The following is a 44,285-nucleotide window of genomic DNA, read 5'->3' as shown; positions in this document are numbered from 1 at the left end:
GGCACGCACTCTCGCCGCACCGGGCGGACACCCGAGTACAACCAGTACGCGGATGTCCGCCCGGCACGCCGAGAGCACGCACCGGACGCCGCAGGCCCCGCCCTTCGGGCGGACGACGCGACTTTGCGGACACCCCCTAGGGCTCGAAGTGCGGCGCCGCGCCGTGCCCCGAGGATGCGGGCCGGCTCTGGGAGAACGCTGGGAGACGACCCCGGAAACGGAGGGTCCTGTTCCCAGCAGGCTCCCAGCGATTCCCCAGCCGCGCCTTCCAGCGGCCCCGTCCGTCGTGCACCTCCACCGGCCCCGTCCGTCGTGCACCTCCACCGGCCGCTCGCGGGACCGCAGTTGCCGCCCGCCATCACCCCCCGGCCCGACGCGAGCCCGAACAGGGGGAACCACCGTCCCATCTCCGTGCGTGTCCGGATAGCGACGCCGTTTCCGGCGTATACGACTGGTCTGGCACGCTTGCCTGCCACGAGAGGGGGTGGGGCATGTCAGAAGGGCTCCGCATCGGTGTTCTGGGTCCCATGACGGCCACGGTGGACGGGCGGGAAGTGGCACTCGGCGGACCGCGGCAGCGTGCGGTGCTCGCCGTGCTGGTGGCCGCCCGGGGCCGGCTGGTCACCCAGGAGGCGCTGATCGCCCAGGCCTGGGACGAGCGGCGCCCCCCTTCCCCGGCCACCCTCCACTCGTACGTCGCCGCGCTGCGCAGGGCCCTGGAGCCCGGCCGCGAGGCCGGCCAGACCGCGGGCGTCCTCGTCCGCGAGCACATCGGCTACGCCCTGCGGATCAGTCGGCACGCCCTGGACGCGGAGCGCTTCACCCAGCTGGCGGCACGCGGCGAGGAACTGCTGCGCGGCGGTGACCCCGAGCAGGCCGCCACCGTGCTGGGCGAGGCCCTCGCCCTGTGGCGGGGAACGGCGTACGCCGAGTTCGAGGGGCACGCCTTCGCCGCGCCCGAGACCGCCCGGCTGCACGGCCTGCGCCTGTCCGCCCAGGAGGACCTCTTCGCCGCGGAACTCGCCCGCGGACGGCACGCCGCGGTGATCGGCGACCTGGAGAAGCACACCGCCGAGGAGCCCTTGAGCGAGCGCGGCTGGGAACTGCTCACCCTGGCCCTGTACCGGTCGGGCCGCCAGGCCGACGCGCTGGCAGCGCTGCGCACCGCCCGCCGCATGCTCGCCGAGGAACTGGGCATCGACCCCGGCCCCTCGCTGCGCCGGCTGGAGGCGGCGGTGCTGGCCCAGGACGAGACCGCCGCGCCGCCCGTCCCCGCCCCGGACACCGACCTCGCCTACGGCGCCGCCGCGGCCGGTCCCTCGCGGGGCCGGAACCTGCCGTTCGCGCTGACCGGACTCGTCGGGCGACAGGAGGAACGCGAGCGCGTCGCCCTGCTGCTCCAGCAGCACCGGCTGGTGACGCTGACGGGACCGGGCGGCATCGGCAAGACCCGGCTGATGCTGGAGGTGGCGCACGCCCGCACCGACGAGGACGGGCCCTGGCTGGTGGAGCTGGCGGACCTGGAGGAGCCCGATCCGCAGCTGGTCGCCGTGAGCATCGCCGACGCGCTCGGCATCCGCGACGGGGCGAGCGCGGCCCGCCTGGCGGAGGTGCTGGGCGAGCGCAGGACGCTGCTGGTCCTGGACAACTGCGAGCATCTGCTCCAGGCCGCGGCCGGGATCGTCGCGCAGCTGCTCTCCCGCTGCGGCGGGCTGCGCGTGCTCGTCACCAGCCGCGAGCCGCTGGGCATCACCGGCGAGGCGGTCTACGAGGTGCCGCCGCTGACCGCCGGGGCGGGCGGCGAACTCTTCCTCGCAAGGGCCCGCGCCGTCACGCCCGGCTGGGTCCCCGAGGAGAGCGACGCGGAGGTGGCCGAGCGGATCTGCCAGGAGCTGGACGGCCTGCCGCTGGCCATCGAACTGGCCGCCGCGCAGTGCCGCATGCTGTCGCTCGAGCAGATATCCACGGCCCTCAACGACCGGTTCTCCGTGCTGGTCGGCGGGCCGGGTACCGGACCGGCGCGGCACCGGGCGCTGCGGGCCGCCATGGAGTGGAGCTACCGGATGCTGGAGCGCCCGGAGCGGGAGACGTTCCACCGCCTCAGCGTCTTCGCCGGCTCCTTCGACCTGGACGCCGCCACCGCGATCTGCGGCAGGCCGGTCCTCGCCGAACTGGCCGCCCTGGTCCGCAAGTCGCTGGTCACCGCCGAGACCGGCACCACCCCGCGCCGCTACCGCATGCTGGAGACGCTCAAGGAGTACGGCCGCAAGCAGGCCGACCCCGCCGAACTCGCCGCCGCCCAGGCCGCGCACCGGTCCTGGGTGCTGGCCCGCGCTGCCGCCGCCGCCCGCTGGATGGAGGGCCCGCACGCCGCCCGTGCCACCGAGCAGACCACGCGAGACCAGCCGGAGATCCGGGTGGCGTTCACCTCGGCGCTGCTGGCCCGCGACGGTGCCTACGCGCTTCAACTCGGTGGCGCGCTGATGCGGTTCTGGTACCGCAGCGGCCATGTCGCCGAGGGACTCGGCTGGCTGAGCGCCGCCCTCGAACTCACCCCGGAGGGCATGCCCGGCCCGCGGGCGCGCGCCCTGATCGCGACGAGCGCGCTCAACTACCTCAAGGGCGACTTCGCCACGGCCGCGCGGGCCGCCACGGACGCCGCCCGGCACGCCCGCGACGCGGGCGACACGGTGATCGAGGCCCAGGGACTGTCGTACCGGGCGCTGTTCGAGGGGATGGGCGGCACGCCGGGCACCGCGCGGCGTGCCGAGGCGGCGGTGGAGCTGGCGCGGATCTCGGGGGAGCCCTGGCTGGAGGCCGAGGCCCTCATGGTGCTCGGCATGCTGCTGCGCATCGACGGGGAGGGCGAGCGTGCCCGCGGGGTGCTGACCCACTCCATCACCCTGGCCGTCGCATGTGGGCACCGCTTCGTGCAGGCCTCGTCGTCCTGGCTGGTCATGAAGAGCGACCTCGACCTGGGCCGGGCCGAGCAGGCGCTCACGACGGGCCTCGCGACCCTGCGGGACCTGGAGGAGGACCAGGACGTCACCGGCTGGCTGGTGATCGCCCACACGACCGCCGCCGCCCTGGCGCTGACCGGGCACGCCGAGGAAGGGGCCGTGCTGCTGGGGGTCGTTCAGGAGCGCGGTGCGCGCGTGGGCTTCTCGCCGATGCTCATGGACCCGGTCGACGGCGCCCGGCAGAGCGCCCAGGTCCGCGAGGCGCTGGAGCCGTGCGACCTGGCCCGCTGTCTGGACCGGGGAGGACGGATGTCGCCGGCCGAGGTGACCGGGCTGCTCACCGGCTTGGCGGCCGGCCGCGGGGAGTACGACGGCGCGGGCGCGGACCGCCGGCCCTACCGGGACAGCTCCTCGCCCGCCGACCTGTAGCGATGCGCCCGTCGCCGGCCGGCGGCGGCAAGACGGTGGCCCGTACGGAACGGGCCGCGGACATGGGGGAAACACGATGGAGCCGAGCACGCACCGGGGCGAGGGCGAGCGTGAGGGTGTCGGCGTCGGCGACGGGGACGGCGGCGCCGGATCGCCGTCCTTGCCGCACGGCACGGGTGCGGCCTTCGCGCACCCGCTCACCCGTCGAGCCTGGACCCGCTCACGGTCCCTGCACTACGCGCGTCACCTCGGCTGGTACGCGCTGCTGGCGGTGGTCCTGACGGTGTTGCAGGTGACGACCGGCCTCTGGCCGCTGACGCTGGGGTTGGCCATCTCCACAGTGCTCATCGTGGTGCCCGGTCACTGGTGGAACTGCCGCCACGCGTCCGCCAACGCCCGCCGCGCGCGGCTGGTCCTGGAGCACTACCCGTGGCAGCGCTGCCTCGTGGAGGTCCTGCCCGAGCGGAACGGGGCGGCCGACGGGGACGGGGCCGCCGAGGGGGACGGAGGGTGGCCCTCCTTCCGGCTGACGGACCCGGCGGACCCCGGGCGGACCTGGCGGCACGGCGTGCCCGGCCCGGGCCGGGAGGGCTCGTCGATCCGGGCCCTGGTCCATCCGCGGGAGCTGGTCGCCGCGGTCGGCTCCGCCGGCCCCGTCCCGGCGTGGTTCGCGGGGGACCCGCGCTTCGGGGGCGTGCTGTCTCCCCCCGGCGGAGGGCAGCCGGCTCTGCTGCGGGCGCGGGGCAGGCGCAGTCTGAAGGGCCAGGACCGGCAGGCGCCGCTGGAGCGCGACCTGTTGGCGATCCGCGCCGGCCTGCTGGAGTACCGCGATCTGCCCAAGAGGCACCCGGTGCGGCAGGAGTGGGAGGCGCAGGAGGCGGTCGCCGTCATGCGCGGTACGCCGCAGGCGGCCCCGCCCGGACCGTCGACGCCGCCCACGGCTACGGCACTTCAGCGCCGAACCGGTCTCCGGATCGCGGTGCGTGCCCTCCTCGGCGTGGTGGGCGCGGTATGCCTGGCGCTGGGGGTGGGGCTGCTGGTCGGTGTGGTGCTCCCGGACAGCGGAGGGATCGGCATGCGGCTGCTGCTCGCCGGCTCCGCCCTGGCGGCGCTGGCCGTGGCGCTCCTGTGCCTGGTGGGCGCGCGTGTCGCGGGCTCCGCGAGCCTGAGGGCGCGGTGGGCCTGGGCCTGGCCCGCGAGCACGGTGCTGTTCACGGCCGGCGTGCTGGTCCTGTGGTTGGGCGGCCTGCTGGACTGACCGCCCGGGGGCCGGCACCCCGTGGCTGCTGGGAGACGACTGGGAACGGGGTTGCAGCCCGGTCCAAGCGCCGGCGCGCACGATCTCCGTCACGTAAGTCCACGGCGCGGGCCAGGACCCGCGCACGCGGTCGTCGCGGTAGCCGGATCAGCAGGGGGAGCAGTGACCGACACGAAGAAGACGATCTACACGATCCTGTGCGTCGCGATCATTCCATTGGTCGTCGGCCTCGGCGTCAGATCGTCCACGGAGGTGGACGGGGAGATCACGTCGTACACCTACTTCAGCGTGCCGGCCCTGCTCGCCGGCATCATCGGAATCGGCTGCCTGATCCGGCTGTACAGCGCGGCCCGCTTCACTGCCCGGGCGACCGGTTCCGCGACGGACGGCTCCGGGGTGAACGACTCCCGGGCGAACGCTTCCCGGCCGGCCCGGAACGTGGTCCTGCTGCTGGCGCTGCTCGCGGTGGTGTCCGTCTTCCAGCTGGTCCGCGGGGCCGGAGTGGTGCCCAGCGTGACGGAATGCACCGCCGAGTACAGCTTCGACCTGTGCATCCCGGCCACTGACTGAGTCCTGACTGCGCTGCGCTGACGAGATGCACGCCGGCCCCTACGCCATGACGAGGCCCCACCCGGACCACTGGTGGGGGGCCGCTGCGCACCCGTCAGTAGGCGCGGGCCACCACGTCCGTGACCTCCGCGGAGACCTCCGTGCTCGCCGAAGCCGTACTGACCAGCGACTGGGTGAAGTTCAACGTCGTCTGATCCGACAGTTCCGCCGTCTCGATGACCGGCCCGTCCTCGTCACCCCTGATCTCGTAGGTGATCTCGTACACCGCGTCCGGGTCGATGTCCTCGATCCCCGTGTATGACAGCTCCGGCTCGACCGTCAGGTTGCAGCCCGCCGACCCGAAGCACTGCCGCCGGGTGGTGCGCAGCTCGATCGTGAAGTCCGAGGCGTCGAGCTCAGCGTAAGTCGGCTCCGGCTCGGGCTCCTCGGCGGCGGGCTCGGCGGCGTCTTCCGGCGTGCTGGACTCAGCCGTTGCGATGGCGGGTTTGTTGTCGTCATCCGTCGCCTGCACGACGACCACGCCGGTGATGACGACCGTGGCGATGACGGCGGCAGCCGCGCAGATGATGATGGCGTTGGTGCGGGACTTCCTCGGGGCCGGCGGGGGCCCGGGCGGCGGGAAGCCGGGCAGGGTCGGTTCGTAGGCCATGTGTCCCCCAGGTGCGTAGGCGCTGGGGGGCATGATGCGCCGCTGTGAAGGCAGCGTGAAGGTGCTGTGCCTGATCTGTGACGCGAATCCATCCGAACCGGTCGTTCTGCCAGGTAGTTGCGAAGAGTTCGCCGTCATCCGCGCAACAGCCCCACCGCGACGGGGGCGCGGTTCTCGGGCCGCAGGCCGTGACTCCCAGCAGTCCGGCGGCGAGGCTGCGATGGCGGTGGTCCGCTTGTTCACGGCCGCCTCATGGGCGGTTGCGTGTGCTGAAGCGGTTACGCGGGTCGGGCTTTCGTGCCGCTGCGGGCGGATGCGGAGGTCCGCCCGCCGGTCGACCGGCCGGCTGGGGGGCGGAGACGCGTGGGGGCAGGGGGCGAAGCAGTGTGACGCATCCCCAGAGGGAGGATCATGAACAGGTTCCGGATAGTTCCATGAAGTGAGGAGTCGTCCCATGGCGCATCCGGCTCAGTCCCTCTCGCGGGCTCTTGTGCTCGGCGGGGGCGGTGTGACAGGCATCGCCTGGGAAGTCGGCGTCTTGGCAGGGCTCAGCTCCCAGGACGTGGTCACCGGATAGGCGATGCTGACTTGCGGAAGAAGGTGCCGTCCCGTCAGACGAACGCGGTGTCCCGCTCGGTCCTGCCACGACCCGCACGTTCACGGAAGAGGCGGCCCAGCCGCGGTACGACGAGACGGGTCAGCCGCCAGGACAGCAGCAGTGCGGCAGCGGACGCCGACAGACGCAGCAGGCCGCCCGCCACCCCGGAGGGACCGTGCGCGGCCAGCAGCAGCGCCGCACTCGTGCCGAGGACCCAGGCAATCGCCGTCAGCAGCGAGAGAACGACCGCCACCGGTACTCCGCCCATGCCCAACGCCTCCAGATCGACGTCCGCGTCGAAGGCGCGCGGTGTGGCACGGCCGACGGCGACCAGCAGCCAGAAGCACACGACCACCCCCAGGCCCGCGGTGAACAGGATCGTCGGCATGCCCGTGGCGGCGGCGAGAAGCATTCCCATGGCCGGCCCCCCTTCCGTGCTCCCCGCTGCTCATGGTGCAGCGGCACGGGTCCTCCGCGCATTGCCGGTTTCTGGCAATGTTCACCAAGCCTTGCGTGCCGGACGCCGTCAAGAGCGCATCCATGGCGCACTGACCTCTCCGTTCGGCGTGTTGCGACAGCTGGATGAGCCTGCCCGGGGCGCGTCTTGGGCTCGCCCCGAGCGGGGGCGCTACGGTCGGGAGCCGTCGATGTGCTCGAGCAGCGTCCGGGCTTCGACGGTGCGGCGGTGGTCCGCGCCGAAGGACGCCAGGCAGGCGTCGTGAGCGGCTGCGGCCTGGCGACGGGCGTCGCGTACACGGCCCAGCCCCGACAGGGCAGTAGCAAGGGCCAGTTCGACGGCGCCCGTATCCGGATGGCGCTGGTACTCGGGCAGAGCGCGGTAGAGCCTCTCGGCACTCTGCGCCTCGGTGAGGGCGTCTTCGTGGCGGGCTTGGCCGTTGAGGCTGCGGGCCAGGCCGAGTCGCAGGACGAGGGACGCCCGGTCACGTTCGCGATGGGCGGCCAGGGCCTCGCGTGCGAGTGCCTCGGCCTCCTGGTACCGGCCCTGCGCATTGAGGGCGAAGACCAGCCCATTGCGGGCGGCCGCTGCCAGGAGGGACATTTCCGGGCCGGTACCGCGGCCCGCGGCCTCGGCGACGGCTGCGCACTCTGCCTCGCACTCGGCGTGGCGACCGAGCGAGATCATCTGCTGGGCGCGGTCCGAGCGCAGCTTCAGGGTCAGCCAGTGATCGGCTCCGAATATCCGGCTGAAGGCAGGCAGTGCTTCGTCGTAGGTGGCGACTGCCTCGGCGTGGCGGCCTTGGGCGCCCGTCGCGATCGCGGCGATGTTCAGCGCCACGGCTGTGTACTCGTCGTCGCGTGGCCGCGATCGGGCCACGGCGCGGGCTTCGGCTTCCGCCTCGGCGTAACGCCCGGCTTCGTAGAGGGACTTGGCCTCAGCCACAGGCGTCCCCGTCATTCGTTGGGCGTCGGTTCGGCCGCGCGGCCGGAAAAATCTCATGACGGGGAGCATACGGAGGCTGCGCAGGCTGCTCGGCGACCGCCTGAGGGCCACGCCCCGTGGCCTGCGCCCCTGTCTCGCTGTCGGCCGAGCCGATGCGCCGCCCGGTGTCGATCTCGGGGCCGGCCTTCCCGCGGCCCGTCAGGTCCGGCCGCATGAGCGATGACTTTGGGCGGCGGATCGGGTCTGCCCTGGCATGACTCGAATCAACGTTGACATCGCCTTGGGCATCGAGTCGTTCGGTGACGACGACGCGCCCCTCACCCTGCTCGTGGGCGGGCCGACGATGCTCTCCTGGCCCGACGCGCTGTGCGAGCGCCTCGCCGCCGGAGGGCGCCGTGTGGTGCGCTACGACCTGCGCGACTGCGGGGAGTCGACGACGGCGGATCCGCAGGCGCCCGCCTACACCCTGCGCGACCTCGCCGCCGACGCGGCGGCCCTTGCCGACGCGCTCGGAGGGAGGCCGGCGCACCTCGCGGGGATCGGCGTCGGCGGGATGGTCGCCCAAGTGGCCGTGCTCGACCATCCGGGCGCGTTCTCGGCGCTCACCCTGGTCGGCACCCGTGCTGTCGCCCCCGGCCCGCCCGACGACGACCTTCCCGACCATGACCGGGCGACGATGAGGCGGCTGTTCGCGCGTCCGATGCCCGATTGGACCGACCGCGCGGCGGTCGCGGAGTTCGCCGCCGCCGGTGCGGAGATCCTCGGCGACGACCCCGTCGCCGCACGCGCAACCGCTGCGCGCGTCTGGGACCGCACGCCCGGCACCGCACCCCCGGTCCAGATGGCCAACCAGATGGGCATGGTGTTTTCCAGGCTCGACTGCACACCCCGCTGGCGCGAGCGACTGCCCGAGATCAAGATCCCCACGCTCGTCGTCCACGGTCACCGCAACCGGTTCTTCCCCGTCGGCAACGGTGAGGCGATCGCGCGCGAGATCCCCGGGGCACGGCTGCTCGTCCTCGAGGAGGCCGCCACCGCGATCCCCGCTGCGGCCATCGACGAGGTCACCGAGGCGATGCTCACGCTCGCCCAGGGGGACGAGTGACAAGAATCCGTGTCCCGCGTGCGAAGCGGCCCTCTGGAACACAGACCTTCCAGTGGGCCGCCCATGCGCCCGTGGTCCTTCAACCGGGCAGCCTGCCCTTGAGCCGCTCACCCCTTCAGACCCGACGAGGTGATCCCCTCCCGCAGCGGCCGCTGTCCGATCACGAACACCGCCACCGCCGGGATCATCGACAGCACAACTCCCGCCAGGACCACGGAGATCGACCCGGTGCCGAGATTGCCCTGCAGGGACACGAGCCCCAGCGGCATCGTGAAGTTCTGGTTGCTGGTCTCCAGGATCAGCGGCCGGAAGAACTCGTTCCAGTGGTAGTTGAAGGCCAGGACCCCGACGATCGCCAGACCCGGGGTGGCCAAGGGCGCGTAGACCGAGCGGAACACGCGCCACGGCCCGGCCCCGTCGATCATCGCGGCCTCGCCCAGCTCCTTCGGCATCGTCATGAAGTACTGGCGCATCAGGAAGGTACCGAACGCGGTCGGCACGGCGGGCACGATCAGCGCGAGCAGGGTGTCGGTCAGGCCCATGCCCTTGAGGATCAGGAACACCGGCACGATCGTTACCTGGACCGGCACCATCATCGTGGCGAGGACCAGGCCGAACAGCGGCCGCTTGAAGCGGAAGTCCAGGCGGGCGAACGCGTAGCCGGCCAGCCCCGCCGTGATCATCTGGCCGACGGCGATCAGGCCGGTCACCAGAGCGGAGTTGAGGGCAAGGAGCCAGATGTCCAGCTGGTCGAAGACCTGCCGGTAGGAGGAGAGGGTGCCGCCCGTCGGCAGGATCTTCGGCGGCAGGTCGAAGGACTCGGCGGGGGAGCGCAGTGAGGTGGACACCGTCCACAGCACCGGGCCGACGGTGAGCAGCGCGACGACGCACAGGCCCGCCACGCGCGCAGCGGTGCCGAGCCGGCGCGCGGTCAGCGCTCCGGCCCGCTCGCGCAGCCGGCCGGGCGCGGCCGGGGACGAGGAGGAGTACGACACGGAGGTCATCGTGGAAGAGCCCTCTCACTGGTAGTGCACGAAGCGGCGGCTGAGGCGGAACTGGAGCGCGGTGACGCCGAGGATGAGCGCGAACAGGACCACGCCCACCGCCGACGCCTCACCGAACCGCAGCTGTTCGAAGGCGGTCTGGTACAGCACCATCACCGCGGTGCGCGTCGAGTCGCCGGGCCCGCCGTCGGTGAGCACGTACGGCTGCTCGAAGACCTGCAGTGCGTTGATCACGCCGACGACCGAGGCGACGAGGAGGGTGGGGGACAGCAGCGGGAGCGTGATGCGCAGGTGCTTGCGCAGGCCCGTCGCGCCGTCCACCGCGGCCGCCTCGTGCAGTTCGCGCGGGATGTTCGCGAGCCCGCCGACGAACAGCAGGAACGAGAACCCGAACTGCTGCCACACATAGACGAGAACGACCGCCAGCATGGCCCAGCCCTCGGACGTCAGCCACGGTACGGCCGGCGCACCGAACTGCCCGAGCACCCAGTTCACGACACCGAAGTCCTGGTTGAACAGGTACTTCATGACGACCGAGATCGACGCGGCGGACAGCACCAGCGGGAAGAAGAACGCCGAGCGCAGTGCCTGCTGGATCCAGCGCGGCATCCGCCCCTGGAGCGCGAGCGCCAGCACGAGCGCGATCGTCAGCTGGAGCGTCACGGCGAGCACCATGAACAACAGCGTGTTGCCGAAGGCGGTCAGAATCGACGAGTCCGACGCCAGCTCACGGTAGTTGGACAGGCCCGCGGAGGTCGGCGGGTCGATCACGTCCCAGTGGAAGAAGGACAGGATCACCGAGCCCACGATCGGCACGACCGTGAAGACGACGACGCCGAGCACCGTCGGCGCCAGGAACAGCCACGTCAGGGCCCTGTGGCGCAGCGGCGCTGCGGTGGCTCGGGCAACGGCAGGGGTGGTGCTCATGTGTCACGCTCCAGGGCGCGTTCGAGGTCGCGGTGCAGCGCCCGCAGCGCGGGCTTCACACGGCCGGCGCTGCCGAGCGCCGTCGCGGTGTGCTTGGTGAGGGCGAGTTCGACGGCGGCGACCTGTGGCGGGGCCGGGATCGGCCCGGAGGCCGGGAAGCGGTCGAGGGTGTCGTAGAAGATGTCCCAGTGGGCCGGGCCCGTCGTCGCGTAGCGCTCGGCGGTCAGCATCGAACGGCGCGCCGGAGTGGTCTGGTTCTTCTCGAAGAGCCGCGTCATCACGTCCTTGCGGACCGCGTACTTCACGAACTCCCAGGCTTCTTCCTGCCGCTTCGAGGTACGCAGGATCGCGTACCCGGCCGCGCCGTACTGGTGGCGCTGTGTGCGCCAGCGCGGGAAGAACTGGGCGTCGTACGCGTCCCGTTCGACGCCTGCCTCGTGCAGCCCGCCCGCCCAGAAGCCGCCCGCGGGGGTGGCACCGACGCGGCCGGTGGAGAACGCGCCGATCAGGTTCGTGCCGCTGCCGCCCTCGGGCCGTGAGCACAGGCCGTCGTGGACGAGGGAGGCCAGATAGTCGTAGACCTCCTCGACCCGGTCGTCGAGCGCCTGCGAGTTCGTCCAGCGGAAGCCGCCGCCGCGCCCGCGCCGCTCACGCGCCGGGTAGAAGCGGTCCCACAGCCAGTCGCCGCCGGGGGCCTTGGACTCCGTGAGGACGTTCGTGCCGTTGGCGAAGAGCCAGGGCACGACGCCGCCCCACAGGCGGTTCGTCCAGAAGAACGGGGTGAAACCGCGCCCGCCGGACCGCTTCATGTCGCGCAGCAGAGCCGTGAAGTCGTCGCGCGTCCAGTCCGCGGGCGGGAGCCGGGTGCGGGTACGGTCGAGCACCTTGGTGCTGAGGTACATGTTCGCGGCGTTGAACTCCAGGGGCAGCTGGTACAGCGAACCCTCGTACATCATCGACTCGACGAGCGAGGGGTGGACGTCGGCGAAGTACTCGCGCAGCTCGTCGGCGTCGCGTCGCACCCATGCGTCGAGAGCGACGCCGAGCCGCTTCGCGAACAACTGCACGCCCTCGGTGGCGACATAGACCACGTCCGGCGCGGTCCCGGCGGCGATCTGCGTGAGGATCTTCGAGAAGAAGTCGTTCCAGTCGGTGGACTGCACGGCCAGCAGGCGGACCTTGATGTCCGGGTGCAGTCGCTGGAAGTCCTCGACGAGAACACTCTGCTGGCTGGGGTCGATCGCGGATCCGAGAATGGCGACCGTGAGCATCGAGCCGTCGCGGCCCGGGATGTCGGAGGCGGTGAGCCGGTCCCAGTGGGCGGCCGTGGTGGCAAGCCCGGCCGCGGCGAGGCAGTAGCCGCCGGCGCGCAGCACAGTGCGGCGGCTCGGGGCGGTGAGGATCATCCAGCAAGACCTAACTCGTGATAGTTGAGGTGGCTTCCGGATGATGGAAGCTGTGGGAGGCGTCCGTCAAGGGGGTGCGCCGAGGTTTTTCCGATCCGCGCACTCCCCTTGCGGCACTTGGCCTAGCACGAGTTAGGTTTACGGGCCTCGAGGCTGCGGCGCGCACGACGCCGCAGCCCGTTTCCCCCTACCCGAGAGGCCCATCCATGGCAGCCAGACCCGTCACCCGCCGAGCCGCGCTCCTGGGCGCCTCCGCCCTCGGCGCGTCCGCCCTCTCCGTGACACCTGCCCGGGCGAAGCCCGAGCCGGCCGCGGCGCTGGGCAGTTACCGGGCCGCATACCACTTCACGATCCCCGACAACTGGAAGAACGACCCGCAGCGCCCGATCTGGATCGACGGCGCCTACGCGTACTACACGCTCTACAACGCCGACTACATCACCGGCGCCGAGGGCACCTCATGGCGCCTCGCCACCTCCGACGACCTGGTGGCATACGCCGACCAGGGCGTCGCCCTGCCCAAGGACACCACTGCCGCGGGCGACGCCTGGTCGGGCAGCGCCGTGGTGGACGACGGCAACACGGCCGGCTTCGGCGCGGGCGCCGTGATCGCGCTGGTCACCATGGAACCGGACGCGGCCACCAACTCCCAGGCGCAGTACCTGTGGTACTCCACCGACAAGGGCCGCACGTTCCGACCGCACGGCACCGACCCCGTCCTGCCCAACCCCGGCGTCAAGGACTTCCGCGACCCCAAGGTCATCCGGGACGCCGAACGCGACCGCTGGGTGATGGCGCTCGCCGAACGCAACAAGATCGGCCTCTACACCTCCACCGACCTCAAGTCCTGGACGTACCGCAGCGGCTTCGTCCGCGACGGCTACGGCACTCTCGAATGCCCGGACCTGTTCCGCATCAAGGCCGCCGACGGCACCTGGCACTGGGTGCTCGCGGCGAGCGCCAACGGCACGGCGAAGGGCCTGCCCGCCACGTACGCGTACTGGACCGGGGACTTCGACGGCACGACGTTCACCGCGGACGCCGACGCGCCGCAGTGGCTCGACCACGGCCCCGACTGGTACGCGGCCGTCACCTGCGAGAAGCACGCGGCGGACGGCACGGTGGACCCGGCAGCACGGTACGCCTTCGCCTGGACCAACAACTGGGAGTACCCGCACAACACGCCCACCCTCATCGCGGACGGCTTCAACGGCACCGACTCGGTCACCCGCGAGATCACCCTCCAACGGGCGGACGACGGCGTCTACTTCCTCGCCTCTCGGCCCACGCCGGCCCTCGACGCGTACGCCACGCGCACGATACGCCTCGGCGATGTGACGGTGGACGGCTCGAAGACCCTCGACCACCGGGGCACCTCCTACGAGATCCGCGGCGAACTGCGGTGGACTCCGGGCACGACCGAGAACGTCGGCCTCCAGCTCCGCAAGGCGCCGGGCGGAACCCGGCATGTCGATGTCGGAGTGTATGCCGCGGGCGGTTACGCGTACGTCAACCGCGGCGGCACCCTCTACCCGGGCGGCACGCGCGAGACGCACACACCGGTGCCGGCCGGCGCCGGAAAGCTGGCGGTGCGCATCCTGGTCGACCGTACGACCGTCGAGGTCTTCCTGGGCGACGGCCGCTACGCCCACACCCACCAGGCGTTCGGACTGCCGGGTGACGACGGGGTGACGCTGTACGCCTCCGGGGGCTCCGCCGTGTTCGGTGATCTTCGGATCGTCGAGTACAGGCTGAGCTGAGACCGGCGACACGGGTGAGACGGTGAGGGGACACCCACCCGGGGCGGGTGTCCCCTCACCGAGCAACTTCGGGCGCTAGCCGGTCAGTTCATGCGCGTACGGGGGCTCGGCTCCCGCCCGGGACACGGTCACGGCCGCCGCACGTGCCGCGAAGCGCAGCACGTCGCGCCACTGGTCCCTCCCCAGCGCCGCCATCGTCGTGCCGTCGAGCGCCTCATGGGCGCAAAGGCGATGCAGGAGTGCGGCGTTGACCGTGTCGCCCGCGCCGATCGTGTCGGTGACCGGTACGCGGACCGCCGGCACGGACACCTCGCCCGCGCGCGTGAGGACGCTCAGGCCGGCGCCGCCGCGTGTGACCACGACGGCAGCGGGCCCGCACTCTAGCCACAGCCGTGGGTCCTCCCCGAGCCACTCCAGGTCCTCCTGCGACACCTTCAGCAGCGTGGTGCTCGCCAGCCGGGAGCGCAGGCGGGCCCGGTAGGCGTCCGGGTCGGGGATCAGGCCCGGGCGGATGTTGGGGTCCAGGGCCGTGCACACCCCGCGGGCATGCGCGCGGTGCAGCAGTTCCTCGTAGGCGCTCGCCCCGGGTTCCAGGACGAGCGAGCAGGTGCCGAACGACATCGCCCGCGTGCCGTCCGGCAGCCGGGCCGGGGCGGTGAAGAGCCGGTCCGCCGTGCCCTCCACATAGAAGGTGTACCGGGCCGAACCGTCCGGGGCGAGGACTGCCGCAGCCAGGCTCGTCGGTTCGGGACCGCGCTGGACGTGAGAGACATCGACCCCGGCCGCCCGCAGCCCCGCCACCAGCGCGTCCCCGTACGTGTCGTTCGAGATCCGCGACAGGAGGGCGGTCCTTTGACCGAGCCTGCCGAGCGCGACGGCCGTGTTGTACGGGCCGCCGCCGCGCCTCGGGGTGAGCGGCGCGAGCGGGCCGTGCCCCGGCTGGGGCACGAGATCGATGAGGGCCTCACCGGCGACGACGATCACGGGCGTCTTCCTTCCAGATTCTGGGCGGCAAGGGGAGGAGGGGGCGAAGCTATCACGTGTTAGGTTGCGCTGTGCAGGGCGAACGCGACCGATCACCTGGCCCCCGCGACGACCAGCCCTGCCCTCAACTCCCTGACGACGCCGAGGAGTCACGCCGCATGTCGCACGTCACGCACCTCGCCCCGCACGCCACGGAACACGGCCCCGTCGACCGCTCCGCTCCGCGTCACCATGTGCGTCCGGCCGCGGGCAACTGGTGCAACGACCCGAACGGCCCGCTGTTCCACGACGGCCGCTACCACCTGTTCTTCCAGCACAACCCGCACGCCGCCGTGTGGGGCCACATCCACTGGGGCCATGCCTCCAGCGCGGACCTCGTCCACTGGACCGACCACGGGATCGCCCTCGCGCCGAGCCCCGACCTGCCCGACCGGCTGGGTGCCTGGTCCGGGTGCGCGGTCGTGGAGGACGGGGTGCCGACCGCCGTCTACACCGGTATGGACCGTGAGGACGGCATCGGTTCGGTGATGGTCGCGCGGGCAGTCGACCCGGGCGTCGGCCGCTTCGAGGCGCTGCCCCGGCCCGTGGTGCCCGGGCCGCCGCCCGGACTCGACCTGTTGGCCTTCCGCGACCCGTACGTCTTCACCTACGAGGGCCGGCGCTGGGCACTGATCGGCGCGGGGCACCGGGGGCGGGGCCCGCGGCCGGACGTGCTCGTGTACCGGATCGGCGACTCGGGCCTCGACCAGCCGTGGCAGTACGCCGGTTCGCTCCTCGACGCCGAGCACCCGGCCCTCACCCGGCACGCCATGCCGGCCGAGGCGTGGGAGTGCCCGGCGCTCATTCCCCTGGGCGGCGACCGCTGGATGCTGATCCTCTCGCTCTGGCTCGACGGCGTCACCTACACGGCGACCTACCTCACGGGCACGCTGTGCACGCGTGGCGAAGGGCTCCGCTTCGAGCCGGACGGCACCGGCGGACTCCTCGACCACGGCCGCGACTTCTACGCCCCGACCGCGCTCGTCGAGGCGGACCGCACCCTGGTGTGGGGCTGGAGCTGGGAGTCGCGCACGGAGGAGGCGTCGGTGGCCGCCGGGTGGGCCGGATGCCTGACATACCCGCGCGAGCTCGGACTCCACCCCGACGGCACAGTCCGGCACGCCTTCGCACGCGAGCTGCTCGGGCTGCGAGGACGGGAGCTCTCTCCCGGGGACGGACTCCCGCCCGCGTACGAGCTACAGGTCGACGTCCGCGTCCAGGCGCCGGACGCGGAGGTGACGGTGCGCCTCGGCCCTGCGGTCGCGCTGGTGATCAACCCGACACGCGGCACCCTGACCCTGGACCGCTCGGCGGCGCCCGCGTCGACGCCCCGCCCCTACCTGCGCACAGCGACGGTGACGGCCCCGGGCCCGTGCACACCCACCGGCACCCTGCGCGTCCTGGTGGACGGCCCCCTCGTCGAGGCGGTCTGGGCCGAGCACACCGCCCTCACCGAGAAGGTGTATCCCGCGCCGGAGGGGGAGTGGTCGGTGGAGGTGACACAGAGCGCGGCGGAAGTGGCGGCACGGGGGTGGGAGCACGCGTGAGCCGCTGGAACGAGCTGGCCCCCCCGCGTCTGCCTCACCCCTCCACCCGTGCCACCGACTCCCGTTCCACCAAAGGACAGTCCAGGCGACGCACCTCGTCCCGGGCGACCGGGGTGCCCGCCTCCACCGCGTCGAGGAGGGTGTTCACCGCCGCCGCGCCCATCGCGTGGTGGGGGAGAGCCACCGTGGTGAGGGCCGGGACCAGATGGGCGGCCATCTGGTCCTGGTCGTCGTAGCCGACCACCGACAGATCGTCCGGTACCGACAGGCCCGCGCGGGCTGCCGCGAGCAACACGCCCGCCGCGACCCGGTCGTTGGCGCACACCACGGCGGTGGGCGGGGCCGATTCGAGGACCCGGACCGCTGCCGCGTACCCCTCGTCGATCTGCCAGCCGACCCGCAGCACCCGCTCGTCGGGGACGGGCAGACCAGCCTCGCGCATGCCGTCGTAGAACCCGCGCGTACGGTCGTCCGCGGCGATGTTGCCCGCCGGGCCACCGATCAGGGCGATGTCGCGGTGCCCGGCGGCGAGGAGGGCATCGACGGCTCTGCGGCCGCCCCCACGTTCGTCGGCGACGACGGCCGCGTACGTGCCGGGCGTACGCGGCAGACAGTTGGCGAGGACGGTGCGGTCGGGCTCCAGGCCCTCGGGGACGTCCGTCGGATTGAGCTCCATGGCCGCGTAGACGAACCCGTCCACGCGGCGGGCGCGCAGCTCGGCGATGGCCTCGCTCGCGGCGGCCTGGTCGCTGCCGGACTCCATGAGCAGGATCTGGTGCCCACGCGCCCGTGCGGCCTCCATCGCGCCCAGGATCGTGCGGCCGGCGAACGGGCTCGTCGCGATCGAGTCGCTGAGCATGCCGAGCACCCCGGTACGCCGCCCGCGCAGTGACCGCGCCACCTCGTCGGGACGGTAGCCGAGCGCGTCGGCCGCCTCCCTGATGCGCTGCTGCGTGCGCGCCGAGAGATTTCCCTCGGCACGTCCGCTGAAGACGAACGAGACGGCCGCTCGCGAGACCCCCGCGCGTTCGGCGACGTCACGGGCGGTGGGGCGCTTCACCGTTCGGGGCTCCTTCGGCAGACGGCGGGCGGGGAGCCCGATCGGACACGGATGCGTGTCCGCTCGGACAGGGCTCAGGAGACCAGTGTGCCTGCCCGTCCGGGATCCGCCGCACATACCTGCGGTTTCCCGAGACCGGCCGTCCAGGTGCGGCGTGCGGGCGGAGCCGGCCGGGGGTGGCGTGCATGTGGCGGGAGCGGACCGGCGGCCGGCTCGTGAGGATCGGGTGTCCGGCCGCTGTCCACGGTGTCGGGCTCGGGCTCGGCAAGGAAGATCGCCCCCAGGGACCGCTGGGCGGTTTCGGCGTTCGGCGCCGACCTGGCGTGATCCCGGTAAGCCGTATCCAGGTCACCCACCACCAGGCCCGTGACCAGCAACTTCTGGATCAAGAGCGTCCACTGCGCACCTCGTCACAGCATGCCGGTCTGCTGAGAGCGAACCACCGGTCACGCGATCCGCGGGACACGGCCCTCCACCGAGGCGTAGAAGATTGCCATGTCAATGCCGATATCGACGCCGACCCGGCGCCAGGCCGCCCGGGACCTCTGGGGGCTCCTCGAGCCGATCCACGCCGTCGTCTACTTCACCCCCGAGCCTTTGGAAGAGTTCAGGGCGGCGGGCTACCGCGGTTACTGGATGGGTTACTTCGCCGGACGTGCCGCGCCTCTGGGCGGTGTCGGCGCCGACGTCGTGCACGCGCTCTTCTACAACTTCGCCTACGAGCGGGTGAGCCGCGCCCTGCCGGCGGCCTGGAGCTTTGCTCCCCCGCACGAGGCCCTGGCGGCGCGCACGCGAGGATCCGTACGCGCACTCCGCCGGGCACTCGGTCCCGCAGCCGACGGCCCGGACGTGGCACGGGCGGCCGAGCTCGCCACGCGTGCCGCTCAATCGGCACCCCTCGAAGGCCGGGCCCTCTTCGCCGCCAACCGCTCCCTGCCGGTGCCTCAGGAGCCACTTGCCCAACTGTGGCATGCGGCGACGCTTCTTCGTGAGCACCGCGGCGACGGTCATATCGCGGCTCTGACCGCCGCGGGGATCGGCGGCCGCGAGTCCCACGTCCTCCACGCGATCGCGAGCGGGATCCCGCGCGAGGTCTACACACCCGCACGCGAGTTCGACGAAGCGGAGTGGACATCGAGACGCGACGCCCTGAACGAGAGAGGGCTTGTCGAGGACGATCAGCTGTCCCTGCGTGGACAGCAGGTCAAGTCCGAGATCGAGGATCGAACCGACCAACTGGCCGCGACCGCCTACGACGCGCTCACGGACGGCGAGATCGACGAACTCGCCCGGCTGCTGCGCCCCCTGACTCGTGCCGTGGTACGCGAAGGTGACATCCCTCTGGACAACCCCATGGGACTCGATCTGCGAGGGGCACTCGACCAGCCTTGAGCGTTCGGCGCTCTCAGCGGCGGTGAGACGACTGTGATCGCGCGGTGGGGAGGAACATGCATCACCACGGACGTGGCTGTGCTCGTGGGGCTGCAGGCGTCCGGCAAGTCGACGTTCTGCGAGCAGGTCCTGCTCGGGCGCTGTGAGCTGGTCGGCAAGGACCTGTTCCCGCGTTCCGCCCGCCGTCGGCAGGAACGGCAGATGCGCCTGGTGAACGAGGCGCGGGCCGCGGGAAGGTCGGTGGCGGTCGACAACACCAATCCCTCCCCGCGGGAGTGGACGCCGCTCGTCGCCGCCGCGCATGCGCACCGTGCGACGGTTACCGCGTACTGGTTCCCACCGGACCTGCGGGGATCTCTGATGTGCAATGCCGCTCGTCAGGGGCGCGCACGCGACCGGCCAGGTCCTGGTCGGAGCCGACCAGCATGGTCAGCTCGGCGGTGATCTCGTCAGCAACGTCGGTGGCCCCACGGCCAGCAGAATAGGCGGCACGGCAGCGACGCCCTTCGGCTGACCGCGTTTCGGCTGGTATCCGTTTTCGGATTGCCCAGGCCTGGTCAGCCGAGCTTGAGAAGGCCGGCGTCGACGACGGCGCGGCCGAAGGGGCTTGCGAGTTCGGCGAGACGCTCACAGTCGGCGTCACCCAAGGCGGCGTAGGCAGGAAGGGCCAGGCGGTCGGTGCGGTCCTCGATGTGGCGGCGCAGCCGTACGCCTTCCGGGCTCAGGGAATCGCCGTCGAGGAGACCTCGCTCGCGCAGGCGCTCCCGGGTGCCGGCCCACTCCTCCTCGGGCCATGCCCGGCTCGCCTTCAGGAAGCCGACGGGGACCTCACCGGTCGCTGCGTGCAGGATCAGGGCCTCCAAGCCTCCGACGCCCTCGCTCAGCAGGCACGCTACGTGGCCGTCTCCACGGAACTCCCGGAGCAGTGTCTGGGCATGCCACAGCCGCAGTACCGGCTCCTCCGGCCAGGGCAAGGCGGCATGCGCGGCGAACAGCGGGCGGCCCTGGGCGTGTTCGCAGGCCGCCCCGGCGGCCCGGCGGGTCAGTGCCAGGACCTCGTCCAGATGGGGCAGCTCGTGGACTCCCGCCCGCCGCAGGGCTTCGCCCGCCGCGGCGTACCGCGCGTCCAGCACCTGCTGCGGCGTCGTTGCGTCCCAGACCCCGTCCACCGCCTGCCGTACGACATCGGGGTTGAAGTTGTAGAAGGTCGAGATGACCAGCTCGGCGGATGCTCGGCCGAACGCGGCGCTCCGGGAAGTGAAGTAGCCCGCACGTCCGCTCAGGCCGAGGTCCGCGTACCGTCGCCTTCCCTCGGGGACGAAGTAGATCATCGCGTGGACGGGCTCGAGACGGCGCCAGGCCGCGCGTGCTGCATTCATGGGGTCACCTCTCGGAGAGTCGACGAACGGGCCACTCGCTGAACGGGTAGTCGCCGTCCGATTCAGTGCTCGCCCTGCGCTCGCAGATGCTCGAGCAGCAAGCGGCTCAGCGTTTCGGGCGCCTCCTCGGGGATCCAGTGGCTGACGCCCTGGAGGGTCTCGAAGCGGTACGGCCCGTTGACCCAACGCCCGGTCTCCTGTGCGGCTGCCGGGCCGAACGCGCTGTCCTCCGTGCTCCAGACGTACAGCGTGGGCACGTCGACGACGCCGATCGGGCCGTCGGGGCGGCCGGCCCGGTACCAGTTCAGCGCCGCGGTGAGAGCACCCGGCCGGGACAGGTGGCGCACGTAGGCGTCCGCACTGTCCTGCGGGACCCTTCCGGCGTAGAACTCGCGAAGCTCCCGGGCGTCGTCGGCGAGCATGCGCTCCTCGGTCGCGGGTGTGTCCCGCCAGTCGATCATGTAGCGGGAGCGTGTGCGCTGGTCCTGGTCGGTGCGCAGGGTGGTGGCCAGAGCGCCGGGGTGCGGGGTCGAGACAACCGTCAGGGTGCGTACGCGGCCCGGGTGGGCGTGCGCGGTCCACCAGGCGACCGCGCCTCCCCAGTCATGGCCGACGAGATCGAACGCCGCCCAGCCCAGTTCCTCGCTGATGGCGACCACGTCGTCGACGAGACGGCCGATGCCGTAGTCCTCGGGTCGCGGGGGGCGGGCTCTGGGGGAGTACCCGCGCTGGTCGGGTGCCACCACCCGGTAGCCGTGTGCCGCCAGCGCCTCGATCTGCCGTTGCCACACCAGCCCCGTCTGTGGGAAGCCGTGCAGCAACAGCACCGGGCGACCCTCGGGCGGACCCGCCGCGATGGTGTCGAACACGCCCGCACCCGTGGGGATGCTCAGCTGAGTCACGACCCACCTCCCCATACCGACTGGTCGGTAGACTTCCCGCTGGGGGTGTGGGCTGTCAAGGCAGCCAGCGGTTGAACTTGACATCGCATTCAACTATAACCGGTCGGGAGGTCGACTCTTTTCATCCCTGCGGCCATGGCTCGAATTTCATCGGCCACCCGAGGAGACGGTCAACGAGCCTTCCTCGCACCGCAGTTGTGCCAGACGCCACCCGACGACATTGATCCCGGCCCACGGAGCGCTGATTCCCAGCCCCCAAGCTCACGGACGAACCGACCAAAGGAAGCAGTGAGGCGACATGAGGGAAGCAGTCATCGTTTCGACGGCACGGACGCCGATCGGAAAGGCCTACCGCGGCGCATTCAACGACACGCAGGCGCAGGAACTTGCAGCTCACGCCCTTTCGCACGCGGTACAGCGCGCCGGGCTCGAGGGAGGTGAGGTCGAGGATGTGATCTTCGGTTGCGCGGTGCAGCAGGGGTCCTCCGGCGTCAATGTCGCGCGGCAGGCCGTTCTGCGTGCCGGACTTCCGGACAGCGTGTCGGGGATGTCGATCGACCGGCAGTGTTCGTCGGGCCTCATGGCCATCGCGACGGCAGCCAAGCAGATAGTCACCGACGGCATGCAGGTCACTGTCGGCGGAGGCGTCGAGTCCATCTCCCTGGTCCAGAACGACCACATGAACACCCACCGCATGGCGGATCCCTGGCTGGTCCAGCACAGGCCGGGCATCTACCTGCCGATGCTCCACACGGCGGAGATCGTCGCCGAACGGTACGGCGTGAGCCGGGAGCGCCAGGACGAGTTCGCGCTGCTCTCACAGCAGCGCACCGCGGCGGCGCAGGAGGCCGGCCGGTTCGACCAGGAGATCGTCGCGCTGGACAGCGTCAAGAAGGTCCTGGACAAGCAGTCCGGGGAGGTGCGGGACGAGGCCGTGACCCTGACCCGGGACGAGGGCAACCGCGCGTCGACGACGCTCGAGGGCCTGGCGGGCTTGGCGCCGGTACTGCCCGACGGGCAGGTGAGCGCGCACTCCAGTGTCACGGCGGGCAACTCCTCGCAGCTGTCGGACGGGGCCTCGGCGTCGGTGCTGATGGAGTCGAAGGAGGCCGAGCGCCGCGGACTTCAGCCGCTGGGCTTCTACCGGGGTATGACCGTTGCCGGTTGCGGGCCGGACGAGATGGGCATCGGGCCGGTGTTCGCCATTCCGAAGCTGCTGAAGCAGCACGATCTCACCATCGACGACATCGGCCTGTGGGAACTCAACGAGGCGTTCGCTTCCCAGGCGCTGTACTGCCGGGACGAACTGCACATCGACCCGGAGCGGTTCAATGTCAACGGCGGCGCCATTTCGGTCGGCCATCCGTACGGAATGACCGGTGCCCGGCTGGTGGGGCATGCGCTCATCGAGGGCAAGCGCCGGGGCGTCCGGTATGTGGTGATCTCGATGTGTGTCGGCGGCGGAATGGGCGCAGCCGGACTGTTCGAGGTCGCCTGAGATGTCGGGCATGACGGACAAGGCGCGCATCGCGGTCCTGGTGGACTTCGGCGGTGTCATCACCTCCAGTGTGCTGCGGGCTTTCACCGACTTCGGCGCCTCCCTCGGCGACCCGCGCCTGCCGCTGGACCTCCTCGCCAGGGACCAGCCATCACGGACCCTCCTTGCCGACCACGAGTGCGGCCGAATCGACGCCGAAGCCTTCGAGCGAGGCTTCGCCGAACGTCTCCGTGCCCACGGCGCAAACGTATCGGCCGAGGGGCTCACGCTCCGCATGCAGGCGGGAATGTCGATCGACCGGGACATGCTCACGCTGCTCGGTGATCTTCGAGCTGTCGGCCGTCCCGTTGCGCTCGTGTCCAACTCGTTCGGTACCGGAACCTACGACCGCGTCGAACTCGCCGCTGTGGCCGATGCGATCGTCATCTCCTCCGAGGTCGGGATCCGCAAGCCCTCCCGGCGGATCTACGCGATCGCTTGTCAACGCCTCGGCATCGACCCCGAGGAGGCAGTCATGATCGACGACCTGCAGCAGAACCTCGACGGAGCGGCACGGATCGGAATCGGGGGCGTTCTGCACACCAGCGCCGCCGACACCCGCCGTCAACTCGCCGAACGCTTCGGGATCACCGCCTGACGATCCACCCAACACGACAAGATCCCGCGCATCGTCCGGTTCGTCGACGCGCTGCGCCGCCTGCCGCCTGCCGCCCGCCGCCACTGAGCCTGCCCGCTTACCCATTTGTGATAGTGGCGTCGGATTCAAGTACAGTTCCCCGGATGGAGACTACTGCGCCCGAAGAGAACGACGGCGAACAGGCGCCACCCATGGCGCCCCTCTCGCACCTTCGTGAGCCACCCACGACGAAGCGCGGAGCGCGGACCCGCGCGGCTTTGGTGAAAGCCGCGCGGAAGGTTTTCGAACGGGACGGCTACCTCGACACCCGCCTGACCGACATCACCAAAGAGGCTCAATGCGCGGCGGGATCCTTCTACACCTACTTCGCCAACAAGGAAGAGGTGCTGGCCGCCGTCCTCCTGGAGGCGCAGGAGGACATGATGCACCCCGGCATGGGCCGGGTGCAGGGCACCGACGATCCCTATGCGGTACTCGAGGCGAGCAACCGCGCCTATCTCGCGGCATACAAACGGAACGCGAAGCTGATGGCACTGCTGGAGCAGGTCGCCCAAGTGGAACCGGAGTTCCGTGAGTTCCGAAGGCGGCGCGGGGACGCGTTCATCCGCCGCAACGCCCGCGGCATCGCCGACCTGCAGGCGCGGGGCGTCGCGGACCGTGAGGTCGATCCGATGATGGCGTCCCGTGCGCTGTCGGGAATGGTCAGCGTCATGGCCTACAACGCCTTCGTGCGCACTGAAGGGCAGGAAGAGGAAGGTGCGCCGGTGGACTTCGAGGAACTCGTGGCCACGGTCACCCGTCTCTGGGCGAACGCCCTGCGGTTCCCCGGCCACCGCTGAACCACCTGCCTCGTAGCCGCTCGATCCCCCTGGGTCGGGCGGCTTTCTCCACGTGGTTCCTTGCACGGACAGCGGTTCCGTGCGAGCGGCTATTGAACTTGACGTCGGATTCAACTATACAGGTTCGGACGCATCGCACGCCCCGTCGACGGAGAGGGTTGCCGTGAACGTCGCACGAAGAGTCGCCATCGTCACCGGTGGGGGTGGCGGTATCGGCAGCGCCCTGGTCACACGGCTCGCCCGCGAGGGTGTCAGGGTCGTCGTCGCAGACCTCGACGCTGAGACCGCGCGGGTGGTGTCGGAGACAGTCAACGCCGGCCATCCGGGAAGCACCGTCAGCGCCGGCGCGGACGTCTCGGACACCGAGCAGATCCAGCAGTTGGTCGATCTCGCGGAGAGCACGTTCGGTCCGGTCGACCTTTACTTCGCGAACGCGGGCATCGCGGGGGCACCCGGCCTCGACGCGAGCGAGCCGGACTGGGACCTCTCGATCGACGTGAACCTGCGAGCCCACATCCGTGCGGCCAAGCTGCTGGTACCACGGTGGCTCGAGCGCGGTGAGGGCTACTTCGTCAGCACCGCCTCGGCGGCCGGGCTGCTCACCCAGATCGGCTCCGCCACCTACGCGGTCACCAAGCACGCGGCCGTCTCCTTCGCCGAGTGGCTGAGCGTCACCTACGGCGATCGCGGGGTCCGCGTCAGCTGTCTTTGCCCGATGGGCGTGAACACCAGGCTGCTGTTCTCCGGGAACGAGTCCGGGGACGCCTTGGGACGAGCGGCGACGAGGGCCGTCACCTCCGCGGGTGACGTCCTGGAGCCGGCCGACGTCGCCGACTCCGTCCTGGCCGCCATCGAGGACGAGCGCTTCCTGATCCTGCCGCACGAAGACGTTCTCGCCATGTACCGGCAGAAGGGCTCGGACTACGACCGGTGGCTGCGCGGGATGCGCCGCTACCAGAGCTCCCTGCTGGCGCAGGCATGACCGGCGTGCCGCCGGGCGAGCTCGTCCTCGCCGAACACCGAGGGCCCGTGCTGGTGCTCACGTTCAACCGGCCCGTCAAGCTGAACGCCTGGACCGACGAACTCGAGGCCCGCTGTTTCGCGCTGCTCGACGCCGTCGAGGACGACCCGGACGTACGCGCCGTCGTGGTCACCGGGGCGGGACGCGGCTTCTGCGCGGGAGCCGACCTCCGACTGCTGCAGACGGCCGGCGAGGTCTTCGAGGCGGACCGGGCACCGCGCCGTCCGCGGGACGTACCGCGGACCCTGCGCAAGCCGCTGATCGGAGCGATCAACGGGGTGGCCGCCGGCCTGGGCATGGTCGAGGCGCTCTACTGCGATCTCCGCTTCGGCTCGCCCTCGGCCCGGTTCACCACGGCATTCGCGCAACGCGGGCTGATCGCCGAGTACGGGATCTCCTGGCTGTTGCCCCGGCTGGTGGGGCACAGCCGGGCAGCGGACCTGTTGCTGTCGAGTCGGATGGTGGATGCCGAGGAGGCCTTCCGCAGCGGACTCCTCGACCACCTGGTCCCCACCGGCAGCGTGGTCGATGCCGCCGTCGCCCATGCCGCCGATCTGGCGCGGCACTGCTCCCCGGCATCCATGGCCACCATCAAGAGCCAACTGAGCAACGACGCGGACGGCACCTACGCCGATTCCACGACCCGGGCGGAAGACCTCATGCTCCAGGCCTTCCGCGGGTCCGACGTCGTCGAGGGCGTGGCCAGCCACCTGGACAAGCGCCCGCCCGACTTTCCCTCCCTCCCCGTAAGGAGTTCGGATGTCCCTGTTTGAGATGTCGGACCGCGCAAAGAAGTACCGGGCGGATCTGCTCGAGTTCATGGATGAGCACATCTACCCCGCCGAGGCGGTGTACCACGAGCAGATGCGCGCGTCCGGCGATCCGCACTTCCACCCGCCGGTCCTCGAGGAGCTCAAGGCGGAGGCGCGCAGGCGTGGACTGTGGAACCTCTTCCACCCGCACCCCGAGTGGGGCCCTGGTCTGACGAATCTCGAGTACGCGCCGCTGGCGGAGATCATGGGCCGCAGTCACATCGCCTCCGAGGCGTGCAACTGCAACGCGCCCGACACCGGCAACATGGAGGTGCTCACCCTCTTCGGCACCGACGAGCACAAGGAGAAGTACCTCAAGCCGCTGCTCGACGGGACGATGGCCTCGGCCTTCGCGATGACCGAGCCGCGGGTCGCCAGTTCCGACGCCACCAACATCGAGTTGCGGATGGAGCGCGACGGCGACGAGTACATGCTCAACGGCCGCAAGTGGTTCGCCTCGAACGCGATGCACAAGAACTGCAAGGTGCTCATCGTGATGGGCAAGACCGACCCCACGGCGGCCCCGCATCGACAGCAGTCGATGATGGTCGTCCCGATCGACACCCCCGGGGTCACTGTGGTCCGCAACCTCCCGGTGTTCGGGTACGCGGATCGCGAGGGCCATGCGGAGATCATCTTCGAGAACGTCCGGGTGCCGGCCAAAGACGTGCTCAAGGGCGAGGGCGAAGGTTTCGCGATCAGCCAGGCCCGGCTCGGGCCCGGTCGTATCCACCACTGCATGCGAGCCATCGGCGCGGCCGAGCGGGCGCTGGAACTGATGTGCCGGCGCGCACAGTCACGGGTGACCTTCGGCAGTCCGGTTGCCGAACGGTCCAACATCCAGGACTGGATCGCGGAAGCGCGTATCGACATCGAGATGATCCGACTGCTGACGCTCAAGGCCGCGTATCTGATGGACACGGTCGGGAACAAGGAAGCGCGCACCGAGATCGCGGCCATCAAGGTGGCCGCCCCCAATATCGCGTTGAGGATCGTCGACCGCGCGATCCAGGTGCACGGGGGAGCGGGAGTCACCGACGACTTCCCGCTCGCGATGATGTACGCGGGTCTGCGGACGTTGCGGCTGGCGGACGGTCCTGACGAGGTCCACAAGCGGGCCATCGCCAAGCAGGAACTGCGGCAGTACCGCGACGCGGCGCCGACGGTGGTGAGCTGAGATGGCAGGAGTCGATCTCACCGGTCGCACGGCCGTCGTCACCGGGGCCTCGCGCGGCATCGGGCTGGCCATCGCCCAGGCCATCGCGGAGGCCGGCGGAAACGTCGTCCTCACCTCCCGCTCCCAGGAGGCGGCGGACGCAGCCGCGGCCCAGGTCAAGGGCACAGCGGTCGGCGTCGGTGCGCACGCGGTCGACGAAGAGGCGGCCCGGCGCTGTGTGGAGCTGACGCTGGAGCGCTTCGGCAGTCTGGACATCCTCGTCAACAACGCGGGGACCAACCCGGCCTACGGGCCGGTCATCGAGCAGGACCACGGCCGGTTCGCGAAGACCTTCGACGTGAACCTGTGGGCGCCCGTCCTGTGGACGGGTCTGGCCACGCGGGCCTGGATGGGGGAGCACGGCGGGGCGGTCGTCAACACCGCGTCGGTGGGCGGCATGGCCTCCGAGGCGAACATCGGGCTGTACAACGCATCCAAGGCCGCGCTGATCCACCTCACGAAGCAACTGGCCCTGGAGCTCTCGCCGAAGGTCCGCGTCAACGCGGTGGCACCGGGAGTGGTGCGTACGAAGCTCGCCGAGGCCCTGTGGAAGGAGCACGAGCAGGCCGTGTCCGCGTCGATGGCGCTGGGCCGCATCGGGGAGCCTGCCGACATCGCCTCGGCGGTCGCCTTCCTCGTCTCGGACGCCGCGAGTTGGATCACCGGCGAGACCCTGGTGATCGACGGCGGGCAACTGCTCGGTGACGCGCTCCCGTACAGACCAGGAGCTGGTACCGGTGTCTAGTGCCCCGACGGGCGACGTTCGCCCCGGCGCGACGCGGTGAGGCCCGGACCCCGGCACGCTCCCCCACTGCCTTGAGGGCATGGGAGGTGCCCCCACTCGCCGCACCGGCCGGTCCAGACCCCACTGAGCCGCCTGGGGCGGTCCGAGTCGATGCCCGACAACCTGAGGACCGCCTCCGTCCCTTCGCCTTACATGCCCCGTGTGCAGGTTCCGTCCGTCTGTGCTTCCTCTAGAGTCGGCCCTATGACGGAGGCACCGGTCCAGGCCCGCGGCGCGCGGTCCCGTGACGCGATACTGGACACCGCCGGCGAACTGATGTCCCGCTACGGCTACGCCGCCACCTCCATCTCGATGATCTCCTCCGCATGCGGGCTGCCGGTCAGCTCGATCTATTGGCATTTCGGCAGCAAGGACGGGATCTACGTCGCGGTGCTGGAGCGAGCCAGGACCGCGCTGCTGGCGGCCCTGCCCCCGGGCGAGGTACCGGGCGCCGACGTCGCGCAGCGTCTGGACACCTTTCTCACGCAGGTCGAGGACGCGTTCCGGCGTCACCCGCACGGTGTGAAGCTGCTGTTGGGGCTGGGCATGGTGCAGCAGGATGCCAGTGCGGCGGCCGTGGCCGAGGTACGTCGCTACCGAGACGCGCTGGTCGTCTGGGCCCGGGAGGCGGTCAGCTCCGTCTTCGCCTTGCGGGACCGCCCTGAAGTGGCGGACGAGTTGGCGCGCTTCACGCTGAGGTTGGCGAGCGGCACCGCCGTGGCCCGGTGGTTCGAACCGGATACCGTCCTGGAGACCGGACCGCTGCGCGTGGCGCTGCTGGCGCTGGCGGCTCACCACGGCATTCCGTTGCGGGGCGTCCCCGGCGAGGACGCCCCGTCTCGCGGCGTCACGACCAGGGAATGACGACCCGGTACTTGCCGCCCGGAGACTGCTCGGGTGGCTCGTCGGCGCGGTCGACGCTCACCTGGCCCGCCCCGTGGGCGCTGAGCAGGGCGATCATCTCCTTTCGCACCGCCGCCCACAGCCGGTCCCGATCGGCTCCGGCGGCGGACCGGATCCGCACCCGGACACAGCTGGGCGCCGTCTGGACGATCTGGAACGCGTCGATGTCCGGGATGCTCTCCAGGAGGGTCTCGAAGGCCATGGGCACGATACGGACGCTGCCGCCGTCCCGACGCGGGAAGGACAGCAGGTCGGCCGCGCGGCCGCGGACCTTGATCGCGGGGAGCCGATCTCCGCACGGACACGCGTCCGGGCGCAGCAGCACACTGTCGCCGAGGTCGTAGCGCAGGATCGGTTGCGCCCACCGGCACAAGCTGGTCAGGAGCACCGTGAAGGACTCCCGGCCCGGCGGGACCGGGCGGAGGTCCGAGTCGACGGGCTCCAGGATCAGCCAGTCGCTGTGGACGTGGAGCCATCCGAACCCGCAGCCATAGGCCAGGGCGAGGCTCTCGTTGCAGCCGTAGGTGTTGACCAGGCGTGCCCCGAAAGCGGAGCGGATCCTTTGGTGGTCGCGGTCACTGACGCCCTCGGCCAGCAGCGACACCACCGCCGGGGCGATGCACAGCCGGCCGGCCAGCTGCTCGCCGGCGAGCAGCGCGATCACAGTGGCGTAGCCGGCCAGGAACACCGGGCGGTACCGATTGAGCTGGTCCACCAGCTCGGGCAGCGGGCTGTGCGCCGACAGCACCCGGCTGCTCCGGGTGGACAGCCGACCGGCCGCGCGGGAGCGGGCGATGACGGCGTACGCGGCCAGATGACCGCTGGTGGCCACTATGTGCGCCGACCGCATGCGGCGAACGAGCAGCCGGGCCGTCACCGAGGGAGTGAGGGACCGCCGGGCGGCCCGCAGCGACAGGGCCCTGACCACCGCCGCCGCGTGGTCGTCGAGCAGGAACAGACCGCGGTGGCCGGTGGTCCCGGACGTGGTGGTGACCAGGTATCTGTCCAGGAAGCGTTCGCCGACCCGCCGGCGATCCGCGACGAAGGCCCGGAGCCGGTCGATGGTCACCTCGGGATCCGTGACCCAGTCGTCGAAGCGCGCCATCAGGTCCTGTTTGTGCGTGACCGGCAACAGGGCGGGGTCCTCGACGCGTTCGGGCAGAGTCCGGTACAGCTCGCGGTAGTACGGGGAGTTGGTGCGGGCGAAGTCGACCATCGAGGCCAGCCGCTCCCGCTGTAGGTGCGCCAGGGCGTCCGGGCCCTGCCGGAGGGTCCGGCATCCGTCCCGGACCAGGGCGAAAGCCGATGTCATCGCTCTGCTCCTCGGGGGCCGGGGGAGCGCTGCCAGAACGCGCAGTGGTGGTCGGCCGCGAACCCGGTGGTCGGTCCTACCCGGTCCGGTGCCAGCACCTGGATGCGATCCTCGCCGGCCGTGTAACGCGGCCAGGGCGGAGTCCCGGGCGCGTTGGGGTCGCCGGTGGCCGCGAAGCGGGCCCAGTAGGCGGTCATCGTGGCGGACAGCCGCCGCTGGGCCGGTGTCAGGGGCGCCAGCGCGTTCGTGGGGAAGAGATAGGCCAGTTCGGAGGCGTGGAAGGCGCCTTGTGGTGTGTGCGGTGCCGGGATGAACGGTGGTGCCTGCGGGTCGTGGAACTCGTAGGCGTAGACGGGCACCCGGCTGTCGTACAGCCGGCTCTCGGCCCATGCCGGGCAGGCGAACCGCTGGTCGGTGCCGACGGCGGAGTACGCCAGGTTGGGGGAGGGATACGCCGAGGCGGGGTAGGTGTCGAGGACCGCGGCCGCACGGTTGCCGTGCTGGAGCTGGATGAGCGCGGCGTACGAGGCGGGGGTCAGCGGGCCGCCGCCGAGCAGATCAACGTACAGAGCGGTGAAGTAGCGGTATTCGTCGTGCGTGCTGCCGCTCAGCGTCGGGACGGCGTTCACTCGTCCATCGGCCCATGCCTCGTGCGGTGGTCGCGGCAGGACGCGCGGCCCGGTGTTCGGACTCCACAAGGACGAGGCGCCGGTACCGGTGGGGCGGATGAGTTCGGTGACGGGCACGGTGCGCAGACAGGCCGTCGCGGTCGTCGGGTCCGTACAGCCGACCGAGGCCGCGAATTCGCTTCCCTTCCGCTCGGCCGCGGCGAGCGTGAGAGGCGTCAGACCGCCGTCCGCGGCGGCACAGGCACCGCTCTGCTGGATCGCCCGGTGGAAGAGGCCCTTTGCGGTCGGTGAGGCGATATGGAGACACGTGTCCGCCGACCCGGCGGACTGACCGCCCAGCGTCACCCGGTTCCGGTCCCCGCCGAAGGAGCCGATGTTGCGCTGTACCCAGCGCAGTGCGGCCTGCTGGTCCATCAGGCCGTAGTCACCCGAGGCGCGGTCAGCGTCCTCGGCCGACAGGGCGGGGTGGGCGAGGAATCCCAGTGCTCCGAGGCGGTAGTTGACCGTCAGTACGACCACACCCCGCGCAGCAAGCGCTGCGCCGTCGTAGTCGCTGCCCGCGCCATAGGCGTTGCCTCCGCCGTGCAGCCACACCAGCACCGGGAGAGGCCGGCCGCTGGTCCGGGCGGGTGTCCAGACGTTGAGGTACAGGCAGTCCTCTACTGTGCTGCCGGTGCGGTTGGACTCGCCGGGCAGGACGGGGCGCCCGTCAGGGAGCAGCGTCAGCGGTAACTGGGGGCAGGGGTGGGCCGGTTCGGTGGCGTCCCGTACGCCGGACCACCGCGCGGCGGGGAGCGGCGGACGCCAGCGGAGCTCACCGGTCGGCGGGGCGGCGAACGGGATCCCGTGGAAGACCCGCCCCCCGTCGTGGACGGTCGCGCCCCGCACCCAGCCCCGGTCGGTGCGCACGAGCAAGGAGTCGGCGCCGGAGTGGGCGTGGGCGGAGAGCGGGGGAACGGTCAGTGACAGGAGCAGGGCCGCAACGGCGGTTGCGGCGCGGGCCAGGGCGTGGCGCAGACTCGGGGCTCTCATCCATCACTCCAGGTGTGGGGGTGCGGGGTCATGGCGTGCGCTCGTAGGCGCCGATGTCGCAGGCGGCGCCTAGGGGGCGGGCGACGCCGCGTTGATCGGTGGCCGGGCAGCCGTCGGCCGCGTCCAGGGCGGGGCTGCCGGGCAGCAGCGCCACGGTGTCGGTGGGGCCGCCGTTGTCCGCGAGCGGTCCGATCAGCGGCGCGCGGCTGGGCAGATCGCCGACCGCGCTGAGGCGGCAACTGCCGTCCCCATCGAGGTTGTTGCCTTGTGACTCGATGGTGGCGAGGGCCTTCTTGCAGTCGGCGGGCGCACCGTCGACGGTGTTGCCCGCGACGATGGTGTTACGCAGCGTCATCCGCCCCAGGGGCAGATCGATGATGTCGGGGATCGGTGAGGGCAGACTGTCGAGGTAGGCGGGGGCGATGTTGATTCCGCCCCCGCCGTCGGTCGAGCTGTTGCGGGTGATGGTCGAGTTGAGGATCCGCACGGTGCCCAGGCCGCGGATGTCGATGCCGCCGCCGTAGCCGCCGAGGCTGCCGGGGCGGTCGCCGGGGTCCGTCACCCGGTTGTCGGCGATCGTCGAGTTCGTCACGGTGCCGCTGTCGTCGAACCTGATGCCCCCGGCCTCTCCCGCGGCGTTCCCGCTGACCGTGCTCTCCATGAGATCCAGGTGGGAGTCCGGGACGTTGAAGATGCCGCCGCCGTACCCGGCGGAGTTCCCGGTCACGGTCACCCGACGCAGCGTCAGGTGCCGTGCGTTGGCGATGCCGCCGCCACCGGTGTCGGCGAAGGGCAGTTCGCGCTGCACGGCCCGTCCCCCGGTGATCGTCACATCGGACATGCGGGTGTCCGCCCGCAGGCGGAAGACCCGGTCCACGCGGTCCGCGTCGATGACGGTGCTGCGCGCGCCGGTGCCCTGGATCGTGGTGGGGGCGTCGACGTTCAGGTCGCCCGTGGTCGGGTCGGGATGGTCGCCGATGATCAGTCGCGGGTCGGGCGGGATCGTGAGCCGGTAGCGGCCCGGGGGCAGCGTGATCGTACTGCCCGGCTGGGCGTTGGCCGCCATGACAGCGGCGCGCAGGCTGCATGCGCCGGACGCGGTGCGGCACCGGCCGTCCGACGGGTCGGCGTCCACGGCGTCGGCGGTGGTGTCCACGGTGAACTCCGTGGGGCCGGCACCCCCCGGATCGGCGGCACTGGTGGCGGGATGCGCCGCACTGGCAAGGAGGACGGCGGCAAGCACCGCCGGGATGACATTGACCTTCATGGGTGAACCCCTCTCGGCGAGGCATGGGGGCGTACCAGGACTCGGCTGCTGCGAGACATGCGTGCCGGTGCGCCATGCGCGGCTCATGCGGAGAACGTGGCGGGGTTGCGCTGGAGCGGCGACGCCGACCGAAGAGCAGAAGGTGAACCGGCGGAGCGGGCGAACAGGTCCGCGTCTGTAGGGAGCGTTCCATTCAGAGTCGGTGATGTCTACACGCCCGCAGAGAAATGGCCGAGCGGACGGTGCCGCCGGAAGTCAGCTCCGCGGAGGGGGGACATGGGGTTGGCGACGGCGACCGGTTGCCGCCGGACGAGACCGTGACAGCGGTGGCTCACGCGGTCGCGGCCGCACCGCTGTCTGGCCGAGGCGACTTCGACACCGCGCAGACACACATCACCAAGGCCCTGCACCATGCCGAACTTCTCGCCGACACCAGCGACCTGGGCTACGCCCGGACCGCCTCGCCCGACTCAGAGCGGCCCAGGGCGACCACCTGACGGTGGTCGAGGCGCTGCGCCCACTGGCCGGATCACTCACCGGACACCGGGCGGCCGCCGACGAACCGGGCGTCTTCCCCTGGCGGCAGCTGCACTCGCTGCTCACCTCGCAGGAACTCACTGTCGCGCAACTCGCCGCCCAGGGCCCGAGTAACCGGCAGATCGCCCGCGAACTGACCCTGGGCGTGCGGACGATCGAGTACCACCTGGGACATGTCTACGCGAAGCTCGGCCTGACGTCGCGGCTGGTCCGGTCGCTGCGCTCGGCACTGGCCTCTGATTCCCAAGAAGCCATATCGATCGAGCCCGCGACCGGGGCCGGTGGCGCTTCAGCGGGCGCATGGGCCGTTGCCGCCGCACAGCGTCGACCGGCACGTCCACCGCTGAGAGTCGACGCCAGGGTCTCGGCGAGTTCGTCCCAGGCGATCACTCGAGGTTCCAACGCCCGTTCTGCTTCATCAAGTTTGGAACACTGACGTGTGCCGGCGCTCGACCGGTCGGTCGGTGGCCGGCGTCACGTGTCAGGACGTCAGTCTGTCCAGCTCCTCGCCGATCGCGTCGCGCAGGGCGCAATGCTGCGGACCGAGCGCATACCGCTCGTCGCTCCACCGGTCGGACGGATACAGCCACACCGGCCGGGCCACGAGATCGGCCGGCTCCCAGTCGAACCGCGGCCACACATGCGCATGCAGGAACGGGTCGGTGTTCCCCAAGATCTCCAGATTGATCCGCCGGAAGGCCGGATCCAGTCGGTTGCAGGCACGTTCGACCGCCTCGCCCAGCGTGTCCATGTCCGACAGAAACGCCAACCGCTTGCCTCTGGGAAGCTCCGAGAGCCGCTGAACCGCCGGATCATCCACCAGGAGCACCGAGTACCCCGGGAGGAACTGAACGTCTCCGATCACCGCGAATCCTGCCATCAGTCTTCGGAGCACCGCCGGATTCCGCCCCTGCAGCGCGCTGCCGATCCGGTCCTTCCGCCACCCGTCCGTCATGATCGGCGACCTTACCTGCCACTGATCGCCCGACCATCGAGCACGCTCGAGAACAGCCTCGCTCCAAGCCTTCAGCCGCTCTCGTCGTCTGCCGGGGTGCTGATCGCGCCGAGATCTGCGGTGCCGATGAGCAGGAGGGCGATGTCGTCGTTGCGAGTGGCGGATCGGGTGGCGTGGTGGATGAGGGTGTCGGCGAGGCTGTCCACGGTCTGCTGTGATGCGCAGGCGAGTTGTGCGGCCAGGTCGGCGGTGCTCTGGCCGAGGTCGACGCCGGGGGTTTCTATGAGGCCGTCGGTGTACAGGGCGAGCAGTGTGCCGGGCGGCAGGGGGATGTCGATGCTGTCGTAGCGGGCAGTGGGATCGAGGCCCATCAGCAGGCCAGGGGGGAGTTCGATGACCTGGGCCGGGCCGCTGCGGTGGCGCAGGAGTGGCGGGGGGTGGCCCGCGGTCGTGAGACAGGCACGGTGCCGGGCCAGGTCGAGGTGCACGTAGAGGCAGGAGACGAACAACTCGGTCTCGATGTCGGCCAGGAAGCGGTTGGTGCGTGCGAGCACCTGGTCAGGGGGTGCGCCGGCGGTCGCGTGGGCGTGGACGGCGGTACGGACCTGACCCATGAGTGCGGCGGCGGTGACGTTGTGTCCCTGGACGTCGCCGATGATCGCTGCGGCGGTGGTGTCGCTCAGGCGGATGAAGTCGTAGAAGTCGCCGCCGATGTCCATGCCGTGGGCGGCGGGCAGGTACCGAGCGGCCACGGTGATACCGGCCATGGTGGGGAGGCTGCCCGGCAGGAAGGCCCGCTGGAGGCTGTGGGCGAGGTCGTGTTTGGCGTCGTAGAGGCGGGCGCGGTCCAGGGCCTGGGCGATGAGACCGGCCAGGGAGGTGGCGGTGGCTCGTTCGGCGGCGGTGAAGGCGTGGGGGTGCTGATAGGAGATGGTGCAGCAGCCGACGGGGCGGCCGGACGTGATCAGTGGCAGGAACGCCCACGCCTGCTTGCCGCTGAGAGGGGTTGCCTGCGGATAGGTGCCCGCCATGTGCTCGGGCGCGTCGAAGAATGCGGGGGTGCCGCTGGTCATGACGTGGCCGGCGGGCGTGACGTCGGTGTGCAGGGGTTGGCCGTCCAGGAGCCGGATGGCCTCGTCGGTGTAGCCCCTGTGCCCGATGATCTTCAGGCGGTCGGCCTCGGCTGTGGAAAGGATCAGGCCGTGGGCGCCGAAGGCGGGTAGTACCTGGTCTGCGACCAGGTCGACGACATCCTGCACGCCGACGGTTTCGGTGAGCGCGACCGCCAGGTGCATCAGCTGGTACAGGCGTCCGACGTCGGCGTTGCCGGCCGAGGCCTCGGAACGCGACCGCAGGGTGGTGGGCGGGTGGGAGCTCGGCCCGGGGCCGGCGGGGCTGATCAGCACGCTGATGCCGGAGGCGTCAGGGTAGAGCCGCAGCTCGAGCTGGTGGTCCGGAGGGCGCAGGACGGTGCAGGTGACCGGCCGGCGGGTGACGAGCGCAGTGCGGTAGCCGTCTTCGTAACTGCCGTCGTCCAGCCAGGGCAGTGACTGCTCCGGAAAGGTTCCGAGCAGTTGGTCGGTGCTGCGGCCGAGGAGGTGGGCGGCGGCGTCGGTGAGGAAGGAGATGCGGCCCTCGAGGTCCAGGGCGAGGCCGCCGGGGAGGCGCTCGGCGAAGTCGCCGGCGTTCGAGGGGGAAGGTACGGGGCCCGGGCGGTGCAGCGGGGTGACGCGCGGCTTGCCCGGGATGGCGGGAGGGTGCCCGGCGTCGTCCAGCACTCGGGCCAGTCGCCGGGCGGCAGCGGTGATGGTGCTGCGTTCGCGGGAGGTGAGGTGCGGCAGGCGGTTGGGGGGCCAGACCAGCAACAGGGCTCCCCAGCAGTGGCGGCTGCCGGTGAGGGGGGCGGCTGCCAGCGAGAGCTGGTAGGGCAGGGCTGCCGCGGCACGCGGGTAGGACCGGGCCAGATCCTCCTGGCTGCCCACCCACACCAGGCGGTGCTCGCGCACGGCGTCGGTGCCCGGCAGCCGGAGATCCAGCGGCACACGTCGCCACGGGCCGGCGAACCCCACCAGGGAGCCGCACACCACCACCAGGATCCCCACCCGCTCATGCTCGGCGATGAGAAAAACGCCCCCGCCCGAGGCCCCCGTGCGGCGCACCGTTGCGGCCAGTTCGTCATCCAGCTGCTCGTTGCCGCCCAATTCGTCGCGGGGCCGGTTCACCGCCGAACGCCTCGCAGGCCGGCTGTGCGGTGGGCGTGACGGCTTCGGCCGGCTTCCCCGCCGCGACCCGAAGACACCCTGATCTGCGGCCGGATCGCCCGTGCCCGGCGGCCCGCTCGCATCGCCGGGCGCTCCTGGTGATCCACCAGGACGGGCGGCCGGACGACGGCCGTGCAGGGCACCGCCTGGACGGTCAGCGGGCTGCAGGCACCATCCGGCCGGACATAACTCCGCAGAAGCCGCATATCGCTCATACAAAAACAATAGGCCTGCCCGCAGTGGCGCTGTTGATGCTTCGCAGCCGGAATCGCCGCGAGCACCAGATTGCCTTTGCCGCACCGTCCGCCGATGGCCGGCGGCGCTGATCCGTCGGAGACCCGCCGGGAGAGGCGTGCGCGCCACGGAAGACCGGGAGTGCGGGGCCCGGTGATGCTGCTGTCGCGGTTCAACCGGCCACACCGGCCCACAGCGGCGCACCCGCACCATGGCTGTGGCCTCGTCCCTCATCGCCGAGGAGGGCATCGCGCGGGCCTGTCATGCGAATGACCGCCGCACGCGTCGGCGTGCCGGTTGCCGCTTCACGGACCACGAGGTCGCCGTCTTCGGCGCGTACCTCAAGCACCGCCGACCGCCCCCGCGAGGCCGTCGCCGACCTCATCCACGCCCTGCCCGAGGGACGTCAGCGCGGCCTCGCCGCTCCGCCGCTGTCCGGTATCCAACAGATCCACGCCGAGGGGCCGTCCCTGTCCTGCTCGCGGCCCTGAGTGGAGCCTTGGGTTCCGGCAGGGCAGGCTGGACGCATGCGGTCGACATCTCGCTCGCTTCTCCGACCGGGAGCCGGCGTTCCTGGCCGATTTCTTTTCACCTTGGCGCAGTGCCTGCCCTTCGTGATCGCGCTCGCCGTATTGGTCATCGAGCTCACACCGGCCCACTTCATCTACACCGGCCCCCTTCTCACGGCGATGCCGGCGCTGGCAGCCGTGACGCTGGGCCCGAAGGGGACACTTGCAGCGGCCGCTCTCGCCCTCGCGATCAGCGTGACGACCGCCACGTACAACCAAGCGTGGACGACGCTGCAGGTCTATACCAATTTCCTGGCGCTGGCACTGGTATCCATTGCCGGTCTCCTCACCAGCAGCGCCGTGCAGGCGCGCAGACGGAGCGAACTGGAACAGGTGCGCCGCATCGCCATGGCAGCCCAGGAGGTCGTCCTGCGGCCCGTACCGGCACGACTGGGTCCCGTGCGGGCAGCCAGCCTCAGTCTCGCGGCCGGGACGGAGGCACAGATCGGCGGTGATCTGTACGAGGCAGTGGGGACCCGGTACGGAGTCCGGATGATCGTGGGAGACGTCCGCGGCAAGGGGCTCACGGCCATGCGCGCCGTCGGGGTCGCACTGGGTGCGTTCCGCGAGACCGCGCACTACGAGGACGAACCGACCGAGGTCATGAACCACTGTTCGGCCGCGCTGCAACGAGAGGTGGCCGTCCCGGGAGCGTACTCCCAGACGATTCGGCTGGAGGGATTCGTCACCGCCGTTCTGGCCGAGATTCCGGACGAACCCGTGGTGCATGTCGTCAACCGTGGCCATCCGGTTCCTCTGGTGCTGCACCGGGGCAGGGTGCACGCCCTGGTGCCCGCCTTGTCATGCCCGCCGCTCTGCCTGGAGGAACTTGTCACCGACCTTCCGCGCAAGGCCGAGAGCTATCCGTTCGCGGTGGGCGACCGTCTGTTGCTGTACACCGACGGTGTGACCGAAGCCCGCAACCGGGACAACGAATTCTTCGCCCTGGCAAAGACCATGGAGGCGGTCCGGGCCGACACCACACCGCAGGAATTCCTGGAGGAACTGCACCAGGCGCTGGTCCGCCACACCGGCGGTCACCTGACGGACGACGTGGCGATGATCCTCGTCGACCGGCTCGAATGACCGGACCGAAGCCGCCCAGCCCTTGACGATGATGGCCGCGGCGCACACAACAACTGGCCGGATCGGGCAGTCCCGAGACAGACAGCAGCCGCGGCCATCCGAAGCCGCCGGCCGCGTACGCACCACACACCCACACCGTCGACCGGCACGCCGCCCCCTCCCCAACGACCTCGCCGACACCCTCGGCCAGCCTCCCGGGCTCGGACCGTCCACCGTGAGGTTGTGACGGCGTCCGTGATCTCGTCGGCCGCAGTGATGCGAGCCGCCGTCGCGGTGTACTGACTGAGCCGGGTCTCGGAGCGGAGGCGACTCATGCGCCGACGACCGAGCGGCAACGTCCCAGGGCGCGTGGCCACTGCCGGAATCCGCTAAGTGACCTGGATGTTCGCCCCTAGGGGGTGTCCGCAAAGTCGCGTCTGCCCTGTGACGCCCGGCACGCACTCTCGCCGCACCGGGCGGACACCCGAGTACAACCAGTACGCGGATGTCCGCCCGGCACGCCGAGAGCACGCACCGGACGCCGCAGGGCCCGCCCTTCGGGCGGACGACGCGACTTTGCGGACACCCCCTAGGGCGGCGCGCGCCCAGCCGACCGCGGGCCATGGGGGTCTGCACAGTCGATGGCGTCGGCTGCGGCGCGCGCACGGCCGCGCCCCCGTGCGGTCGGCGCGGGCTGTGGGACGCGACTCGGCCGGCTCAACTGAGCAGATCCGCGCTGCCGACCGGTTCGCGCCGCTGTTGTCCGTCGATGCGGTGCCGCTCGAGCACGAGCGCCGGTGCACCTTTTGCCGCACGCGCTGGATCTCGCCGATGGGCCGGTCCTCCTCCTCAGGAGCGCCACGGTGTCTCGAGCCGGTCAGACGGGTGGGCCGGCCAGCGGTTGTTCAGTCCACACGGTCTTGCCCTCGTGGGAGTAGCGCGTGCCCCAGCGTTCAGTCATCTGAGCCACCAGGAACAGGCCGCGCCCGCCCTCGTCGGTCGTACGGGCGCGGCGCAGGTGTGGTGAGGTGTGGCTGTTGTCGCTGACCTCGCACACCAGACACCGTTCACGGATCAGCCGCAGGGTCGCAGGGCCGCCGGCGTATCGGTAGACGTTGGTGACCAGTTCGCTGGCGATCAACTCGGTGGTGAACTCCAGATGCTCCAGACCCCATTCGGTCAGCTTGGCCGAGGTCAGAGCCCTGGCACGAGCGGCGCTCGAAGGCTCCGGCGGCAGTTGCCAGGAGGCGACATTCTCCGGTGGCAGCATGCGGGTACGAGCGATCAGCAAGACGACGTCGTCACTGGGGAGCGAGGGGACCAGCGCGTCGACCACTGCGTGGCATGTCCGTTCCAGCGTGCCCGCAGGCCGGGTGAGCGCCGCGCACAGCTTCGTCAGACCGACGTCGCCATCGACGTGGCGTTCACCGATGATTCCGTTGGTGTACAGGCACAGCAGACTTCCCTCGGCCAATTCGATGTCCTGGGCCTCGAACGGCAAGCCGCCCAGGCCGAGCGGTGGGCCGGCGGGCAGGTCGAGCAGAGCCACCTGTCCGTCCGGAGCGGTCATGACCGGTGGTGGGTGACCGGCGCGGGCCACGGAGCAGAGGCCGGAGACCGGGTCGTACACGGCGTACAGGCAAGTGGCGCCGATGACCTGCTCACCCACCGGTCGTTCGCCGACTGCTTCCTGTTCGGCCGCCAGCAGGTTGACCAGGTCGTCGAGGCGGGAGAGGACCTCGTCCGGTTCCAGATCGAGGCTGGCGAGCGTATGGACGGCGGTGCGCAGCCGGCCCATGGTGGCGGCGGCATGGATGCCGCGCCCCACTACGTCTCCGACGACGAGAGCGACCCGGGCCCCGGACAGGGGAATGACATCGAACCAGTCCCCGCCCAGGCCCGGGCCCGCGCCGGCCGGCAGGTACCGAAGGGCCACCTCGACAGCCGACTGATCCGGTATCGCCCGGGGCAGAAGGCTGCTCTGCAAGGTGTACGCGGTCTGCTGATGCTGCGTGAAGCGCCGGGCATTGTCGATGGCGACGGCGGCGCGCGAGGCGAGTTCCTGAGCGAGGGTGAGATCGTCCGCCTCGAAGGGATCGGGGCGGCGCGAACGCCACAAGGTCATGACACCGAGCACCAGGCCACGCGCGGCAATCGGTACCACGATCAGGGAGTGGGTGCCCGGGTCCGGAGCGTGGGCCCTGTGACGGCCCTCCGCCGAGAACCAGTCGGGCGGGAGAACCGGCTCCAGGACGGGCTGTCCCTCGGCCAGGCATCCGGCCTGCGGTGTGTCGGGCCCGAACTCCACGGGCTCGCCGTGGGGGTGGGGCGGGCCGGTTTGCTGGGCACCGACACTGCAGGACCCCAGCCGCACCAGAGGCCCTGCCAGGGCCCGAGTCGGTTCCTCACCACGCGTCACCGGCTGAAGCAGGTCCACCGACGCATGGTCGGCGAGGTGAGGCACCATCACCTCGGCGAGTTCCCGCGCGGTCTCGGCCACGTCCAGGGTGGTCCCGATGCGGCTGCCGACCTGGTCGAGGAGCGCGAGCCGGCGCTGTGCCCGATGTCGTTCGGTGATGTCCTCGATCATCTCGGCCACACCGAGGATGCGGCCGGAGGGGTCTTCCATCCGGAAGGACGAGACCAACGCGACCCGCTCTCGGGCCGGATCCCGCTCCAGGCGAACGAACTGTTCGGAGTAGACCAGGGGTCTTCCCGTGTCCATCACCTGGCGCACGCGGTCCACAGCCTTGCGTGCGTCGTCGGGGAGCAGCATCCGGCCGGTGGGCAGCCCCCGAAAGTCTGCTGCCGGGACACCGCTGAAGCGTTCGATGGCCCGGTTGACCCGGAGAATCCTCAGGTCGGGGCCGTGGATGACCAGGCCGATCGGGCACTGGCGGTACAGTCCGTCGAGAACCGCGCGGTCCCTTTGCCATTCCAGGACGTCGACCGCGAGTGCCCCCGCAAGAAACCACTCACGGGCCCGGCCCCCGTGTGACAGCTCCTGGGCCCTGAGCCCCAGCTCCACGGGCCGCCCGTCGCGGTGCCGCAAGGTGAGGACGCCGAACCAGCCGCCGGCTCTCCTGCAGCTCGCCGCGGCCTCAGTGGCGGCCGGCAGATCACGAGGATCGACCAGGACCTCGAACGCCGGACGCCCGATCACGGCTGTGTCCGGATGGCCGAGCAGTTCCTGAGCCCGCCTGTTCCATCCGACCACGACTCCCCCGTCGTCGAGCACCGCCAGTGCGGGAAGGTGCAGGGCGAACGGATCGTCGTGGCCTTCGCTGAGCTGCGTCATCCGCTTCTCCACCGCTGAACACCACCGGGTACTCGGTCACCGAGGTTCTGCCGCGTGTCCTGACCGCGGCCGGTGACCGGCATGACGGCGTGCGTGGCGGTGGCTCGGCGTTCCCGAATGCTCGCTGACCTGCTGACTGTGTCAGCCTATGGAAACCCGGCGGAGGCCGCGACCTTGCCCGGCGCATGACGCTGGCGTGGCAGGCGCGAGGGACTACGGCAGGCACGGTGGCCGGCTCCTGACGAGGTACTACGGGCCAGTACACCGCCGTAGCGAGGGCCAGCGTTGAGATACGAGCGCCTCCGGTGAGGTCCGTAGTCAACGCGCTGTGAAGTTGCGGCGCCGTCCCGTAAGGGATCTGCGACATCGCGGCCAATACCGGCTGGGTCAGTGTCGGCACTGATCACGACACCGCCACGTCGCCGTATCCAGGGTGGCGAGAGTCGCGCTGCCACAAGGAGTCGGATTTTCACCATGCGGACAGTGCCACGGGACGGAAACCCGGACGTCATATACCCAGCGCCAACAGCCGTTCCTCCACGCGCTCCGGCGCGTACAGATACTCGACGACCAGCGCCCCGGCCCCCACGAGCCCGGCCTGCTCCCCCAGCTGCGAGGTCACGACGTCCAGACGAGCAGTGGAGCGCGGCAGGGCCCGCTGGTACAGCAATTCCCGTACGCCGGTGAGGAAGGGCGTTCCGGCCAGATCCCCGGCGATCATCAGCACCCCGGGGTTGAGCAGCGTCACGACGGTCGCCAGCACATCCCCGACCTGGCGCCCGGCCTCCCGCGCCAGCGCCGCCGCCTCCGGATGCCCCGACGCCAGCAGGTCCCGCACATCCGAGCCGGAGGCCGCCGGCACCCCGGCCTCGGCCAGCCGCCGGGCCACGGCACCACCGCTGGCGACGGCAGCCAGGCAGCCGTTCGACCCGCACCGGCACAGCGCGTCGGCGCCGACCCGGATGTGCCCGATGTCGCCCGCGCCCCCGTCGATGCCGCGGTAGACGGAGCCGTCCACGACAACCCCGGCACCGATGCCGGTCGACACCTTGACCAGTACGAACGCCGAGCAGTCCGGGTATCCCGTGCGCTGCTCGCCGTACGCCATGAGGTTGGCGTCGTTGTCGACGAGGACCGGCACCGGCGCGGCGTTCGTGTGCTCGCTGAAGGCCCTGGCGAGGCGGCCCCGTAGGTCGTAGCCGTCCCAGCCCGGCATCATGGGCGGCTGGACGACCCGGCCGGTCTCGCTGTCCACCGGTCCCGGCACGGCGAGCCCGATGCCGCACACCTCGTCGGCCCGTCGCCCGGCCTTCTCCAGCAGCTCGGCGAACCAGCGCCCCAGCCCGTCCAGCACCGCGTCCGGCCCGTCCTCGATCACCAGCGTGCCGCTGTGCTCGGCGAGGGTCGCGCCGGTCAGGGACACGACGGCGGCGCGAGCGTGCCGGGTGTCCAGGTCGGCGGCGAGAACGACCGCGTGCTCGCCGTCGAACTCCAGGGTGATGGAAGGACGGCCGCCCAGCGGGGAGGTCACGGTGCCGTGGGCGCCCTCGCGCAACCAGCCGGCACGGAAGAGCCGTTCGAGGCGCTGCCCGACGGTGGCACGGGAGAGCCCGGTGGCCTGCTGCAGGGCACCGCGCGTGACGGCACGTCCGCTGCGCACCAGTTCGAGCAGATCACCGGCGCCGGCCTGACCACCACTCTTGGTCCCCCTGCCCGTCCGTCCCGCTCGGCCGGTCATGCGCACCCCCTTGTGTTTCCCAACCCTGCATTACATATTGGGTTTTGCGTGTTAAATAGACGTAACTCTACGACGGCCATGACCGAAACCGGTCGGCCAGACGTCTTTCGGGGGTCCTGAGTGGATCGCACTGCCCAACTCACAGTCCGCCCCACGGCGTGTGATATTGCATACGATCCGCCCTCGGTGGCCGGCTCGTTGCACGTCAGGGCCGCCCGGGTGCTGGAGCACAACTGGACCGGCGCCTCGACGGTGCCCTCGCGCGGCCTGTATCCGCACCAGTGGTCGTGGGACTCGGCGTTCATCG

37 protein-coding genes (1 of these 37 only partly in view) are annotated in these 44,285 nt (G+C 71.0%); 20 read left to right on the top strand and 17 right to left on the bottom strand.

The features are described from left to right. Nucleotides 1–491: 491 nt before the first annotated feature. From AB0412_RS30390 to AB0412_RS30380, 3 genes are all read left to right on the top strand, one after another. Complete coding sequence (locus AB0412_RS30390) at nt 492–3,389, top strand: BTAD domain-containing putative transcriptional regulator (RefSeq protein WP_366405797.1); 2,898 nt, start codon at nt 492–494, stop codon at nt 3,387–3,389. Between the two features lie 76 nt (nt 3,390–3,465). Next, a complete protein-coding gene (locus tag AB0412_RS30385) occupies nt 3,466–4,647 on the top strand; it encodes a hypothetical protein (protein ID WP_366405796.1) in 1,182 nt (393 codons plus the stop codon). Between the two features lie 162 nt (nt 4,648–4,809). Next, nucleotides 4,810–5,217 carry a hypothetical protein gene (locus AB0412_RS30380; RefSeq protein ID WP_366405795.1) on the top strand — a complete coding sequence of 136 codons (408 nt, stop codon included), beginning with the start codon at nt 4,810–4,812 and terminating at the stop codon, nt 5,215–5,217. A 94-nt stretch (nt 5,218–5,311) separates the two neighbouring features. On the opposite strand, the gene AB0412_RS30375 is transcribed toward AB0412_RS30380, so the two are convergent. From AB0412_RS30375 to AB0412_RS30365, 3 genes are all read right to left on the bottom strand, one after another. Further along, nucleotides 5,312–5,866, bottom strand: coding sequence for a hypothetical protein (locus AB0412_RS30375; RefSeq protein WP_366405794.1), 555 nt, complete (start codon nt 5,864–5,866; stop codon nt 5,312–5,314). A 611-nt stretch (nt 5,867–6,477) separates the two neighbouring features. Then, nucleotides 6,478–6,882 carry a hypothetical protein gene (locus tag AB0412_RS30370; protein WP_366405793.1) on the bottom strand — a complete coding sequence of 135 codons (405 nt, stop codon included), beginning with the start codon at nt 6,880–6,882 and terminating at the stop codon, nt 6,478–6,480. A gap of 210 nt (nt 6,883–7,092) precedes the next feature. Next, nucleotides 7,093–7,881 carry a tetratricopeptide repeat protein gene (locus tag AB0412_RS30365; protein WP_366405815.1) on the bottom strand — a complete coding sequence of 263 codons (789 nt, stop codon included), beginning with the start codon at nt 7,879–7,881 and terminating at the stop codon, nt 7,093–7,095. Between the two features lie 238 nt (nt 7,882–8,119). Between AB0412_RS30365 and AB0412_RS30360 the strand changes: the two genes are divergently transcribed. After that, nucleotides 8,120–8,971, top strand: a complete 852-nt coding sequence (locus AB0412_RS30360) for an alpha/beta hydrolase (RefSeq protein WP_366405792.1) — start codon at nt 8,120–8,122, stop codon at nt 8,969–8,971. A 107-nt stretch (nt 8,972–9,078) separates the two neighbouring features. Here AB0412_RS30360 and AB0412_RS30355 read toward each other — a convergent pair whose 3' ends face one another. The 3 genes from AB0412_RS30355 to AB0412_RS30345 all read right to left on the bottom strand — a co-directional run bounded on the left by AB0412_RS30355 (nt 9,079) and on the right by AB0412_RS30345 (nt 12,308). Continuing rightward, nucleotides 9,079–9,927, bottom strand: coding sequence for a carbohydrate ABC transporter permease (locus AB0412_RS30355; RefSeq protein WP_366405814.1), 849 nt, complete (start codon nt 9,925–9,927; stop codon nt 9,079–9,081). A gap of 63 nt (nt 9,928–9,990) precedes the next feature. Continuing rightward, the gene (locus AB0412_RS30350) at nt 9,991–10,902 is read right to left on the bottom strand and encodes a sugar ABC transporter permease (protein WP_366405791.1); all 912 of its coding nucleotides are present in this window, start codon (nt 10,900–10,902) and stop codon (nt 9,991–9,993) included. Next, nucleotides 10,899–12,308, bottom strand: coding sequence for an extracellular solute-binding protein (locus AB0412_RS30345; protein WP_366405790.1), 1,410 nt, complete (start codon nt 12,306–12,308; stop codon nt 10,899–10,901). Before AB0412_RS30345 ends, AB0412_RS30350 begins: the two co-directional genes overlap by 4 nt. Before the next feature lie 206 nt (nt 12,309–12,514). Between AB0412_RS30345 and AB0412_RS30340 the strand changes: the two genes are divergently transcribed. Next, nucleotides 12,515–14,068 (top strand): glycoside hydrolase family 32 protein, encoded by a 1,554-nt coding sequence (locus AB0412_RS30340; RefSeq protein WP_366405789.1) that lies wholly within the window; start codon nt 12,515–12,517, stop codon nt 14,066–14,068. A gap of 75 nt (nt 14,069–14,143) precedes the next feature. On the opposite strand, the gene AB0412_RS30335 is transcribed toward AB0412_RS30340, so the two are convergent. Then, nucleotides 14,144–15,052, bottom strand: a complete 909-nt coding sequence (locus AB0412_RS30335) for a carbohydrate kinase (protein ID WP_366405788.1) — start codon at nt 15,050–15,052, stop codon at nt 14,144–14,146. A 158-nt stretch (nt 15,053–15,210) separates the two neighbouring features. Between AB0412_RS30335 and AB0412_RS30330 the strand changes: the two genes are divergently transcribed. Then, entirely contained in the window at nt 15,211–16,638 is a 1,428-nt protein-coding gene (locus AB0412_RS30330) for a glycoside hydrolase family 32 protein (RefSeq protein ID WP_366405787.1), read from the top strand. A gap of 34 nt (nt 16,639–16,672) precedes the next feature. Here AB0412_RS30330 and AB0412_RS30325 read toward each other — a convergent pair whose 3' ends face one another. Further along, nucleotides 16,673–17,698, bottom strand: coding sequence for a LacI family DNA-binding transcriptional regulator (locus AB0412_RS30325; protein ID WP_366405786.1), 1,026 nt, complete (start codon nt 17,696–17,698; stop codon nt 16,673–16,675). A 495-nt stretch (nt 17,699–18,193) separates the two neighbouring features. Between AB0412_RS30325 and AB0412_RS30320 the strand changes: the two genes are divergently transcribed. After that, entirely contained in the window at nt 18,194–19,090 is an 897-nt protein-coding gene (locus AB0412_RS30320) for a MarR family transcriptional regulator (protein ID WP_366405785.1), read from the top strand. 33 nt (nt 19,091–19,123) lie between these two features. Then, on the top strand, nt 19,124–19,534 hold the full coding sequence (locus tag AB0412_RS30315) for an AAA family ATPase (protein WP_366405784.1): 411 nt from the start codon (nt 19,124–19,126) through the stop codon (nt 19,532–19,534). A gap of 113 nt (nt 19,535–19,647) precedes the next feature. Here the strand turns inward: AB0412_RS30315 and AB0412_RS30310 are convergent, their stop codons facing one another. Together AB0412_RS30310 and AB0412_RS30305 are read right to left on the bottom strand one after the other, a co-directional pair. After that, nucleotides 19,648–20,469 carry a hypothetical protein gene (locus tag AB0412_RS30310; RefSeq protein WP_366405783.1) on the bottom strand — a complete coding sequence of 274 codons (822 nt, stop codon included), beginning with the start codon at nt 20,467–20,469 and terminating at the stop codon, nt 19,648–19,650. Nucleotides 20,470–20,531: 62 nt separating this feature from the next. Then, nucleotides 20,532–21,371, bottom strand: a complete 840-nt coding sequence (locus tag AB0412_RS30305) for an alpha/beta hydrolase (protein WP_366405782.1) — start codon at nt 21,369–21,371, stop codon at nt 20,532–20,534. 298 nt (nt 21,372–21,669) lie between these two features. On the opposite strand from AB0412_RS30305, the gene AB0412_RS30300 reads away from it, so the two are divergent. The 8 genes from AB0412_RS30300 (at nt 21,670) to AB0412_RS30265 (ending at nt 29,042) form a co-directional block, all read left to right on the top strand. Next, entirely contained in the window at nt 21,670–22,869 is a 1,200-nt protein-coding gene (locus tag AB0412_RS30300) for an acetyl-CoA C-acyltransferase (protein WP_366405781.1), read from the top strand. Continuing rightward, nucleotides 22,823–23,506 carry an HAD family phosphatase gene (locus tag AB0412_RS30295; RefSeq protein ID WP_366405780.1) on the top strand — a complete coding sequence of 228 codons (684 nt, stop codon included), beginning with the start codon at nt 22,823–22,825 and terminating at the stop codon, nt 23,504–23,506. The genes AB0412_RS30300 and AB0412_RS30295 overlap by 47 nt, the downstream gene beginning before the upstream one ends. A gap of 143 nt (nt 23,507–23,649) precedes the next feature. Next, complete coding sequence (locus AB0412_RS30290; protein ID WP_366405779.1) at nt 23,650–24,345, top strand: TetR/AcrR family transcriptional regulator; 696 nt, start codon at nt 23,650–23,652, stop codon at nt 24,343–24,345. Nucleotides 24,346–24,508: 163 nt separating this feature from the next. Then, nucleotides 24,509–25,327: an SDR family oxidoreductase gene (locus AB0412_RS30285; RefSeq protein WP_366405777.1), complete on the top strand. Its 819-nt coding sequence runs from the start codon at nt 24,509–24,511 to the stop codon at nt 25,325–25,327. Next, on the top strand, nt 25,324–26,139 hold the full coding sequence (locus AB0412_RS30280) for an enoyl-CoA hydratase-related protein (protein WP_366405776.1): 816 nt from the start codon (nt 25,324–25,326) through the stop codon (nt 26,137–26,139). Before AB0412_RS30285 ends, AB0412_RS30280 begins: the two co-directional genes overlap by 4 nt. Further along, nucleotides 26,126–27,355 carry an acyl-CoA dehydrogenase family protein gene (locus AB0412_RS30275; protein ID WP_366405775.1) on the top strand — a complete coding sequence of 410 codons (1,230 nt, stop codon included), beginning with the start codon at nt 26,126–26,128 and terminating at the stop codon, nt 27,353–27,355. Before AB0412_RS30280 ends, AB0412_RS30275 begins: the two co-directional genes overlap by 14 nt. Before the next feature lies 1 nt (nt 27,356). After that, nucleotides 27,357–28,139 carry an SDR family oxidoreductase gene (locus AB0412_RS30270; protein ID WP_366405774.1) on the top strand — a complete coding sequence of 261 codons (783 nt, stop codon included), beginning with the start codon at nt 27,357–27,359 and terminating at the stop codon, nt 28,137–28,139. Between the two features lie 243 nt (nt 28,140–28,382). Further along, the gene (locus AB0412_RS30265; protein ID WP_366405773.1) at nt 28,383–29,042 is read left to right on the top strand and encodes a TetR/AcrR family transcriptional regulator; all 660 of its coding nucleotides are present in this window, start codon (nt 28,383–28,385) and stop codon (nt 29,040–29,042) included. Here the strand turns inward: AB0412_RS30265 and AB0412_RS30260 are convergent. The 3 genes from AB0412_RS30260 to AB0412_RS30250 are packed head-to-tail and all read right to left on the bottom strand — an operon-like array spanning nt 29,026 to nt 33,321. Then, a complete protein-coding gene (locus AB0412_RS30260) occupies nt 29,026–30,393 on the bottom strand; it encodes a phenylacetate--CoA ligase family protein (RefSeq protein ID WP_366405772.1) in 1,368 nt (455 codons plus the stop codon). The genes AB0412_RS30265 and AB0412_RS30260 overlap by 17 nt on opposite strands. Beyond that, nucleotides 30,390–32,054, bottom strand: coding sequence for a carboxylesterase family protein (locus AB0412_RS30255; protein WP_366405771.1), 1,665 nt, complete (start codon nt 32,052–32,054; stop codon nt 30,390–30,392). Before AB0412_RS30255 ends, AB0412_RS30260 begins: the two co-directional genes overlap by 4 nt. A 28-nt stretch (nt 32,055–32,082) precedes the next feature. Then, on the bottom strand, nt 32,083–33,321 hold the full coding sequence (locus tag AB0412_RS30250; RefSeq protein ID WP_366405770.1) for a choice-of-anchor Q domain-containing protein: 1,239 nt from the start codon (nt 33,319–33,321) through the stop codon (nt 32,083–32,085). Between the two features lie 326 nt (nt 33,322–33,647). Between AB0412_RS30250 and AB0412_RS30245 the strand changes: the two genes are divergently transcribed. Both AB0412_RS30245 and AB0412_RS30240 read left to right on the top strand, forming a co-directional pair. Beyond that, the gene (locus AB0412_RS30245) at nt 33,648–33,818 is read left to right on the top strand and encodes a hypothetical protein (protein WP_366405769.1); all 171 of its coding nucleotides are present in this window, start codon (nt 33,648–33,650) and stop codon (nt 33,816–33,818) included. Between the two features lie 2 nt (nt 33,819–33,820). Then, nucleotides 33,821–34,294 carry a helix-turn-helix transcriptional regulator gene (locus AB0412_RS30240; RefSeq protein WP_366405768.1) on the top strand — a complete coding sequence of 158 codons (474 nt, stop codon included), beginning with the start codon at nt 33,821–33,823 and terminating at the stop codon, nt 34,292–34,294. Nucleotides 34,295–34,339: 45 nt separating this feature from the next. Here AB0412_RS30240 and AB0412_RS30235 read toward each other — a convergent pair whose 3' ends face one another. Together AB0412_RS30235 and AB0412_RS30230 are read right to left on the bottom strand one after the other, a co-directional pair. Then, nucleotides 34,340–34,813, bottom strand: coding sequence for a diadenosine tetraphosphate hydrolase (locus AB0412_RS30235; protein ID WP_366405767.1), 474 nt, complete (start codon nt 34,811–34,813; stop codon nt 34,340–34,342). Between the two features lie 71 nt (nt 34,814–34,884). Further along, entirely contained in the window at nt 34,885–37,035 is a 2,151-nt protein-coding gene (locus AB0412_RS30230; protein ID WP_366405766.1) for a SpoIIE family protein phosphatase, read from the bottom strand. Nucleotides 37,036–37,901: 866 nt separating this feature from the next. On the opposite strand from AB0412_RS30230, the gene AB0412_RS30225 reads away from it, so the two are divergent. Beyond that, nucleotides 37,902–38,963, top strand: a complete 1,062-nt coding sequence (locus AB0412_RS30225) for a PP2C family protein-serine/threonine phosphatase (protein ID WP_366405765.1) — start codon at nt 37,902–37,904, stop codon at nt 38,961–38,963. 856 nt (nt 38,964–39,819) lie between these two features. Here the strand turns inward: AB0412_RS30225 and AB0412_RS30220 are convergent. Beyond that, nucleotides 39,820–42,240, bottom strand: a complete 2,421-nt coding sequence (locus AB0412_RS30220) for a SpoIIE family protein phosphatase (RefSeq protein WP_366405764.1) — start codon at nt 42,238–42,240, stop codon at nt 39,820–39,822. Nucleotides 42,241–42,748: 508 nt separating this feature from the next. Then, nucleotides 42,749–43,978 carry an ROK family protein gene (locus tag AB0412_RS30215; protein WP_366405763.1) on the bottom strand — a complete coding sequence of 410 codons (1,230 nt, stop codon included), beginning with the start codon at nt 43,976–43,978 and terminating at the stop codon, nt 42,749–42,751. A gap of 120 nt (nt 43,979–44,098) precedes the next feature. Here AB0412_RS30215 and AB0412_RS30210 point away from each other — a divergent pair, with 120 nt between their 5' ends. Then, nucleotides 44,099–44,285 carry the start of a hypothetical protein gene (locus AB0412_RS30210; RefSeq protein ID WP_366405762.1) on the top strand. The gene runs 1,220 nt beyond the window's last position, so 187 of the gene's 1,407 nt are visible here — the first part of the coding sequence; the start codon lies at nt 44,099–44,101; the stop codon falls past the right edge of the window.

It is taken from the genome of Streptomyces sp. NPDC052012 (assembly GCF_040689265.1).
Taxonomy (GTDB): domain Bacteria; phylum Actinomycetota; class Actinomycetes; order Streptomycetales; family Streptomycetaceae; genus Streptomyces.
This window is presented reverse-complemented; position numbering and strand designations above follow the sequence as displayed.

Bases quoted from the DNA above. Each gene is read 5' to 3' on its own strand.
- AB0412_RS30390 (WP_366405797.1), top strand. From the start codon at position 492: ATGTCAGAAGGGCTCCGCATCGGTGTTCTGGGTCCCATGACGGCCACG.
- AB0412_RS30385 (WP_366405796.1), top strand. From the start codon at position 3,466: ATGGAGCCGAGCACGCACCGGGGCGAGGGCGAGCGTGAGGGTGTCGGC.
- AB0412_RS30375 (WP_366405794.1), bottom strand. From the start codon at position 5,866: ATGGCCTACGAACCGACCCTGCCCGGCTTCCCGCCGCCCGGGCCCCCG.
- AB0412_RS30370 (WP_366405793.1), bottom strand. From the start codon at position 6,882: ATGGGAATGCTTCTCGCCGCCGCCACGGGCATGCCGACGATCCTGTTC.
- AB0412_RS30365 (WP_366405815.1), bottom strand. From the start codon at position 7,881: ATGACGGGGACGCCTGTGGCTGAGGCCAAGTCCCTCTACGAAGCCGGG.
- AB0412_RS30360 (WP_366405792.1), top strand. From the start codon at position 8,120: ATGACTCGAATCAACGTTGACATCGCCTTGGGCATCGAGTCGTTCGGT.
- AB0412_RS30350 (WP_366405791.1), bottom strand. From the start codon at position 10,902: ATGAGCACCACCCCTGCCGTTGCCCGAGCCACCGCAGCGCCGCTGCGC.
- AB0412_RS30345 (WP_366405790.1), bottom strand. From the start codon at position 12,308: ATGATCCTCACCGCCCCGAGCCGCCGCACTGTGCTGCGCGCCGGCGGC.
- AB0412_RS30340 (WP_366405789.1), top strand. From the start codon at position 12,515: ATGGCAGCCAGACCCGTCACCCGCCGAGCCGCGCTCCTGGGCGCCTCC.
- AB0412_RS30330 (WP_366405787.1), top strand. From the start codon at position 15,211: ATGTCGCACGTCACGCACCTCGCCCCGCACGCCACGGAACACGGCCCC.
- AB0412_RS30320 (WP_366405785.1), top strand. From the start codon at position 18,194: ATGTCAATGCCGATATCGACGCCGACCCGGCGCCAGGCCGCCCGGGAC.
- AB0412_RS30310 (WP_366405783.1), bottom strand. From the start codon at position 20,469: ATGAATGCAGCACGCGCGGCCTGGCGCCGTCTCGAGCCCGTCCACGCG.
- AB0412_RS30300 (WP_366405781.1), top strand. From the start codon at position 21,670: ATGAGGGAAGCAGTCATCGTTTCGACGGCACGGACGCCGATCGGAAAG.
- AB0412_RS30290 (WP_366405779.1), top strand. From the start codon at position 23,650: ATGGAGACTACTGCGCCCGAAGAGAACGACGGCGAACAGGCGCCACCC.
- AB0412_RS30280 (WP_366405776.1), top strand. From the start codon at position 25,324: ATGACCGGCGTGCCGCCGGGCGAGCTCGTCCTCGCCGAACACCGAGGG.
- AB0412_RS30275 (WP_366405775.1), top strand. From the start codon at position 26,126: ATGTCCCTGTTTGAGATGTCGGACCGCGCAAAGAAGTACCGGGCGGAT.
- AB0412_RS30270 (WP_366405774.1), top strand. From the start codon at position 27,357: ATGGCAGGAGTCGATCTCACCGGTCGCACGGCCGTCGTCACCGGGGCC.
- AB0412_RS30265 (WP_366405773.1), top strand. From the start codon at position 28,383: ATGACGGAGGCACCGGTCCAGGCCCGCGGCGCGCGGTCCCGTGACGCG.
- AB0412_RS30260 (WP_366405772.1), bottom strand. From the start codon at position 30,393: ATGACATCGGCTTTCGCCCTGGTCCGGGACGGATGCCGGACCCTCCGG.
- AB0412_RS30255 (WP_366405771.1), bottom strand. From the start codon at position 32,054: ATGAGAGCCCCGAGTCTGCGCCACGCCCTGGCCCGCGCCGCAACCGCC.
- AB0412_RS30250 (WP_366405770.1), bottom strand. From the start codon at position 33,321: ATGAAGGTCAATGTCATCCCGGCGGTGCTTGCCGCCGTCCTCCTTGCC.
- AB0412_RS30235 (WP_366405767.1), bottom strand. From the start codon at position 34,813: ATGACGGACGGGTGGCGGAAGGACCGGATCGGCAGCGCGCTGCAGGGG.
- AB0412_RS30220 (WP_366405764.1), bottom strand. From the start codon at position 42,240: ATGACGCAGCTCAGCGAAGGCCACGACGATCCGTTCGCCCTGCACCTT.
- AB0412_RS30215 (WP_366405763.1), bottom strand. From the start codon at position 43,978: ATGACCGGCCGAGCGGGACGGACGGGCAGGGGGACCAAGAGTGGTGGT.